We start from the raw sequence: 57,671 nt of genomic DNA, 5'->3' as shown, positions 1-57,671 counted from the left end.
CTTTCAAAGCCAAAGTGCGACAAATTCTAGTTTCTCCATTCGTGGTGTTGGCACCTCTTCGCAAAACTTCGGTTTGGAATCCTCGGTTGGCTTATACGTTGATGGAGTTTATCGCGCTCGTCAAAATTCCATGATCAACAACTTAGTTGATGTCGCTGCTGTAGAAGTATTGCGAGGCCCTCAAGGTACATTATTTGGTAAAAACACTCCTTCCGGTGCGATTTTGTTATCCACAGTAGCCCCTAACCACGGCGGCGGTGATGGATTTGTTGAAGCCACTGTGGGTAATTACGGACTAGTGAATTTGTCGGGTGCTGTGTCTCTATCCGCGATAGAAGACGTTTTAGCCTTTCGCGTGACAGGTTTTTCAAGTGATCGTGACGGTACCATAGATGATGTAAATTTTGGTGAAGATGTACTCAATGACAGAAACCGTTTTGGTGGTCGCTTACAAGCACTGTATACCCCAAGCGAAGATGTGTCTCTTCGCGTGATTGCTGACTATGCAGAAATAGACGAAATTTGCTGTGGCGCCCCAGTGCAGCTAAGCAACTTTCAAGCAAATGAAATTCCAGGAAAGTTTGGCACCGATGCAGCGATAGACCAATTAGGCGGAACACGCTTTGAAGGTGGAGAGGCCTTTTTTGATAGAGAAGTAGCCGTTTCATTTTTACCTGTAGCGACCATGAAAGACCGCGGGCTTTCTGCTGAACTCGATTGGGAATTAGACGAAAATTACACTTTTGTATCAATTTCGGCGATACGCGCGTTTGACTCCTACGACAATATTGACAGTGATTTCACGGACGCAGATTTATTTGGTACTTTGAACGACTCTGAGCAAAGCTCTTTTTCTCAGGAATTTCGCCTAGATTATACCAGCGAAGATTTGAACTTTATTTTAGGCGCTTATTATTTTACTCAAGACTTAGACCTAAACTATAGCCTTTACACTGACAACATATTCGAAGGCTTCGCGCTGAGCGTGTTGGGCCAAACAGTTGATGGGTTAACCGGTGCTCCTGGCACGTTTGACGCGTTATTAGGTGGTATTGATGGCCTTGCCTCCGCAGGGTTAATTGCCCCAAGAGCGGCTGCAGCTCCTGCTGGTACAGGCTTTGATCACATGGCCGAGCAGGAACATAAAAGCTATGCCATTTTTGGGCAATTTGATTACAAACTCACTGACGAATTCACCCTAACCGCAGGATTACGTTTCACCAAAGAGAAAAAAGACTTACTCACCGTTTTCACTGAAGTCGGGCCAGGCATCAATGGTTTGGCTGACAACACTCCTGTGGATTTAGTATCGGCGTTAACCGTTGCCGGCGGTATTGCCGCGGGGGCAATTGATTTGACCACGGCAGAAGGCCAAGCCACATTGGGCACATTCCAAGGTTTCAGTGAAGCAGGTTGGGCATTTCCACTGTTAGGAGATACCACTCGCCCGCGCAGCAATATTGAAGAAAGTTTAAGTGACGACCAAATCAGTGGTACGTTGAAACTGAGCTACCAACCTAACGCCGACACGTTATTGTATGCCTCATACGGTAACGGCTATAAATCAGGCGGTACTAATACCGATCGGATCGCGGCCAGCTTTAACCCAATCTTTGACGCCGAAACGTCTCAGTCCTTTGAAGTGGGGATCAAGAAAGATTTCCGCGAGCAAAATTTGCGGGTAAATGCCGCTGCCCATTACACCACGGTTGATGACTTTCAAGCGAACACCTTTACAGGAAATGGTTTCAACTTACAAAACGCCGGTGACTATGAAATATCAGGCATGGAGTTAGAAGCAACGTGGATCCCCATGGACACCGTGGAAGTGAACTTCGGTTATGCGTTAGTAAATGCTGAATATAAAACCTTCGAAGCTGGCAACTGCTGGACGGCTTATTCATGGCATACAGGTATTGACGACCCAGGTCGTGTTAATCCAACTGATGGATTTTGTGACCGCTCGGGAGACCGCCCTGGAGGCGAGCCTGAAAACTACGCGGTGTTAAGTGTCAAGAAAGACTTTGAATTGAGTGATAGCATTTATGCCTATATTCAAGGTGAATACAGTTACACCGGTGATGTGATACTAGATGGCAGTAACGATCCGTACGCGGTCCAAGATTCCTACAATATATTGAACTTACGTTTGTTCATGAACTTCACTGAATACGATATGGACGTGATTTTGTGGGGCCGTAATATATTGGATGAAGAGTACATTAACCGCACCAACTTCAACACACCATTGCAAGAGGGTAAGTTAAACGCCTATATGGCTGAGCCTGCCACTTATGGGATTACGGTGAAAAAACGTTTTTAATTTAGAAACTTAAATAAAACCGGCACCTGAGAAATAGTTGTATTTCATCAAGTAGCCGGTTTTTTATTGCCTGAAATTTGTTGGTTGAATTGATATCATTTTGGTTCAACGCGCATACCTAGGAACACTTTTGAATTTATTAATGTTAAGCAGCTCACGTGCAGGTGATGAAGAATATTTAACCCATGCCAGTCAAATGATTGCTCGGCATTTAGCTCGGTGTGAGCGTATCGTGTTTATTCCCTACGCTGGCGTCACCATTGATTGGCCGAACTACACCCAAAAAGTACAAGCCGCTTTGCCAAAGCTCAATATTGTTGGCATCGAGTCTTTTGATGACCCCGTGACTGCCATAGCTCAGGCCGATGCTGTTATGGTGGGAGGCGGCAACACATTTCATTTATTAAACCAGCTTTATGTAAAAGGCCTCATAAACCCTATTCGTGAACGAGCGAAAAACGGTATGCCCTATGTTGGCTGGAGCGCGGGCTCAAATATTTGTGGGAATTCAATTCGCACGACCAATGACATGCCAATAGTCTACCCCCCTTCGTTTGAGGCACTTAATTTAGTACCTTTTCAACTTAACCCTCATTACAGCGATTATCAACCGCCTGACCACAACGGTGAAACACGCGCCCAGCGAATAGCCGAGTTTTGTGTTTTAAACCCATCGATGCCGGTGTTGGGTATTAAAGAAGGCACGGCATTAGTTCGACAAGGTGACACGTTGACGCTACAAGGACCTCACAATGGGGTTGTGTTTAAAGGTGAGCACCAAAGCGTGATCCAGCCTTTGCAAGATTGTTCTTCGTATTTAGTCGTGGGCGCTGAATAGATAAGCATAGATAAATCAAATAGTGACAATTCACAACTGGCGCTTGTTTTCGTTTAATAACATCCCCACCTGTCACTGATTAGCCGGCCTTTAGGACAAGTAATATGACAGGTACCACTGCGTTTTCAATTTTAGATTTAGCCCCCATTGTGCAAGGGCAAAACATTTCTCAGACACTCGAAAACAGTCGTCAGATGGCGATGCAAGCAGAGCAATTGGGTTACAACCGAGTTTGGTTAGCAGAGCATCATGGTATGCGCGGTGTCGGCAGTTCAGCTACTTCGGTGGTGCTTGGTCACATTGGCGCTGCCACCCGCAAGATTCGGATAGGATCCGGTGGCGTCATGTTACCTAACCATTCCCCGCTTATCATTGCCGAACAATTTGGTACCTTGGCTGCACTTTTCCCTGACAGGGTTGACTTAGGCTTGGGACGTGCCCCTGGCACGGACATGGCAACAGCAAGAGCGTTAAGACGTAATATGCAAGCTAGTGTGGAAGACTACCCTAATGATATTCGCGCCCTGCAAGCTTATTTAGGAACACCAAGTGCTGAGCAAGCGATCCTCGCTATTCCAGGTTGTGACAGTCACGTGCCACTGTGGTTACTTGGTTCGAGTTTATACAGTGCCCAATTAGCAGCACAATTTGGTTTGCCTTATTCATTTGCGTCCCATTTCGCACCAGATGCTTTATTTGATGCATTGAATATATATCGCGGCCAGTTCAAACCGTCAGTGCAATTAGATCAGCCTTACACGATGGCAGGTGTGATGGCTGTTATTGCTGACACAGATGAGGAAGCACAATACTTATATACCTCATTACAACAACAATTCGCTAATTTGCGCCGAGGGGCCAACAAGCCATTCGCAAGTCCAGTTGATGACATCACTGCCGTGTGCAGCCCGGCGGAACTGTCAATGATTGCTCACACATTACAGTATGCCATTGTTGGCTCTGCCGAGACTGCACATTCCCAATTAGCACGATTCATTGAGAACACTAGGGTAGATGAGGTGATTTTTTCCTTTCCCATACATGATCAAAACGCTCGTTTGCACAGTATGAAATTGTTAGCAGAGAGTCAAAATATGGCGAAAGCCTAGTAAATTAGGCTAACTTTGCCCTGTTTTCAGGATTAATAGATGACTTTGTGTGAAATTGCTCTAAAAATAGGTTCAACCAATATGATTTAGACAACCCACCACAAATCGGCTTTATTAACGCGAAAGGTAGATAATGAATTTTCGAGGCGCGCTAACAATAAACACAAGGTGGATGACGCTTGTTTTCTTCCTTTTGTCTGTTAATGCGTTGGCTGGACCGAAAACGAACATTATCGAGGTAGCCGTGGGCTGGTCAAAACCACCCTATGTTAACTCGGCGGATAACAGTGGGTTTGAGCTTGATCTCGCTCGCCACGTTTTTACTAAGATGGGTTATATCTTTAAACCAATTTATGTCCCCTATGGACGTAGCCTCAGCATGTTAAAAAACCAGAACGTTCAGGCTGTGCTTACAGTCAGTGAAAAAGCGGATGTAACCGGTGTCTCTTTAAGTGATGTCTACATCGAATACCAAAATGTGGCGGTGACACTACAGGCCAGAGATATTAAGTTAAAACAGCCGAAAGATTTACATCAGTATGTCATGTCAGCTTATCAAACCGCTTCTAAGAATCTCGGCGAAGAGTTTACACTTGCCGCCCACAAAGCTCCTCTTTACGTTGAACTGCCGGACCAGCAGAAGCAAGTCGCGATGCTGTTAAATGGCAATGTGTCGGTGGTGATCATGGACGTAAACATTTTTACTCACCTGCAGGCCCTGCTAGAGCCCAGTCATCAACTGACCCCGGTGACTGTGCATAACCTTTTTGCGCCAAATCGTTACAGAGTGGGTTTCTCAAACCAGCAGCTTAGAGATAGATTCAACCAAGCGTTACTCGAAGTACAAGAATCTGAGGCATTTGAAGAACTTGTGCAAAAGTACAGCATGTACCGAGATGATGCCAAATTGAACTAAGCTACGCCTATTCTTTCACCACTGATTAACCTGCGCCTCAACGTCCAGTAGGGTAATTTCCCCTTAGCATTCCAGCGCGTAAAACGGCTATACAAAATGCAAATTTTACTTAACTTAATTCGTTAGGCAGATTCACGCTATTAACGTATACAGGCGTAATGACGCCAAAACATAAACGTTTGCGATGAATTTTTTCGTTAACAATAAGCGGCAAAAAAATTGCTTCATGTGTACTATCGTGTCCATTCTATATCATCAACTATACGGCGCTAGATTCATCTAGTTTAGTGAACTTCAGGAGATTTCATGTACCCTCTACGTACTTTTTTTGGCCCCTCTTTATCTAACTTTAAACACTTTATACCTGCCATTGGGAGCACAGTGCTGATCGTTTCACTCATTGGCTTAAGCGGTTGCAGCGAAAGCTCTAAAATAGACCCTGCTGTGACCTTTGGCGAAGAGCCCACTTTGGTTGAACCTAACAGCACACTTATCCCTAATGTGAGCATTGCCAGTGCTGTAGGCTGGCCTGAGGGCGAGAAACCTACGACCCCTTTGGATTCAATCCAAGTGAATCGCTTCGCAATGGATTTAGATCATCCAAGATGGCTTTACACTTTGCCAAACGGTGATGTTTTGGTGGCTGAGAGTAACAAGCCGCAGAAAGACCAAGACGATAGCGGAATTAAGGACTGGATTGCCGGCAAAATTATGGCAGAGGCTGGTGCGGGCACTCCAAGTGCAGATCGTATCACTTTATTAAGAGACGCTGATAAGGACGGTGTGGCGGAAACGAAAACCCGATTCTTGCAAAACCTTCACTCTCCCTTTGGCATGACACTCATCGGCAATACCTTGTATGTTGCCAATACGGATGCCGTGGTGAGTTTTCCTTATCAGCAAGGCCAAACTGAGATCACAGCCGCAGGTACAGAGTTAATAAAACTGCCTGGGGGGGAACTCAATCATCATTGGACCAAAAACCTTATCGCCAATAAGGACGGCACTAAACTTTATGCCTCGATTGGCTCCAACAGTAATATTGCAGAAAATGGATTTGAAGCCGAAATTGGCCGGGCCGCAATTTGGGAGATCGACATTGCAACAGGTGAGCATCGTGTTTTCGCTTCTGGATTACGCAACCCCGTAGGCATGACTTGGGTCGAGGATACGTTATGGACAGCAGTTAATGAGCGAGATGAGTTGGGCAACGATTTAGTACCTGATTATATGACGTCAGTTCAAGAAAACGGGTTTTACGGTTGGCCCTATAGTTACTACGGGCAAACTATTGATACCCGAGTAGAGCAGCGAGAGCCTGAGTTAGTAGCGCGCGCCATTAAACCCGATTATGCATTAGGCGCTCACACCGCATCGCTAGGGTTAATGTACTCTCGAGGTGGGCATGCACTAAACGATGTAAGCGAAGGCATGTTCATCGGCCAGCATGGCTCTTGGAACCGTGAACCTAAAGCTGGTTATAAAGTCATTTTTGTACCTTTTAAAAATCAACAACCTGCGGGGAAACCTATTGATATTCTGACAGGATTTTTAAACCAAGAAGATGAAGCCCGTGGCCGCCCCGTCGGGGTTGAGTTTGATAAGAGCGGCAATTTATTAGTGGCAGATGATGTAGGCAATATAATATGGCGGGTATCACCTAGTGATAGCAATGTTACTCATAATCTAAGTTCTAGCGAGTAAGATAGGACCCTGCACTTACTCAGACACGAGTAAGTGCCCTTCGCGTTTTTTGATATGCGCAAGCGTGCTACAACCTAGCCAATACTCGGCAATTTCGGTGTATTTTTTAGGTCCTCTGAATTTCAATGTGTGGTCTTTGACTGCAGCGGAAAAATCCTCCCAGCCCATCCAAATTTTGGTAAGTTCGCGCGCAGCCACTTCAATGTTTACATCTACATTAAACCCTCTGTCCACGTAACATAAATCCACTTGCCCATTTTCGAATATCAACCAATACTCGCTTTTATTCTCAGGCATGTCAGTCAGCAAAAAATGGGCAATAAAAAGGTTAGGCAAATCCTCATGTATTCTCACATTACGTCGAATGTCCCACATCAAGAAACTTCCATCAATATTATCCAATGATGGCTCGGTTTCTAACCACTCCTGCCCCCAGCTAGCCATTGAGAAAACCACTGACTCAAGGGCTTTACCTGATTCAGTCAACACATAATCAACTTGTCCTGTTGCCTGCTTTTCTTGGCGCGTTATCAAGCCAATATTGACCAGCTCTTTCAAGCGGTTCGATAGCAATGTGCGCGACATTCGCGGCACTCCTCGGCTTATGTCATTAAAGTTTGTTGAACCAAACAGTAACTCTCTAAAGATCAATAATGTCCATTTATTGCATAGAAAAGCTGCAGACATTGCTAGTGGGCAATACTGCCCATAGGGGGTTGTATTCACAGTGGTATTCCTCAGTGAAAGGTCAATTTAGCATACGCCCTAAACGTGTATTTAGCACCCTAGCCAGTAAACAACTTGTACCCCCTAGTGCAAAATGTTCACTAGACTGCATTTTTGCTAACGCCTACCCTTGGTTAGAAATCAACCAAAGGAGTGACGATATGAACATTCGTATTATGGGCCTTGATGGCCAAAAAAAGGATATAAATACACAACAGTTTGAACAGTACACTTCCTCTATTCGCGGTGAGGTGTTACTACCTCACACTGCCAGTTACGCAGAGGCTCGTGCACTATGGAACGGCATGATAGACATCTGCCCCGCCCTCATCGTCCGCTGCAGTGGAACCGCAGATGTGGTAACAACAATACAATTCGCTCGAAAGAATGAACTGTTAATCTCATTGAAAGGCGGTGGCCACAATATTGCGGGCAGCGCGTTATGTGATGGCGGCCTAACGATAGACATGAGCTGTATGAAAGGCATCTCCGTTGATCCTACGGCGCGCATAGCAAGAGTGCAAAGCGGCGTTTGCTTGGGAGATATTGATCACGAGACTCAACGCTTCGGTCTGGCAGTCCCGACTGGTATTAATTCAACAACGGGGATTGCAGGTCTGGCGTTGGGTGGCGGATATGGTTGGTTAAGCCGTGCTTTTGGGCATACCGTTGATAATATTATTAGCGTTGATCTAGTTGATGCTCAGGGCGATTTTCTGCATGTATCAGAGCAGGAAAACAGCGAACTATTTTGGGCTATACGTGGCGGCAGCGGTAATTTTGGGGTAGTTACACAATTTGAATTGAAATTGCATCCTGTTGGACCGATGGTATTTGGCGGCCCGGTTGTATTTCCTCTTACCGAAGCGAAATCAATTCTACGCACATATCGCGACATCGCCAAATCAATGCCGGATGAAGCAAGTTGCTGGCCTGTCATGCGCAAAGCACCGCCCTTTCCCTTTCTAGCCCCCGAACATCACGGTGAGCCCGTCATTATTCTGCCGATGATATACGTGGGAGATATAGCAAAAGGTGAAGAGGCACTCGCCCCACTTCGCAATGTTGCAAAGCCTTTAGCAGATGCGGTTGGCCCAGTCCCTTATACTGCATGGCAAGCAGCATTCGATCCACTGCTTGCACCAGGTGCGCGAAATTATTGGAAATCTAGCGACTTTACCGAAATGACTGACGAGCTTATCGATACGTTAGTCAACGCAGCCGAACAGTTACCATCAGATGAATGTGAAATTTTTATGGCTCAGCTAGGCGGCGCTGCATCTCGAGTGGCGCCTGATGCTATGGCCTTTCCCCATCGCTCAACAGCGTACACGGTAAATATTCATGGGCGTTGGCAAACCGCTGGTGGGGACGACGCAGGTAAAGCCTGGGTTAGAGAACTGTTTAATCAACTTGAGACGTTCTCAACGGGCAGCGTATACGTTAATTTTGTGCCCGAATATGACGAAGAGCGCTCAATTGGTCCTTATGGTGCTAACAGGCCAAAATTAGAAGAAATTAAAAGTCGTGTTGATAAACTAAACTTGTTTCGCAGTAATATTAACATTCAGCCCAGAGCCTAAATAGACCGCTAACGCTTTCAAAAGCGCTGCATGCACGTATCTGTCTAAGTATGTGCGGCGCCTCGCGATGTTCTTCCTTTCAAAACAACACTATATACCTCGCGTTATGGGCTATATTCATATTGCTAAACACAGGGACAAAGAGTCTACCTATATGCTTATTTAGATTTTCGGACTCGGTATTTTTGACCGAAGTCTCCTTACCAGCGAATAGTACGAAGCAAATGATAGGAGCAATAAGATAGCCCTGCCCTACAAGGGGGCTATTGAAAGAGATATCTCTGAAAAGTTCTCGGCATTCATTGTAACAACCACTGCTGATGGCTGCACAAAGTGCTGGGTTAGCATAAAGTGAAGTCATTAGCAGAAGAAACGGTCTGATGGTTTTGTTCATCACTCGATTGATAATTCCTTTTTACACATTATTATTGGCGTAAGTCTGCTGCTGTTGAGTATCCTATTCTAGCGAGTTTTAGTCATAAAAAAACCCGCTACAAAAGCGGGTTTTTAATAATACTAAGCAAGCTTACCAACCGGTAATTTCGCGAAGACCTTGACCAATGTCAGCAAGTGAGCGAACAGTCTTAACGCCTGCATCTTCAAGTGCTTTAAATTTGTCGTCAGCAGTACCTTTACCACCAGAGATAATCGCACCAGCATGACCCATGCGCTTACCAGCAGGAGCAGTTACACCAGCAATGTAAGAAACAACAGGTTTAGTGATGTTAGCTTTGATGAATGCAGCTGCTTCTTCTTCAGCCGTTCCGCCGATTTCACCAATCATTACGATTGCTTCAGTCTTAGGATCGTCTTGGAACATCTGTAGGATGTCAATGAAGTTAGAGCCTGGGATAGGGTCGCCACCGATACCAACACACGTAGACTGGCCGAAACCTTCATCTGTTGTTTGCTTAACAGCTTCATACGTCAACGTACCAGAGCGAGAAACGATACCGACTTTACCTGGCTTGTGAATGTGACCAGGCATGATGCCAATCTTACATTCGCCTGGGGTGATAACACCTGGGCAGTTAGGACCGATCATACGCACGCCTTTACGATTTACGTATTCTTTAACGTAAAGCATATCTAGCGTAGGGATACCTTCAGTGATACAAACGATCAATTCGATACCTGCATCTGCAGCTTCGACGATAGAGTCTTTACAGAAAGGCGCTGGTACATAGATAACAGTCGCAGTAGCGCCTGTTTCTTGAACCGCTTCACGTACCGTATTGAAAACAGGCAAACCAAGATGAGTTGTGCCGCCTTTACCAGGCGTAACACCACCGACCATTTGCGTACCGTATTCGATAGCTTGTTCTGAGTGGAAAGTACCTTGTCCACCAGTGAAACCTTGACAGATTACCTTGGTGTTTTTGTCGATTAGTACGCTCATGCAGCACCTCCGGCAGCTTTAACAACTTGTTTCGCAGCATCCGTTAAGCTAGAAGCGGCGATGATATCTAAACCTGAGTTAGCCAATACATCACGGCCAAGCTCTGCGTTTGTACCTTCTAAACGTACAACAACAGGAATGGTTACACCCACTTCTTTAACTGCACCGATAATACCTTCAGCGATCATGTCACAACGCACGATACCACCGAAAATGTTAACCAAAACGGCTGCAACATTTGAATCAGAAAGGATGATTTTGAATGCTTCAGCAACACGCTCTTTGGTTGCACCGCCGCCAACATCTAGGAAGTTAGCTGGTGAGCCACCGTGCAAGTTAACGATGTCCATAGTGCCCATTGCTAGGCCTGCACCATTAACCATACAACCGATGTTGCCATCAAGTGCTACGTAGTTAAGTTCCCACTTAGCCGCTTGTGCTTCACGTGCATCTTCCTGTGAAGGATCGTGCATTTCTTGAAGCTTAGGCTGACGATATGCAGCGTTGCTGTCCATCGCTACTTTCGCGTCAAGACAATGAAGGTTACCGTCGTCTTTAATAACAAGCGGGTTTACTTCGATTAGTGCAATGTCTTTTTCTTCGAACAATTTAGCCAAACCCATGAAGATTTGAGTAAACTGTTTGATTTGAACGCCTTTAAGACCAAGTTTAAACGCGATTTCGCGAGCTTGGTAAGGTTGAGCGCCTACTAGAGGATCGATCTCAGCCTTAAGAATTTTTTCAGGTGTTTCTTCAGCAACGGTCTCAATTTCAACACCACCTTCGGTAGATGCCATGAAAACTACGCGACGAGAAGCACGGTCAACAACTGCACCTAGGTACAATTCTTGAGCAATATCTGTACAGCTTTCAACCAAGATTTTGCTTACTGGTTGCCCAGCTTCATCTGTCTGATAAGTCACCAAATTTTGACCAAGCCATTTTTGAGCAAATGCCTTGATTTCATCTTTGTTTTTAACAAGCTTAACGCCACCTGCTTTACCGCGACCACCAGCGTGAACCTGACATTTCACAACCCATTCAGTACCGCCAATACGATCTGCAGCTTCAACTGCCGCCTGCGGAGTTTCCGCAGCATATCCTTCAGATACAGGTAAACCGTATTCAGCGAATAATTGTTTACCCTGATATTCATGCAAATTCATGGTTTTCTATCCGTTTTGTTTAAGAAAAAAGCCGCGCTTGGCAGCTTGATTTTGTTAGCCGATATTATAGAAACAACAACGGCAAGAAACGAGTAAATCAATGATTTACTCGCTTAGATCCTATTAAACATCCAGTAGCAGACGCGTTGGATCTTCTAACATTTCCTTGATCGTAACTAAGAAACCAACAGACTCTTTACCGTCGATGATTCTATGATCATAAGAAAGTGCTAAATACATCATAGGCAAAATTTCTACTTTGCCATTCACCGCCATAGGACGATCTTGGATTTTATGCATTCCCAAGATAGCGCTCTGTGGTGGGTTAATAATAGGGGTTGAAAGCAATGATCCAAACACACCACCGTTAGTGATAGTGAAGTTACCACCTTGCATATCAGCCATTGACAATTTACCGTCACGCCCTTTAAGTGCAAGTGCTTTGATGCCACCTTCGATACCAGCCATACCCAGTGTATCGCAATCGCGCAATACAGGTGTAACCAAACCGCGAGGAGTAGACACTGCAATCGATACATCGAAGTAGTTATGGTAACAAATATCATCACCGTCAAGAGACGCATTCACTTCTGGGAAGCGTTTGAGCGCTTCTGTTACTGCTTTAACGTAGAAAGACATGAAACCTAAACGAATACCGTGACGTTTCTCGAACGACTCTTGATATTGCTTACGTAATTCCATGATAGGCTTCATATTAACTTCGTTGAACGTTGTCAACATAGCCGTAGAGTTTTTCGCTTCAAGCAAACGACTCGCGATTGTCTTACGAAGACGTGTCATAGGTACACGTTTTTCAGAACGCTCACCGCCTAGTGAAGGCGTCGCCGGTGCGTCAGCTTTTGCTGGTGCTGCAGTTTTGGCAGGAGCAGACAATGATTTCTCAACGTCTTCTTTGGTCACACGACCGCCTTTACCCGTACCTTTGATGCTCGCAGCATCAATGCCTTTTTCGGCCAATAAACGGCGTACTGAAGGGCTTAGGGCGTCATTGTCTGAACCGCCTGTATCACTACTAGCGGCAGGAGCTTCAGCTTTAGCGGGCGCAGCGCCTGCAGCAAAATTAGCAATCACTTGCTCACCCATTACCGTTTCGCCTTCTTGAGCGAGAATGTCACTCAAGGTGCCATCGGCTGGAGCAACCACTTCTAAAACCACTTTATCGGTTTCAATATCAACCAAGTTTTGGTCACGAGAGACCGATTCGCCTGGTTGAACATGCCATGTTGCTACGGTTGCATCTGCCACTGATTCGGGCAGAACAGGTACTTTAATCTCCACTGACTCACCTTTATTACTGGATGTTTTCTCTGCTGCTGGTGCACTTTGCTCTTTTGCTTGAGATGCGCCAGCCCCTTCTTCAAATTTTGCGATGATCTGCTCGCCTAGTACTGTTGCACCTTCTTCATCTAGGATGTCGCTTAATACGCCATCTGCAGGAGCAACCACTTCAAGTACCACTTTATCGGTTTCGATATCGACCAAGTTTTGATCGCGAGTAACCTGTTCACCTACCTTCACATGCCAAGTGGCAATTGATGCATCGGCCACAGATTCTGGCAATACCGGTACTTTAATATCTATTGACATACTGGATCCTTATTTAATAGTTAATGCATCATCAACCAACTCTTTTTGCTGCTGGTTGTGAACAGAAATATACCCTACCGCTGGCGACGCAGATGCGTTACGACCGGCATAGCTTAATTTTGCGCCGTTAGGAATAGCTGACCAAAAATGGTGTTGACTACAATACCAAGCACCTTGGTTTTGTGGCTCTTCTTGACACCAAACCCAATCAGTAACGTGTTTGAACTTATTAACGATAGGCTCAATTTCAGCGTGCGGGAACGGATAGAGTTGCTCAATACGAATAATAGCAACATCATTCTGCTCACTCTTACGGCGCTGATCAAGTAAGTCATAATATACTTTGCCTGAACACATCACGACGCGCTTCACCTTCGAGGCATCCATTTCGTCAATTTCATCAATCACGTTTTGGAATACGCCAGTCGACAATTCCTCAAGAGAAGAAACGGCCAATGGATGACGTAACAATGATTTAGGTGACATAACAATTAGTGGCTTACGCATTGGGCGAATAGCCTGACGACGCAACATGTTGAAAACCTGAGCTGGCGTTGATGGTACGCACACCTGCCAGTTATGGTCAGCACACATTTGTAAGAAACGCTCTAAACGTGCCGAGCTATGCTCTGGGCCTTGACCTTCGTAACCATGAGGAAGCAGCATAGTAAGACCGCATAGTCGGCCCCATTTGGCTTCACCTGAACTTAGGAATTGGTCAATAACCACCTGAGCACCGTTGGCGAAATCACCAAATTGAGCTTCCCAAATGGTCAGTGTACCTGGTTCTGCTGTGGCATATCCGAATTCAAAGGCCAGCACGGCCGCTTCTGATAAAACAGAATCGTATATTTCCATGGTCCCCTGTTCAGGGTGTAAATGCGCAAGTGGCATATACGCTTCGCCATCACCTTGACCATGTAATACAGCATGACGGTGGAAGAAGGTACCACGACCAGAATCTTGACCTGTCATACGGATGTTTGAGCCACGGTCAACGATAGAGGCGTAAGCTAGATTTTCGGCCATTCCCCAGTCAAGTAATTTTTCACCAGCAACCATAGCGCGACGGTCTTGATATAGCTTGGCTACGCGAGATTGTAACTTGTGATCTTCTGGATAAGTACATAACTTATCGCCGAGATCTTTAAGCTTCTCTACACTGATTTGCCCCTCATAAGGTGCAGTCCAGTCGTGGCCAAGATACGGAGTCCAATCCACTGAATGCTCAGTCATTGGGCGCCACTCTTCTACCACACAAGCACCGTGATCAAGTGCCGCGCGATAATCAGATACTAGCTTGTCTATTTCATGAGATTCAATAGAGCCTTCGGCTAGCAATTGCTCTGCATAAAGCTGACGAGGAACAGCATGCTTTTTAATCTTCTTGTACATCAACGGCTGAGTCGCACTCGGCTCATCGGCTTCGTTGTGTCCGTGACGGCGGTAACAGACTAAATCAATTACCACGTCGCGTTTAAATTTATTACGATAATCAAGGGCTAGTTTAGTCACAAACATAACGGCTTCAGGATCATCTGAATTTACGTGGAAGATAGGCGCCTGTACCATTTTAGCAATATCAGTACAGTATTGAGTTGAACGCGTATCTTCCGTATTGGATGTGGTGAAACCAACTTGGTTGTTGATAACGATGCGAACCGTACCGCCCACTTTGAAACCACGTGTTTGAGACATGTTAAAGGTCTCTTGCACTACACCCTGACCAGCAATAGCGGAATCACCATGAATAGTAATCGGTAATACCACAGAGCCATCTTCACAGTTTCTGCGATCTAAACGCGCGCGCACCGAGCCGATAACCACTGGATTAACAATTTCTAGGTGAGACGGGTTGAAAGCAAGTGCTAAATGCACGTTGCCGCCTGGGGTAGCGTAATCTGACGAGTAGCCAGCATGGTATTTAACATCGCCAGCACCTAAAGTGTTGTCGTGCTTACCAGAGAATTCATCAAATAAAACCGACGGGTTTTTGCCTAGTACGTTAACAAGAACGTTAATACGTCCTCGGTGAGCCATACCGACAACCACTTCTTTCGTGCCACATTCGCCAGCATGACTAATCAAGCCTTTGAGCATAGGCACCAATGCGTCACCGCCTTCAAGAGAGAAACGTTTAGCCCCTGGGAATTTAGCCCCTAGGTATTTCTCCATGCCATCAGCAGAAATTAGACCTTTAAGAATGGCGACCTTCTCATCTCGAGAAATTTCGGGTTTAGCTTGTACAGATTCAATTCTATCTTGTAACCAGCGCTTTTGTTCTGTATCGGTAATGTGCATGTACTCAGTACCAATAGAACCACAATAAGTACGGTTAAGTGATTTGAATAAATCACCTAATTTCATACTGTCTTGGCCTATGGCGTAAGAGCCGACATTATATACAGTGTCGAAATCTTTTTCTGATAACGAGTGATGCGACAATTCCAGATCGCGAACCCTGGGTTGTTTCCAAAGCTCTAATGGATCAAGATTTGCGTGCTGGTGACCGCGAAAACGGTATGCATTAATAAGCTGTAAAACTTTGACTTGTTTCTCGTCGCTGGCATGAGATGTACCAGTAGAAACAGTCCCTGCTCGAGCAACAGGACCCAGTGCAGCTAGTGCTCGAAATTGGTCACGAATTTCACTGTGCTTAGTCTCAAGTTCAGCTCCTTCGACCTTAGGTAATTTGTCGAAAATAGCACGCCATTCGTCAGATACGCTTTTCGCGTCTTCAAGATATGCTTCGTATAGTTCTTCTACATAAGCAGCGTTGCCACCAGCCATGTGAGAAGAATCCCACCATGCTTTCATCACGCTTTGTTGCATTGTTGTCCCTTGAATTTTATTAAGACTCACAATTAAATGTGCAGATGCACACGACCTTTTAAAGGTTTGCTGATGCTCACCTTAACTTACAGTTTGTAAACTAAAAAAATAGCCACCCGATTTGGGATGGCTATTTAGACATTATCATTCTGCAGAGATAACTTACAGAATTAAAAACTAAACAGCCCGCTGTAACAGCATGGACTTGATGTGTCCGATTGCTTTGGTCGGGTTTAACCCTTTCGGACAAACGCTAACGCAGTTCATAATCCCATGACAACGGAACACACTAAATGCGTCATCTAGATCGCCCAAGCGTTGTTCGGTTGCAGTATCACGGCTATCAGCCAAGAAGCGGTAAGCGTGCAATAAGCCCGCAGGACCGATGAACTTGTCAGGGTTCCACCAAAATGAAGGACAAGAGGTTGAACAGCAAGCACATAAGATACACTCGTACAAACCATCTAACTTCTCGCGCTCTTCAGGTGATTGTAAAAACTCACGTGCTGGCGGTTGGTTGTTGTCGTTAATCAAGAACGGCTTGATTTTTTCGTACTGGGTATAGAACTGAGTCATATCAACGACTAAGTCACGTACCACAGGTAAACCAGGTAAAGGGCGAACAACGATTTTCTTGCTACCAAGGGCAGACAAAGGTGTGATGCACGCCAAACCGTTTTTACCGTTCATGTTCACACCGTCAGAGCCACAAACACCTTCACGGCATGAGCGACGGAATGACAACGTTGGATCTTGTTCTTTCAACGCGATAAGTGCATCAAGCACCATCATGTCTTGACCTTCTTCAACCTCAAGTTTGTAGTCTTGCATACGAGGAGCATTGTCTACATCTGGGTTATAGCGATAAACAGAAAATGATAATTGCATATGCTTAACTCCTCTTAGTAAGTTCTAGCTTTCGGTGGGAAAGCTTCACGTAGTTTAGGTGTCATGTTTACGTCACGTTTTAACATTTTGTCACCTTCAGGCAAGTAAACAGAGTGACACAACCAGTTGTCGTCATCACGGTCAGGGAAATCGAAACGACTGTGCGCGCCACGGCTTTCTGTACGGAAATTAGCGGCTACAGCTGTGCTGTATGCGGTTTCCATCAAGTTGTCTAATTCAAGACACTCGATACGCGCTGTGTTGAAATCGCTGCTCTTGTCATCAAGACGAGCTGATTTCAAACGCTCACGAATTTCGCCGAGCTCTTTAAGACCTTCAGCCATTGCATCGCCTTCACGGAACACCGAGAAGTTAAGCTGCATGCATTTCTGTAAGTCTTTCTTAATCTGTACAGGGTCTTCACCTTTACCAGATTCTGAGTTTTCCCAGCGATTAAAGCGCACGAGTGCAGCGTCGATGTCATCTGAAGACGCTTCGCGGCTTTCAATTTCGTCGATAGCTTTACCAAGGTGTAGTCCAGTCGCACGACCAAATACCACCAAATCAAGTAACGAGTTACCGCCAAGACGGTTTGCACCGTGTACAGATACACATGCAATTTCACCACAAGCGAATAAACCTTGAATTGGCTTTTCGTTGCCTTGTGCATCAATGCTTAACGCTTGACCGTTCACGTTGGTTGGAATCCCTCCCATCATGTAATGACAGGTAGGGATCACTGGAATAGGTTCTTTTACAGGGTCAACGTGGGCAAACGTACGTGACAATTCAAGAATACCAGGCAAACGAGACTCAAGTACGTCTTTACCTAGATGATCCAGTTTTAACTTGAGGTGCGTACCCCAAGGGCCTTCACAGCCACGGCCTTCGCGTATTTCAGTCATCATCGAGCGGGCAACAACGTCACGACCGGCCAAATCTTTTGCATTTGGCGCATAACGCTCCATGAAGCGCTCGCCATCTTTGTTAAGTAGGTAACCGCCTTCACCGCGACACCCTTCAGTTACCAGTGTTCCTGCACCAGCGATCCCCGTAGGATGGAACTGCCACATTTCCATGTCTTGCATAGGTACACCAGCGCGGATAGCCATACCAACACCGTCACCCGTGTTAATGTGGGCGTTGGTAGTAGAAGCGAATATACGCCCTGCTCCACCGGTTGCTAACACAACCGCTTTTGATTTAAAGAAAACCACTTCACCGCTTTCGATATCAATTGCGGTACATCCAACAACGTCACCATCTTGGTTTTTAACTAAATCAAGGGCATACCATTCACTGAACACTTTGGTTTTGTTTTTTACGTTTTGTTGATACAACAAATGCAAAAGCGCATGGCCAGTTCGGTCAGCTGCGGCTGCAGTGCGTGCACCCTGTTCGCCACCAAAGTTCTGAGATTGACCGCCGAAAGGACGTTGGTAAATTTTACCGTTTTCGAAACGAGAAAAAGGCAAACCCATGTTTTCCATTTCGATAATGGCTTCAGGGCCTGTTTTACACATGTATTCAATGGCATCTTGATCGCCAATATAGTCTGACCCTTTTACGGTGTCGTACATGTGCCATTCCCAGTTATCTTCGTGGGAGTTACCCAGTGCTACCGTAATACCACCTTGGGCAGATACTGTGTGTGAACGTGTTGGAAATACTTTAGATAGTAATGCGCAAGATTTTCCTGATTCAGAAATCTGCAATGCTGCGCGCATGCCTGCACCACCGGCACCAATTACTACCGCATCGAACTCGTGAACTGGAATACTCATTTATAGACCCCACAAAACAAATAAACCTACAGCAACATAGACAAACGCCACTAGGTTAATAAAAAATTGCACAACAGCGCGAAGGGCTGTTGATTTGACGTAATCGGTTAGCACTTGCCAAAAACCAATTCTAATGTGCAGCATCACAGACACTAACGCTGCAAAAGTGAATACTTTCATGCCTAAAGAAGAAAACAACTCGTGCCAGATTTCATAGGTCACTGTTGGGGTGCTAAGGAAAAACCACAGCATGTATAAAGTAAACGCAGTCATGATGATGGCAGTGGCACGCACAGTAACGTAATCCTGAACGCCGTCACGCTTAAAGTTAGCTTGGTTAGTTAGCATAATAAAACTCCTACAACGACAGTCAGAACAATCCATAAACCGATAACGATTTTCGCACTGATATTCCCTGACTCAAGTTCTTCCCAGTAACCCATGTCCATCACTAAATGGCGCAGACCGCCAAGAATGTGGTAGGTGAGCGCTGAAATGGTACCGATAGCGATTATTTTACCGATAACTCCCGACATCTGTTCTTGCACAAATGCAAAACCGTCTGGAGAAGATACAGATTCCGCCCAAGCCCAGATCACAAACAACAACGCAAAAAACATTGCGACGCCGGTAATGCGATGAAGGATAGAAGTTATAGCTGCAGGGGGAAAACTGATTGTGTTTAATTGTAAATTAACTGGTCTCTGCTTTTTCACGTTTTGATGCCTGTTTTACCCGTAGGTTGTCTAGTCATTGTTTGGTAATGTGTTGCACCTTACCAATCGCTTAAAGATACATGTGTCCTACCGCCTAGATTGTTGCCATATTGTAAACAAGTTGTTGCTTTTATTATTCATGTTAACAAGAGCTAGACGACAGGCACGAGTATATCCAGCGACGCCAATAAATACAATTGTTGTTCGTTATTAACGGTTTATAATCAAGCATAAATTATATGCATAATTAGAATGAATATTCAGGGTAGAATGAGGGTGAATAATTATTAAGCGAAAATGGTTTTAAATTGACTTATGGCGTCAACCTGAGTACAAATAGCGCCAATTTTTCCCGATAATCATCATAAAATGCGGTTTATCGCAAACAGAACATTTCTGAGGAGAGCAATACATGGCAGACAATAAAGCCACTTTGAAAGCAGGTGATGTAGAGGTCGAACTTCCGATTCTATCTGGTACTGCAGGGCATGATGTAATCGATGTACGTACGTTGGGAGCCAGCGGTTATTTCACTTTCGATCCGGGCTTTATGGCGACAGGTTCATGTGAGTCGTCAATCACATACATAGACGGCGCAAAAGGTATTTTGCTCCATCGCGGCTACTCAATTGAAGATTTAGCACGCGACGCTGACTACATTGAAGTATGTTACATGTTGTTACATGACAAGACGCCAACGACTGAAGAGTATCGCGAATTTAAAGACACCATCACGCGTCATACCTTGGTTCACGATCAGGTTAATAACTTCTTCCGTGGATTCCGCCGTGATGCTCACCCTATGGCGATGTTGTGCGGTACAGTTGGCGCAATGGCTTCGTTCTATCACGATGATTTAGACATTTCAGACGCAGATCAACGACTACGCAGTGCGTATCGTTTAGTCGCTAAAATGCCGACTTTGGTCGCCATGTGTTACAAGTACAATATTGGTCAACCATTTGTCTATCCACGTAACGATTTGTCATACGCTGAAAACTTCTTAAATATGATGTTCTCTGTGCCGGCTGAAGATTACAAAATCAGCCCTGTGGTAGCTCGCGCAGTAGACAGAATCTTTACATTGCACGCAGACCATGAGCAAAACGCGTCTACGTCTACCGTACGTTTAGCGGGTTCATCAGGCGCTAACCCTTATGCATGTATTGCCGCTGGTGTTGCATCATTATGGGGACCTGCTCACGGTGGTGCCAACGAAGCTTGCTTGAACATGTTGCAAGAAATTGGTTCAGTGGATCGCATTCCTGAATTTATCGACCGCGCAAAAGATAAGAACGATCCTTTCCGCTTAATGGGCTTTGGTCACCGTGTTTACAAAAACTTTGACCCTCGTGCAACCGTTATGCGTGAAAGCTGTCACGAAGTATTGGCTGAATTAAACATTGACGATCCATTGTTGAATGTTGCCATGGAGCTAGAGCGTATTGCCCTTAGCGACCCATACTTCGCTGAGAAGAAATTGTTCCCGAACGTAGATTTTTACTCTGGCATTATTCTTAAAGCAATTGGTATTCCAACGAATATGTTTACCTGTATTTTTGCTTTAGCAAGAACGGTAGGTTGGGTATCTCACTGGCATGAAATGTTGAGCCAGCCAGGTCAGAAAATCGGCCGTCCTCGTCAACTATACACTGGCGAAGCACAACGTAAATACAACAAAATCGACAAATAATGTTGATAATTGAATAAAAAATAGCGCCAATTGGCGCTATTTTTTTATGTGGCTTTAGGCAATAACGTCGTCACTGCCTATTATTTTTAATGCTATTTCAATATGTCTAATAACTCTTTTGTTTTAGCTTGCATAAGTGGTATGTCACCTCGTGACTCCACATTGAGTCTTACAACGGGTTCCGTATTAGACTTACGCAAATTAAAGCGCCATTTATCAAACTCTAAACCAATGCCATCGGTGTAATCCACTACAGTTGCTTTACTTTCGTAAGCCTGCAAAATTTCCGCGATAGATGCATCTGGGTTTTCTAACGTAGAATTAATTTCACCTGATGATGGGAACGCAGCAATCCGTTGGGCGACCATTTCTGATAAAGGTTTATTTTGTAAACACAGTAGTTCAGCGACCAATAACCAAGGGATCATACCTGAGTCACAGTAAGCGAAATCACGGAAATAGTGATGAGCACTCATCTCTCCGCCATATACTGCATCGTCTGCACGCATACGCTCTTTGATGAATGCGTGGCCTGTTTTACTCTTAATCGGCACACCACCTGCATTTTTCACGATGTCTTCGGTATTCCAATACACCCTGGGATCATAAATAATTTTGGCCCCCGGGTCTTTTTCTAAAAAGGCTTGCGCTAACAAACCAACGATGTAATACCCTTCGACGAACTCACCTTTTTCATCGAATAAAAAACAACGGTCAAAGTCACCATCCCATGCTATTCCCATATTTGCCTTATTCTGGATAACTGCATTTGCAGTATCCGCGCGGCTCTCTGGTAACAAAGGATTAGGTATACCGTTTGGAAAATGTCCATCAGGTTGGTGATGAATTTTTATAAATTCGATGGGCACACCTTTTTGTAGAAAGGCAGATTCTATTGCATCCAAAGCTTTACCTGCTGCCCCATTGCCCGCATTTACCACCAATTTAAGGGGTGAGAAATTATTAACGTTTACATAGCTTTGCATATGTTCAACATAAGCATCCATGATAGAGATGACGTTATATTGACCACTTGCTTGTAACTTTTCAGGCGCAACACTACATTTTCCCTGAATGAATTCATCGTCAGTAACAAACGCTGTTGAATATTGCTTAAGACCAGTCTCTACTTCGCTTTCACTGAAACTTTCAGCTAAGGCTTGTACTGCGAACAACCCCGTATCTCCGCTAACTGGGCGTGAGCCCTCTTTTACAAGCTTCATTCCGTTGTAATCTATGGGGTTGTGACTCGCCGTCACTTCTACGCCGCCATCAACACCAAGATGTTTGGTGGCAAAATAAATTTCCTCGGTGCCCGTCATGCCTAAATCGCTGACCGAGGCTCCACCATCAATCAAGCCGGCAGACAATGCGAGTTTCAATGGCTCGGAAGTAAGACGCACGTCCCCCCCCACTACTACCGTTTTCGCACTAAAGTGCTGAGCAAACGCCCGCCCTATACGATAAGCAATGCGCTCGTCTAACTGTTCAATCAGCTTGCCGCGAATGTCGTAGGCTTTAAAACAGGTAATCTTCATTTCATCAAATCCTTGTCACTCATTATTCTTATTTAGACTCAACGCGACCGTAGCGATCAGAAAAACGCACAATGTCGTCTTCGCCCAAGTAGGTACCTGATTGCACTTCAATAAGCTCTAAAGGAATTTTTCCTGGGTTTTCTAATGCGTGAATAACGCCAACTGGGATATAAGTTGATTGGTTTTCGCATAACAGTAAGGTTTCTTCACCGTTGGTGACTTTGGCCGTTCCTGCCACTACGATCCAGTGCTCTGCTCTGTGATGATGCATTTGCACGGAAAGCTTTTCTCCCGGTTTAACCGTAATACGCTTCACTTGAAAACGTTCACCGTTATCGATTGAGTCGTAGCTACCCCAAGGACGGAATACTTCACGGTGAAATTCAAACTCTGGTCGTTTTTCCGCTTTAAGTTTGTTCACTACATTTTTGATATTTTGTACTTTATCTTTGTGGGCAACCAAAACCGCATCTTTGGTCTCAACCACAACGACATCATCTAAGCCAACCACCGAAATAAGGCGCTGCTCGGCGTTAATGTAACTGTTGTGAACGTCGTCTAATATCGCATCACCGATGATCACGTTTTGATTTTCATCTTTTTCTTTTGCTGTTTCCCATAAGGAAGACCAACTGCCCACATCGCTCCAACCTGCATCTAATGGCACAACAGCGGCTGAATCAGTCTTTTCCATTACAGCGTAATCGATAGAATCATCAGGGCATGTAGCAAATATATCTGCATCAACCCGCACGAATTCTAAATCAGGGGCTTCTGTCGCAATCGCACGTTTACAGATATCCAACATGTCGGGGGCGTACTTTTCGAGTTCTTCTAAATAACGGCTCGCTTTGAATAAAAACATACCGCTGTTCCAGAAATAGTTCCCTGAGTCTACATATTGCTGCGCCGTAGCCAAGTCAGGTTTCTCAACAAACTCAGCCACATCAAAGCCCACTTCAGCTTGCGCTACTTTTGCACCGCTACGAATATAGCCGTAACCTGTATGCGCGCTGTCTGGCACTATGCCGAATGTGACTAACTTACCCTGCTCTGCCAGTACTTCAGCTTGGGCAATGGCTTTATGAAACGCTTTGTTGTCATTGATTAAATGATCCGCAGCAAGTACCAACAAGTTTGGATCTTCACCGTTTAGTGAGGCATGTAATGCAGCGAGCGCAATCGCAGGAGCGGTGTTGCGACCCATAGGCTCTAATAAAATGCCACCGTGCTCTATGTTTTGCTGGCGTAACTGCTCTGCGACAAGAAAGCGATGGGAGTCGTTACAAATGACGATAGGTTGTTCTGCTTGAGTACCCTCTAACCGCGCAACAGTATCTTGCAACATCGTCAAATTCGACGTTAAGCGTAAAAACTGCTTAGGCAATGCCGCACGAGATTTTGGCCATAAACGGCTTCCGCTACCACCGGCTAAAACGACTGGTTTCATTTCACTTTCCTTTTTAATTATCTTTACTATTTTACGGCTAATATTTTGTGCTGGAATACTATTAAAAGCCCGCGATTAATTCAATGTACTGGGCGTTTATATGCTTAAAAAACCACGCTTTTTAACGTTTATTAAGCGTTGTACCCAGCAATTATCAAAATACCGGGCTAAGATCGAAGCTGACTACTTGCAAAAAGCGTACCTTACCCTGATATAATAACTATTAGATATTAAGGTACGATTACGTTTTTATACTCTCTGTCAATTAGCATGGGTCCAATAGCATGAGTCAATTTTCACAACGCTTCGGCGGCACGCAGCGTTTATATGGCATAAATGAAACAGACACTCTACGTGCATCCCATGTATGTATTGTTGGCATTGGTGGTGTCGGCTCTTGGGTAGCAGAAGCGTTAGCACGCAGCGCCATAGGCCATATCACGTTAATCGACCTGGATGACATTTGCGTTACCAACACCAATCGGCAAATTCACGCTTTGCAAAGTACTATTGGCGAGGCAAAAGTCGATGCCATGCGTGAGCGTATTTTACAAATTAATCCTGACTGTAAGGTCGATGTTATCGAGGATTTCGTTACCCCAGATAATGCCAAGGAACTCCTTAACAAACATATGGACTACGTGGTCGAGGCCACGGATAGCGTAAAAGCGAAAGCTGCAATGATTGCTCACTGCAAGCGCACTAAAATCCCTGTCATCACAATAGGTGGAGCCGGTGGTCAAATTGATCCTACGCAAATAGCGGTAGCTGACTTGGCTAAAACCATTCAAGACCCATTAGCCGCTAAGCTGCGCTACGTATTGCGAAAAGAATACGGTTTTACTACCAATTCAAAACGGCGTTTTGCCATCGATTGCGTTTTCTCTACCGAACAGCTGCGTTATCCTCAAGAGGATGGCTCCGTTTGCCAGACAAAAAACTTAACCGATGGCAGCGTCAAACTTGACTGCAATAATGGCTTTGGTGCATCAGTAGCGGTCACTGCTTCATTTGGCTTTGTTGCAGCGGCCCGAGTGATGAAAAAAATCCTAGATAAAGCGAGTCAGACCGTCTAGCGTTCCTTCTACCGCGCAAAAATTTTATATATTTGCTCTATATTTCTTATAGTCAAGGTACCCACTTATCAATAACCAAACTGAAATGGCGGATATTAAAAATATCGTATTTTCAGCAAGTTGCAGTACCTCCTCACTGAGAACAGATGTGGCAAAAATCAATAGCAAGTAATAAGGTAAATTCAGTAAGCCGGCAAACCAAACCACGTTGAACGATCTATTTTGCTCACCTTGTTTGAACATGTAGAAAGCTAACGAATTAATATGGATCATAGCAATCAATAAGTATTTGATGGAAAGCCCATCGGTTGCTTTGTCATCTTCATGTTGGACGCCCGACGTGGCTTCAGACTTACTGTGATCAGGTACTTGAATAGTGCCATGATATACGCCGTCTGTTTCTGGGCTCTTTTTTTCATTATTGGGTTTCGCGAGTCGATGTCCAAGACAGTAATTAATGCATGACCCAAGCGTTGCCGCGACGACCATACACAAAGTCAAATACACTATATCCTGCCACTGCGGCTTGGCTAACACCACGAGCAACACCGCGAAAAACTGGCCAGGAAAATAGAACCCCACATACACTATCGACTCAGCCAAAATAATAATCAGAATCAACGCATATAAGTATCCAGCAAAAGCAACTTTGAGCTCTTCAAGTATCGTTATGCCAGAGGGCATAATGTCTAGATGGATAAGTAACGAAAAAACACCGATCGAAAGTAAAGCAGAAAGCGGTAACAAAGAGTGATAACGCATAAGATTGCAGTTGAGTAAATAATGAGTAATTTACGCTAAATCAGAGATTTGAGATCAACTTAAGTTGTTTTTGAAAGCAACAGCCCCTAGCATAGCCCTATCCTTTCGATAAAATAGAAACCTAATGTATCGTGCAAAAACGACTCTAGAGCAATGGCGAATACTGCAAGCCGTTGTCGATCACGGTGGCTATGCTCACGCGGCGGCTCATTTAAATAAAAGCCAGTCGTCCTTGAATCATGCGGTTGCTAAGCTTCAAGACCAACTTGATGTAAAGCTGCTTGAGGTTAAAGGGCGAAAAGCATTCCTCACCGAAGCCGGTGAAGTCATGCTGCGTCGCTCTCGCCATCTAACGCAAAACGTGCAAGATTTAGAAGAATTAGCCGCGAACATCAACCAAGATTGGGAGCCCGAAATTACCATTGCTGTTGACTTAGCCTACCCAAAGAAGCTCCTTTATCCGGCATTGAAAACATTTTATCCTGAAAGCCGAGGCAGCCGGTTACGCATTATCGAAACAGTATTAACCGGTACAGAGGAAGCGATTACCGATGGCTGGGCTGACATAGTGATATCCCCACTAATGCCCAGAGGTTTTTTAGGTGAGCCGATTGCGGAATGTTCATTACATCCCGTTTGTCACCCCGAACATCAACTTGCAGCACTAGATGGCCCCGTCGAATTAAATGACTTACAGCAACACCTTCAACTCGTCATTAAAGATACATCCAACACCCCAAGCGAAAAACAAGGCTGGTTAAAATCAGAACAGCGTTGGACAGTCAGCACCTTTGAAACGGCAATTGATTTATTGTTGCAAAATATTGGCTTTTGCTGGCTACCAGATTTTATCATCGAAGATTCAATTGCTTCGAATTCGCTTCACCGTTTGCCCATAAAAGGCAGTAGCTTACGCCCGCTGATTTGTTACGTGGTTAAACCTAAACCAGACTCTTGTGGGCCTGGCACACATTTGCTTTATCAAACACTGATTCAACAAAGCACCTTTAATAGCTTTTACAATAGCTCGCTCAGTAACTCGTACACTAACTCGTATAAAGAATAATAACGTCAATATTGGAGACCAAGATGCAAATGACCCAAGAAGAACTCACCCAACTTATGATCGATAGCGCGCAAAATGCTATTGAAACGACCGAGCAAGAGTTCGGCATCATCTTAGATGAAACAGAACAAAGTCTTTCTTTAGTAGATGATGTTATTTTGAGTTGGCTTGGCAAGTATGAATCGCAAGCGTTAGAAGATAACGCCGTATTCACTATTTGTAATATATACGGGGCTTATGTCGGCGAGTTATTTCGCCATAAAGTCGGCGGCTTTTGGAAGTACGATGAATCCGATAAGCGCGCACCCTATGTCGTGCTGGAATACGCTGGAAACACCTACGCATTCGCAGGGATCTGTTATCAACGCCTAGTCAATGACAGTCAGGTCAGCGTGAAAAACTATTTCGAGCAAGCGGTCGCCAATAACGTTCAGTAATGTGTTAATAAACTGCTTCGGCGCCCTCCCCGCCGAAGCAGTTTAACCATTCAAATGAAAGGAAGAAAAGGAATTGAAGTGATAAAATCAAGATTCTCGTACGTTTACCCTTTCCCTAGGTAGGTGTTTATTGAAGCGCAACCGGCGAGAAAATAGTAATAGCTCGATTATCTTGGTTGCTCTTTAGGGCCCATTCCTTCTTCTGCCTTCATCCAGTCACGCGTCAACAAGGTTAAATGCAGATTTTTTTTGACCCAGTAGAGATAAATACAATCTAGCAATAGGGTTAACGCAATAAGCCACGAAAAGCCCCAGTTTTGTTTAGCGGCGATAAAAACGTGAAAGCCGATATCAACAAATAGACTTAAGAGAATAAAGGGCTTGATTAAACGAAAAGAGAAACGTGCTCGGGTGTCCCATAATTTTGTGCGAAAACTAATCAGCAAAACAACCAGAAATCCAGGCAAAGCAATCAACAAACTAGAATAGAAATAGCTATTGTGCGGATAAAACAGCGCTAATAAGGCCCCGCTATCTTGACGAAATGTCAATGAAGCGACAAACACCCACATAGGGCGACAAATATAAAATAAACACCATAAAATAGATTTTGATGGCTTAACACGCCCAGCGTCGTCGTAATATTTTAAGGGTAACAGTAATCGCATAAATCGAACCGTTTACAGGTTAAAGTGTTTTAGCAAAGTGATGGCTGGAGATAACAAATCCTGAGCGTAAGTAAAACTTGTGGGCTTGAAAGCGCTGGACACCGGAGTCAAGATGGATTTGCGCGCAGTTCATTGTTTTAGCGTGCTCTTCTAACCAGTTAAGCATCGCAAACCCAATACCTTTGGAACGTGTATCTTTATCTGTGACTAAATCGTCAATGTACAAATGCTTACCCCAAGCAAGATTTTGGCTTATGCGAAAACCAGCAAGACCAGCGACGCCATTGCTGCATTTGGCTTGTAATAATTGGAATCCTTCGCCCTTTTGCACCTTAACTTGCTCGATGAACTGCGCTTTACTGAGATGCGGTCGAAGCTGACTCATAAGCGAAAAACACTCGTTTAACTGCGTTTTCGTAGTCACAAGGCTAAGTGCCATGTCTACCATAGGCCTATTCCTTTAGGGCAACAAAGGAGTCACGCATATCTGACAGCACATCTTCAATATCAGACAGTCCCTCGACGGATAAATACACGCTCATTTGGCTCTCAATGGACACCTTCTCTCCTACCGTTGCAATAAACTGGGTGTCCGCAAGTCCGTTTTGTACCCGCTCGAAGAACTCCCGCGCCAAAGACTCATTAATACTGCGTAAACAAACAACAAACTGCTCGCTGCCAACCCGCCCGACAATGTCTTCTTCTCTTGTCACTTTATGTAAGCATTCTGAAACAGCAGTCAGCGCCCTTTCTTCAGCAATATGGCCGTACTTTTGTTTTACCGTTCGAGCATTACTAATATCGATAAGCGCGAGCGCATTGGTCCGTCCATCTTGTGCTGTCGGTAAACGGCGCATGAGTGCAATCACCGCTCTTTCATTCAACAAACCGGTCAACGCATCAGTACTCACTCGCTTTATGTAGCGTTTTACCACAAAGAAATACACACCCGCTAACAGCATAATAAACGCTAAACTCAACAACACAATCGAGCGGTATTTTTGCGCCTCTTGCTGTTCCAGTTCGCTTTCTAATGAGGTGATTTGTCCGTGAAGGTTCGCTACACCTAATACGCGTCCCGAGTGTTGTTGATCCAATATTTGCTGATTACTCACCTCGGCGTAGTGCCTAAAGGTTCTTTGCGCTTGTTTTAGATTACCGGTGTAAAAATACGCATGCGTCATGACCCAAAGGTAGTCTCTTTTTGCCAAGAATTTTTTATGCTCACTGCTGCTTAACGCTTCTTGTTCAGCTAAAAATCTCTGCACACATTGTGCGTCGTCATCGTGGATACATAGGGCAACCGCGTATAACTTCGCGTTACGATGAATGATTTTGCTACTCACTTTAGGTAGGTAGAAATTTAACTTTAGTAGGCTATTACGCAAATTCTCATACTCTTCTATTCGAAAGTAATAGCGACTCTCTGCGTAGTGTAACCAAGTATTCGTTAACGGCGTATTCACGCCCAAATTTGCCTTTCTAAATATTTCGATGTTTTCTTTCGCCGCGACAAAATCTCCACTGGCCATATTGGCACTGATTGCGCTAATCAGCGTCGCTAATTGGTTGCTAGTTTCATACACTTCAAGCCCCATGTGGTAAGACTTTAAATATTGTTCAGCGGCTAATTCGTTCTGCCCTATGCTGCCGTAAAGCAACCCAATATTATTATGGATATGAGCGATAGCGGCCACGTCGCCAATTTCTAAAAACTGTTCTAGCAACGCATACAATTTACCCAGCTTGACCGAGATGTCAGTGTTATGTTGGTTACATACAGTAATTAAACCTAATTGTGCGCTCAAATAAATATCAGAGAATCGGTCTCGAGCGAGCTCTTGTGCTTCAGCATAATAGTCACAGCGTTGGGGGTTTTCCTGTACATCAAGAATGAAACCGGCCTGATATACTGCCCCGGCATACAAAGCACTGCTTTGATTAACCGCTTCATCTTCAAGCAAGGCGTCCAAAATATCTTGTGCCTGACTGTATTGACCGACACAAATCAATGAATGGGACTTTATCAAACTCAGTCGATCTTTTTGCGCCTTGGCCAAATCATCGTTGGCTAAGTAACTATTCAAGGTTGGGGTAATGTTGCTTTTAGGACAATCATAAGTCGCTGCTTGCCCAGCAATAATGAATTTTTCTACTTCTTCACTATGATCCCCATAAGCGTAAGACGCACACAGCCAAAACAAGACGTTTATCGCCAACAACGCTTTCACAACATCACCATACTCTTATACTAAAGGAGGGGGTAAACCATAGTGTTTCAGAAAAATTTTATCCAGCATTAAATGCCCGCCACTGCACAGAAATCGTGCAATTGGGGGATAAACTTGCCTTAAGTCACGTTTAACCAAAAAAATCGTTGGAAAATCAATCAACTTGGTTGTAATGCATCGGCATATGCAAAGATAGCAGGCGCCCCACCAGTGTGCCAAAAAAGCACATTACTGTTTGAAGCAAAACGACCTTGACGGATCATGTCAATTAAACCGCCCATCGCCCGCCCAGTGTATACAGGGTCTAATAATATTCCTTCAAGTTGGGCGCACAAAGATATCGCTTCACGCTCTAAATTGCCCACCACGCCATATCCTTGTCCGATATAATCATCGATTAACTGCACGTCATCCACGGTACCATCGTAGTCAATCGAGAATGTTCGAGCGGTATCCTCGATCAGCGTTTGCAGCTGAGATTTAAAGGTATCTTTGCCTTGCTCATCTTTATCAATATTAATTCCAATAATATTACTGGCGGCATCACACAGCGCTTTTCCAAGCACTAATCCGCAATGGGTTGCTCCCGAGCTAGACGCGAAGACAATATCTGAAAATTCAATTACTTGACTACTAGCGTGACACTGCTGTTGTAGCTCTTTGAAGGCGTCGATAAACCCGGCTGAACCTATGGTATTAGAGCCCCCATACGGTACAACATAAGGTCTCTTACCTTGCTTTTGCAAAGTGCTGACAATATCAGGAATATCTTCACCTTTGCGCTTCTGACCAGCCCAATGAATACGTGCTCCAAATAGCTGGTCAAGAAGTAGGTTTCCGTTCGCGCTAATTGGGGCCTGCCCGCCCAAGACCAAATGGCATTCTACCCCCAAGGTAGCGGCTGCTGCGGCAGTCTGCCTGCAATGATTTGACTGAGCCGCACCTGCAGTAACGATACAATCACAGCCTTTGGCTAGCCCATCAGCTAATAAGTATTCGAGTTTACGGGTTTTGTTGCCCCCAAGCGCTAAACCGGTAAGGTCATCTCGCTTGATATAAATTTGTGGGCCACCGAGGTGAGCTGATAAACGGGCTAATTTATGAATGGGCGTAGGGAAAACGCCCAATTCTATTTTTTTAAGGGCGCTTAAGGGCATTTTGGCTCTCTACCATTGTGAATAAAATACACCAACACACGAAACTGTGTTTGTGCGTTAAAATTTAAGGGAAGGGTCGGCGAGAATACGCTTCAAGTCTTCAGGAGTATCAATGCCTGCGGGCGGCGTTTTACGCGCGATATCAACATGAATTTTCTCACCGTGCCACAACACACGCAATTGCTCTAATGACTCGATTTGCTCTAATCCTGACGGTGACATGTTCACATATTGTTTTATAAAACCCGCACGATAGGCATAAATTCCCACATGGCGCAGGTAATAATCACCGATTTCATCAATGATATCTTCATCCAAAAAGCGCGCCCGATCATAAGGTATTGTTGCCCGCGTGAAATACATGGCATAACCTTGCTTGTCTAACACGACTTTGACGGCATTAGGATTAAATGCTTCTTCTACATCGACTATTTTAACCGCCAAAGTGGCCATTTCGGCTTGTTGATGATGATGTAGGTTTTCTGCCACTTGTTGTATGTTCTCAGCAGGAATAAACGGCTCATCACCTTGAACGTTAACCACAATTTCCTGAGACAGCATGTCCTGCATTTCCACCACTTCAGCCAATCTCTCAGTACCGGACTCATGATGAGCCCCAGTCATGCAATATTTTCCCCCAAAATCACTCACCGCTTTTGCGATGCGGGCATCGTCAGTGGCTACAATCACATTTGACGCACCTGATTCAATAGCGCGATCATATACATGTTGCACCATAGGCTTACCATTGATTTCGACTAGGGGTTTGCCCGGAAATCGAGTGGAGGCGTAACGTGCAGGAATGATAACGTTGAAGTTCATATGGCAACCTTACTATTTAATTTTTTCTAGTTCTTCGCTTGATAGCACCAGTGCTTCTGTTTCAAGCAACACTGGGATATTTTGCTCGATTGGATAAGCTAAACGATCGAAACGACATACCAAGCGTTCATTACCATTGCTGTCTTTGTTTAAAATAAGCGTACCTTTGCACACAGGACAGGCTACGATTTCCAGTAGTTTTTTATCAAACGCCATCTTTTATCTCACTTTACGTTGCGTAATTTCATTAATAATTGTTGTTCAAACTCGCTATCAAGATTGGCATCCACCGGTAAATACCACCAATCATCGTGGGCGAATGCTCGGCATTTAACCGCGTCTTTCTCTGTCATTAGCACTCGCTCTTTAGGCAAATCACTTGCTTGAAACGCGTGGTGATCCACAAAGCTCAAACAGCTTTTAAGCTTTACCTTGTGCCGCTCTAATAATTTATAAAATCGTTCCGGGTGACCAATACCGGCCGCTGCAATAACCGGAGCATCCAACTCACTTAGCGCTAAGTGCAAAGTTGGGTTATTCAGGTTGACCAACTCACTCGGCGCTAATGACATTAGCCATTCACCACTTTGCGTGTCTTGGCCATTGACCACAACAAAGTCTACTTGCCCTAAGCGAGCGGTAGATTCTCTCAGCGGCCCAGATGGCAGCAAAAAATGGTTTCCCGTACGCCGTTTGGCGTCCATCACCACAATTTCAATATCTCGTTGCAGCGCATAATGCTGCAAGCCGTCATCACAAATTATGACGTCACAATCGTGCTCTTCAACTAAACACTGGGCACCGCGTCCGCGATGGGGATCAACCACCATGGGGCAATGAATGCGCTGGCGCATCAATACGGGTTCGTCGCCAACTTCGTTTGGTTGACTATTGCGTGTCACCGCGCAAGGATAATCACTGCTATTACCGCCGTACCCTCTACTAAGGACCCCAGGCCGATACCCATTTGCCTGCAGAAGCTGGGCTAAATGCACAACAAGAGGTGTTTTACCGTTGCCCCCCACGCTGATATTACCCACGATAATCACTGGCGCAGACACCTTGACTGAGCTTTTCAAGCCAGTCAAAAACGCCCATCTTCTGGCCTTAGATATCAGCCAGAAGAGCACAGTCAATGGCACTAATAACAGAATGCTCGGCCATTTGTACCAGGGTTGCTGATACCAAACACGCTCTATCCATCTCACGCGTCAGTTTGCCCGTCGCCGAATTGTAATTTATGTAGCTGAGCATACGCGCCGTCCTCGGATAATAACGAAGCATGATCCCCCTGCTCTAAAATACGCCCTCTCTCAATAACCAATATCTGATCGGCACTTTCAATGGTAGATAAGCGATGAGCCACAACAATGCTGGTACGATCTTGCTGCAGCGTTTCGAGCGCATCCTGGATCAATCGCTCTGACTCCGTATCAAGCGCCGATGTTGCCTCATCAAGAATCAGCACAGGTGCATCAAGCAGCACAGCTCGGGCAATGGCCAAACGTTGACGTTGTCCGCCAGACAGCATCAAGCCATTTTCACCGATGAGTGTTTCCATGCCGTTGGGTAACTGCTCTATAAACTCTAAAGCGTGGGCAGTTTTTGCCGCAGCCAACACTTGCTCGGGGGTAACGCGCCCTTCTGAGCCGTAAGCAATGTTATTAGCAATCGTATCGTTAAAAAGTGTGACGTGCTGAGACACTAGCGCAAACTGGCGACGTAAATCCTTCAGTTTGAAATCTTGCAATGGCACATCGTCGAGTAAGATAGTCCCTTGCTGCGCATCATAAAAGCGAGTTAATAGGCTCGATATGGTTGATTTACCACTGCCTGAACGCCCTACCAGAGCAAAGGTTTTCCCTGGCTCTACCGTGAATGACATATCCGATAACGCGGCCTCTTCCTTATTAGGGTAATGGAAGGTCACGTCTCTGAACTCTAATTTGCCCTTGGCTTTGTCTAGCACTTTGCTGCCGGTATCTTTTTCTATGGCATTGTCTAGCACTGAGAAGATACTCACACATGCAGCCATGCCCTTTTGAAACTCACTGTTTACCGTGGTGAGCTGTTTCAACGGTTTAAGTAGCATGGTCATAGCCACCACGACGGTTACAAATGTTCCAGGAGTTAAATCAGTGATGAAATTTGGTTTACTAGAGATGTATAACACGACGGCCAGTGCAACAGAGGCAATCACTTGAATCGATGACACACTGAGAATTTGCGCAATTACCAGCTTCATATTCTGCTGACGATTATTGTTGTTCTTTTTAGCGAAACGCGAGGCTTCTAAATCTTGCCCGCCAAACATCAATACCACTTTGTGGCCTTTAATAATTTGCTCTGCAGAGGATGTTAAGTTACCCATGGCTTGCTGAATATTTTTACTCACCAGACGAAATCGCTTGCTCACAACAGATACAATCATGGCCACAAGCGGGCCAATCAAAATAAAGACTAACGACAACTGCCAAGAATGATAGAACATCCAAAATAATAAGCCAAAGACCAACGCTCCTTCTCTGACCAAGGTTAAGAACGCTTTACCTGCTGCGCCCGCGACTTGCTCGGTATCGTAAATAACTTTTGAGATAAGCTGCCCAGAGGGATGATGATCGTGAAACTCAACGGGCAAATGCATGTACTGATGAAACAATTGCTCGCGCATCTTCATCACCACCTGGCTTGATATCCAAGACAAGGTATAGGTACCCATAAAATTAAATATGCCACGGGCGATAAAAACGGGGATAACAAAATAAGCAGCTATGCGCAGATAATCGTAATCCCACTTGCCCCCATTGCCATCAATAATAGGTTGCAGCAAGGAAATAACATAAGCATCGATCAGGGAGTACCCGACCATGCCAATAATCGCTACACCAAAGGCAAGCTTGAAGTCTTTTAGGTAAACGGCGAAGCGTTTGAACACATTTTGCGTGGGTAAAGTATGAGTCATGAAGGCGTTAGAATTCGACTTAGTTAAGGTTACACAGGGATATTGTAACTGTTGAGGTGAAAATCCCCAACTATCAATTATTTAATGCTCAGTTTTCAATCAATTGTCTGATTTGCATACCAGTATGGGTAGTTATTTTGGCGAAATGTACTCACCTGAGCGCCACTGTCGTTAATGCTTATTTGAACCTGCCCATGCTTTGATGTGCGATACAGCTGTGCATCTGTTTGTTGATACCGCTCTACCACGGCCGTTTTTGGAAACCCCCACCGATTCATGAACCCTTGACTGAACACAACAAAGTCGGGCTCTACCGTATCAATAAATGCCATAGAGGAAGAGGTATTACTGCCATGATGAGGGGCAATTAGCACATCCGATCGTAAAGCTGTGCCGTAACGGGCTATTAACTTTGCCTCTACAGAGGCGTCTATATCCCCAGTTAACAACAGACTAAAATCACCGTCGCTAATTCGCAGTACGCAAGAACTATTGTTATCGCTATACAAATTCGGGTCGTCTGGCCACAAGGCCTTGACGCTTAGCCCTTGCCACGTGAGCTGCCAATTTTGCCTACACAGGTCTTGTGTGGTGAACAGGGCCTCTATCGCCATTTTCTGACGTAGCGCCGGCAAACTGCCGCTGTGGTCATTATCAAAATGACTCACAACGAGCGCACTCACTTCACCCAAGCCTTTGCTTCTCAGAAAAGGCAACAACACGCTATCGGCCATATTAAACCCACTGGGGTACGCCGCTCCTACATCGTAAACCAAAGCTTTGTTAGCTTTGAGCACCACAACCGATAAGCCCTGCCCCACGTCCAGCACATTGATTTGCCAGTCGCGTTTAGCATGAGGGAGTCCAAACGTTAGTAATGGTATACAAAGCACCAGCGCTAGCAGGCGCGGTATTAGCCCCCTTGGCAACAAAAAAGTTATCGCTGCAATAGTAAAGCAAACCCACACAATCCCAGGTATGGCTTGAATGCTAAAAGCGGCTCCGGACCAACTCTCCATTAGACTGAGTTTATCCAGTAAAAACTGTAACCCTACATCCACCAGGGTAAATACATGTTTCCAGTACGGTATGGATAGCAACATCATTATTACTCCTAGCAAACACATGGGCACAATGATCAGTGTTACAACAGGAACCGCCACTAAATTGATGACAGGCGCCACGACTGATACAAATGAGAACTGCCACGCCACCAAAGGCAGCATTAAGAGGCTTAGGGCCAGCTGTAAACGGCACATACTAGCAAACCAGGTTTTAATCGAAAATCCTCGATGGCGCACCGGCCAGCGCCAAAATACGAAGCCGATAATTGAGACCGCTCCAAAACTAAGCCAGAAGCTTTGACCAAAAAGACTCAAAGGAAAAAGTACAATAAATGCGCTCACTCCTACCAACAAAATTCGTTTAAACCCCCAATGGGTGCAACTAAAAACAAGCAAGGCCGTTAGCGCCAACATAAGCCATGCCCGTAGCGCTGGTAAACCGAAGCCTGCTAAATAAGCATACCCTAACGTGGTAATAAGCGTGATGAAGACGCTGATGAAATAGAAGTTGGCGTTTTGCCCCTTGATTAACACCCGGTAACAAAAAAGTAAGACACTGGCGATAAGCAAATAACAAATACTGCCTACAAGCGCCAAATGTAGGCCAGATATTGCTATCAAATGGGCGATACCAGTCCGTTGTACCAAAGACCAATCATCAGGTGTCAGTAGCCCTCTATGCCCCAAAGAAAGCGCTGCAATCCAGGGCGTTGTATCCAGCTTTAAAGCCATAATATCGTCGAGCAGACGCTGGCGAACAGAACTATCAGATTCAACTAGACTATTGTTTTCATTAGTTTTTACGTAACCCGTCGCCACAACACTTTGACTAAACAGCCACTGCTGATAATGAAAACCACCTTGATTCGCCAGCCCATGAGGAGGCTTTAACTTAACCCACAATTGAGCCAACTGCCCTTGCTTTAAACGCCATGTTGGCTGCGTCCAACTGAGGCGGATTAACACATCCTTGGCTAACGTCTTGTCATCAATACTGGATATCTTGAGGTTAAATCGTGCGCTATTTTCGTCATCGATTAAACTTTTCACCTGCCCTTTAACCCACACACCTTGGGTAAAATCGCTTGATGGTAGTTGCCAAGTTTGCTGCCAATGCCCTACACTTGCCATCCAAAAAATGCCGAGTAGAAAGCTGCAACTTAAAGATTTAATACTCAAAAGGGTTGAATTACCCGTAGGTAAACGCCAAAGCAGTATGGCAAGCGTTAGAATTATTGGTAGAATGGCGAGCGCAGGCAGAGACAACCAGAAAAGCGCAGATATGCTTGCTGCAATAAAACTGAAAAGTCTTCCGTCCATAGTGCTAAGCACATCCTGTAGATCACTTCTCAACACATTATAGGGAATCATGCTGAAAAAGTTCATTAAACGCTTTTTACCGGACCATCATAAAATTAAAAAGCAAAAAGCATTGAAGATATTCGGCTCCTTGTTGCACGACCCAAATCTTTGGCATCTTAATCGTCGTTCAGCATCTGGCGCGTTTGGTCTAGGTCTTTTTTTCGCATTCTGGCCGGTGCCATTTCAGATGTGGCTATCCGCCGGGGCGGCCATTCCCCTTAGGGTCAACCTGCCACTTTCGGTCGCCACAGTATGGATCACCAACCCTTTCACTATGCCGCCAATTTTTTATGGGGCGTACTTAGTCGGCGCAACGATCCTAGGCACTGACACGCAAGCGTTTCACTTCCAATTAAGTTGGGATTGGGTAGTACAAAGCCTAGAGACCATAGGGCCGGCATTCCTACTTGGCTGTGGCGTGTGCTCAATCGTTTTTGGTTTAGCGGGCTTCCTTGGTTTAAATTACATCTGGCGCTGGTCTGTGGTGAAAGCATGGCAGGTTCGCCAAGCAAAATACGCTGCCAAGCAAGCTAAATTGAAGCAACCTTAGTAAAGCAAAAAACCAGCCTTAGTAGGCTGGCTTTAATTCAAGAGACTGGCACAGGCAGCTCTATATGTAACGCCTGTGCTCAGCTAAATAACCCAGAAGTAAGAACAGGCTCACAATACACAATCCGCGATACATACTGGGTATCATCATCAAGATTAATTTTACGTGTGGCGTGATAAAAATCACCAACGCCCCGTAGCCAAACGCACAAATAAGCACGAATACAGAAGTGCGAATAATGAAGTGATATGGCGACAATATATGTTTAACTTTTTTATTCAGTATATCCCCATAGATTACCAATACTGTCGCCACGATCGTCATCGAAATTTCAGTATAATATGGACTTGCCCAACGGGTTAAGGTCGCTAACGCATCGAAAATAAATGATGTATCCATGCCTTAACCTTCAAGGTCGGCGAACATGGCTAACATGTCATCTTCGTTCATGACCTTTACCCCCAAATCCTGAGCTTTAGTTAACTTAGAGCCGGCCTTTTCACCGGCCACTAAGCAATCGGTTTTAGCCGATACACTGCCCGATACTTTTGCTCCCAAGCTTTGCAACTTCGCTTTAGCCGAGTTTCGGTCCATCACATTTAACGTCCCGGTGAGCACGTATACCTGCCCTGCAAGCGGCAACTCATCTAATGCTACCTTTTCGATTTTTGGCCAATGTACGCCGGCCTCTAACAGTGCACTAATCACTTCGAGGTTGTGCTCTTCCTTGAAAAAGTTAAACACGTGCTGAGCCACAATAACACCGACATCCGATACTGCTTGTAGCGCGTCCAGATCTGCTTGCTCAATAGCCTCCAACGTTAAAAAGTGTTGTGCTAAATTCTGCGCTGTCGCCTCGCCCACTTCACGAATGCCTAAAGAATATAAGAATTTGGCTAATGTGGTTTTTTTGCTTTTTTCTAAGGCGTTAACTAAATTTACCGCCGATTTTTCGCCCATTCGCTCCATACTTGATAAAGGAGCGATATCCAGAGCAAAAAAATCAGCCGGGCTTTTAACCATTTCAGCGTCGACTAATTGCTCAATTAATTTATCCCCGAGGCCATCCACGTCAAGCGCTTTGCGTGATGCAAAATGCTTCATGGCTTCTTTACGCTGAGCCTTGCAGTACAAGCCTCCCGTGCAGCGAGCCACGGCTTCGCCTTCTAGTTTTTCAATCGCTGAATCACAGACCGGGCAACTTTCAGGGAATACAATGTCTTTAGCGTCATCTGGGCGCTTATCTGCCACTATCGCCACTATCTGCGGGATAACATCTCCTGCTCGGCGAATAATGACGCTGTCACCAATCTTGATACCCAAACGATTGATTTCATCTTGATTATGCAGCGTAGCGTTAGAAACCGTCACGCCTCCAACAAACGTCGGTTCGAGCCTGGCTACTGGCGTGATTGCACCGGTTCTGCCGACTTGAAACTCAACGTCGAGCAAGATGCTCATCTCTTCTTGCGCAGGAAACTTATGGGCTATCGCCCAGCGCGGCGCACGAGCTACAAAACCCAGCTCTTGCTGCATGGCAATATTATCAACTTTGAATACTACGCCGTCTATGTCATAGCTTAGCTGGCTTCGCAGCTCTCCAATCTTATGAAAGTAGGTTAAGCACTGTGTTGCACCCTGCGCCACCTCAAGCTCTTTGCTCAAAGGTAGGCCCCATTCGCTTAACTGGGCTAAGCGCGATGAATGCGTTTCGCCCAGAGGTTGTTGTTCGTTTTCGACCAAGCCCAGCGAGTAACTGTAAAAGAGCAAAGGTCGTGCTGCGGTGATCTTCGGGTCAAGCTGACGCAAACTCCCGGCAGCGGCATTTCTCGGGTTAACAAACGGTTTTTTACCCTTTTTAATCTGTGCTTCATTTAAAGTAACGAAGCCTGCTCGGGTCATGATGACTTCACCTCGCACTTCTAATCGGCTCGGAAAGTTCTCTCCTCGCAAGCGCAAAGGCACGTTAGCAATAGTACGTACGTTAGTCGTGATGTTTTCACCTACTCGACCATCGCCCCGTGTGGCAGCGCGAACTAACTGCCCGTTTTCGTACAAAATACTCACTGCTAGGCCATCAAGTTTAGGCTCGCAGCTAAAACTAATTTCACTGCTTATCTTTAAACGGTCTTTGATGCGCTTTTCAAATGCCTGCATGTCATCTTCATCGAACGCATTATCAAGAGACAACATGGGCACTTCGTGCTCAACCTGTTCGAACGCGCTAAGAGCTGCTCCGCCCACTTTTTGCGAGGGAGAATCCGGGCTGCGTAGATCAGGGTGGTTATTTTCAATGTCCAGCAATTCACGCATTAAGCGATCATACTCGGCATCAGGCACGGATGGGTTGTCCTGTACGTAGTATTGGTAATTGTATTCGTTGATGGTGTTAATAATTTGTGTCAGCCTTTGAGCAGGCGACAAAGCATTAGACATATAATGTTCCAAGATATTCAAAGAAAACAGGGAGCAGGCGCTCCCCAAAATTAACGGTGTATCATTCTCTTACGTTCAAATTCACGGATGCGTTCGACGTATTGTTGTAACCCTTGTTTGGTTAACATACTGCGGCGGCCATCCAGTATTTGGCCATTAAATTCATCGGCAATTTTACGCGTGGCATTGTGCATCATATTAAAAACTTGATGAGGGTCACCCTCAATGGGCAAGATCATAAACAACGTGATCCCCTGCGTGGTAAAGTTCTCTAAATTGTCGATGTCAAACACCCCGGGCTTGAACATATTAGCCAAGCTAAACAATACGGGGCCTTTACCGTTGGCATTAACATGGCGATGAAAAATATCCTGATCACCAAATTTAAAGCCTAATGTTAGTAACATAGGCAACAACGTAGCACCTTGAATGGGCGCGTCTTCTGCTGTTTTTACATTTAATACCAACACTTCTTGCGGCTGCTCTTGCGCTTTCTTCTCAGTGTCACTTTTCTGCGGCTCGTCAACATGATGGTCGTTGCTTTGTTGCTGCTCGTCAAAATCAATGTTCAATTGATCCTCAGCGAACTTGGGCTCTTTGCGCTTACGACTCGCACCTTCATTTTTTCGCGTATGCATGACTTTTTGTGTTACTTGTGAATCAAGCTGCGGCTCCTGGTTTTGTCTGCTCACGGCGGACGAATCGGCAGAAGTTTGCGCTTGAGCAGCATCATTGGCCTTCAGCAGAAAAGTAGGTGGTTCAGGGATATCGCTCGCTTGCTTAGTACTGGCACTGGTGTAGTGATTATTTTGTGGGGTATATTCAGGCTTTGGTTGCGTTACTACCGAAGCATACACTTTGCCAGGCGTAACCGGTGTCTTTGGCTCTGACGTTGGTGCTTCGGTTTTAGGGGCTAAGTCTGGGTTTTCAACACCGTTTTCATTACTTTTTGCCCCCTTTTCGTCTGCTTTCGCTTGCTGAGCTTCACTGTCAAACGCCAAATCATCATCGGCATAACTCGCCAACGTATCGTCAGCAATTTCGCCTAAGTCATCTTTAGCGTGATGAGTGTTGCTTTGTACATCAGGGGCTTTAGCGTTACGACTGACCACACGCACTGGGCCCACACCGAGATCGTCAAAGTCGCTTTGAAAATCACCCGCTCCTTGGGCGTCACCCTCGGCACCGGTGATGTCATCATCCAGTGAAAACTGAGGTTCAGATCCCCCGTCATCCTTGATACTGCGGTGATGTCCGGCTGCAAATTTCGCCTTCGATTTTGCCTTGCCCGAGGACTTGCGAGATACCCATAAGCCATGAATCAATACCCCAGCAATTGCCACGGTACCTACTATAAATAACGTCCAGCGTAATACATCTTCCATCGAATTAACTCATACCCTTTTTTATTATGCTTGCGCGATAGCTAAAGCTTGTTCCACATCAACAGCGACCATACGTGATACACCCGGCTCAGCCATGGTGACCCCCGTTAAGTGACTAGCCATTTCCATCGCAATTTTGTTATGGGTGATATAAATAAATTGCACACTGGTAGACATTTCGCTTACCAGCTTACAAAAACGCCCCACATTGGCATCATCCAACGGTGCATCGACTTCATCCAACAAACAAAAAGGTGCTGGATTCAGTTGAAAAATTGCGAAAACCAATGATAAAGCGGTCAGCGCTTTTTCTCCACCAGAAAGCAGATGAATTGTGCTATTTTTCTTGCCCGGTGGTCGCGCCATAATACTCACCCCTGTTTCCAGTAAATCGTCATCGGTCAAGGCTAAGTAGGCAGAGCCGCCCCCAAAAACCTTAGGAAACAAAGTTTGTAAGCCATTATTGACTTGATCAAAAGTCGTTTTAAAGCGACTTCTGGTTTCTTTGTCAATTTTACGTATTGCTTGCTCCAACGTGTCTAGAGCGGATTCAAGATCTTGATTTTGTTCATCTAAATGTTGTTTGCGCTGAGCTTGAATATCGTATTCCTCAACGGCAGCTAAGTTAACAGCCCCAAGCCTAGCGACTGCAGCAACGGTGCGCTCTAAATATTCTTGCCAGCGCTTTTCGTCGCTATTTTCGCCTATTGCCTCAAGTAAAGGCTGTAACTGCACTTTAGCTTGGCTGAGCTGTTCGATAACGCTTTTGGCACGAACGCGGTAACCTTCACACGCTAATTGGCTAGTTTGTACATCTTGCTGCATCTGTTGAATCTGCGCATTAATGCTTTGCTGACCTTTTTCAATCACCGCGAGTTGGTGCTCAATTTCACCCAAGGCTGTATTTAGCGTTTGCTGCTTATCATCCAGTTGCTTATGCTCTGTTAACATCGCCTGTAGAGCCCCAGCTTGCTCATCGAGTGGAGTAGACAATAGCGATAACTCGTTGTTCAACTGTTCTTTTTTATACAACATATTTTGCAGTTGAGCACGCTCGCGCGCTTGAATGGTCTGTACGTTTTGTACTTCCGCTTGTTGACCTTTTAAGGTTAAGGCGTGTTGATGTTGTTGATTTTTTAGATTATCAACTTGATGGCGCTGCTCTCGAAGTTGATTGTTAAACGCTTCACGCTGCCGCTCTATATCGTTTTGCTGCTCTTCTAGCCCTAACAGTGTTTCAGCCAACTCTTCGGTCTGCGCAGTAGTTTCACTCAGTTCGGCTTGCTCTTTAAGCAAGATGTCTTGTTGGCGCTTAAGTTCCGCTTGGAGCTTTGTCACGCGCTGAGCGTTCGTTTGCTGTTGCTGAACCAACCATTGGTGGTGATTTTTATGCTCGCTTAGTGCTTCACTGCAACGAGATAAATTGCCCTGTGCTTGCTCTTTAAGTGTACTTAAATGCTCAACGTTTTCTTGCGCTTGCTCGTTAGTGCCCTGTGCTTCTTCGCACTGTTGTTGTATAGCCGGCAGCGCAGATTCAAGAGCGGCGATCGCGTTAGCGCGCTGTATACTGCCGCCGGCATCTTCACTGCAACCATCGAGCGCCCAATCCTTACCAAGCCATAAGCCATCTGCGCTGACAATACTTTGCCCGCTGGTTAATGCGTTACGCGCAGCCAAAGCCTCTTGCCGGGTACGAGCGATACGAATATCCGCCATCCACTGGGGAATGACACTGTCACCGAGCACGGTAGCCAAAGTCCCTTCTTTACACGCTAAATCGCCGCTTTGATCGTTGTTATTATTGACGACTAAGGCAATGCCTTGGCACTGCGCTTCTTCAAACACGCCAATATCGTCAACGTTATTCACAATAAGTGCATTTTTCCACTGATCTGTAACTGCTTCGACAGCCTTTTCCCATCCTGAGTTTACGGTTAACGCAGCCTGCCATGGTTGGCTATCAATGCCCTTTTCCAGTAAATATTGTTGATAATCCTCATGACCTCTTGCTAAATCTTGTACGCCTTGCAAAGCTTTTATTTGCGCCTCTATGGTTTGCAATTCACCTTGTAATTTTGTTTGTGCGTCGCTGAATTTTCGCCAATCTAACTGAGCTTGATGCAAAGCCTCGTTTCGAAGCTGGTATTGTAACTGCGCCTCATCATATTGCTCTTGGATGAGTTGTTGCGCCGTTTTGGCCTCATCTATTTGCGTTGCAAACTCGTCCGTTTTTAGACTATTGATCTCACTGGTAATTTCACTTATGCGCTCTTCACTGCGCATTTGCATGGCTAAAATTGATTGGATTTGGCTATGATAACGTTGCGCTTGTTGCTTATATTTTTGAAAGGTTTGTTCTTGCTCTCGCCATTGATTTTGCTCGGCTGAGGTGCGCTCTTCTGTATTTTGCAATTGCCAAATAGCATCTTCTAGTGCTTGTTGTGCTAATTCATGTTCTGGCCCATGTTGTTCAATCACGTCGGTTAACTCAGTCAACCGAGTGACACTAGCCTGCAGCTCAACCTCACTGTCTTTTACTGCCTCCTTTAGAGTGCTCAATTCTTGCTTAATTTGGCCAATGCGTTGTTTACTATGCAGTTGGTTTTGTTCTAGGCGAGTGATGTCGGTGCCAAGGCGAAAATACGCTTGTTGTGTATCTTGCAGTTGCTGTTTGAGTTCTTGCTGGCGTGTACGATAAACTGTTATTTCTTTTTCATCTCCTCGTTGGCGGGCAATAAAGGCTTCTAGGTCTGCCTCTTGCTGATGCGTTTGTTGCTCTAGGCTAACTATTTTGGCGTTAAAGTTAGACCAACGCATGGCCGCCAATTCATTTCGATATTGTCGCTCCTGCTGTTTTAGTTCTTTATATTTCTTTGCAGCTGATGCTTGTTTTTCCAATTTTTGTAATTGCGCACCTAACTCACCGCGGACGTCTTCTAAGCGCTCTAAGTTTTCTTTGGTGTGGCGAATGCGGTTTTCAGTTTCTCTGCGACGCTCTTTGTACTTGGAAATACCTGCCGCTTCTTCAATAAAGACTCGCAGCTCCTGGGGTTTTGATTCGATCAGCCTTGAAATAGTGCCCTGTTCAATGATCGCGTAACTACGCGGGCCAAGCCCTGTGCCGAGGAACAAATCGGTGACATCTCTGCGACGACACTTACTGTTGTTTAAAAAATAACTCGACTGGCCATCTTTGGTGACTAAGCGCTTAACGGAGATCTCATTGTAACTGGCAAATTCCCCTTGAATACGCCCAGAGGTGTTATCAAATACGAGCTCAACGGTACATTGAGATACCGGTTTTCTTGCCGTGGAGCCATTGAAAATAACGTCGATCATGGCATCGCCACGTAAGTTTTTCGCAGAGCTTTCACCTAATACCCAGCGCACAGCATCTATCACATTGGATTTTCCGCAGCCGTTCGGCCCGACTATGGCGGTCATATCATCAACAAAGGGGATGCTGGTAGGATCTACAAAAGACTTAAACCCCGCGAGCTTTATTTTCTTTAAACGCATGAATAAAAAGAGGATTCCGGTTTTATCGTTATTATGGGAAACAGTGGAAATGTAGCAAAACTCACCCCATGTAACAATTGACGTTTTGTCGCGACCATGTTCGCCAGTATAATACCCTAAGATAGCAACAATATTTGCTAATTAATTCAAGGTATTAGACATTTTTTGGCGAACCAACGATAAACGCACAATTAAGCTATAGACAAACCGATAAACAGTATACAAAAGAGGCAACACATTGAATTACTTCTTACAGGGCTTTTCCCTTATTCAAACTAAAGGCTTAAAACGTTTCGTTTTTATTCCGCTGGCAGTAAACTTGATCTTATTTTCAGTGGCTCTGTACGCTCTTTTTGGGCAAATAGACGGCGCTATTATTTGGCTTGTTGATTTAATACCCGATTGGCTAGGCTGGCTCAAATCGGCTTTGAGTTATATTATCTGGCCTCTTTCTGTTATCACTATCTTGCTGGTTTTCGCCCTTATCTTTGGCACGCTCGCCAACTGGATTGCAGCCCCCTTCAACGGTTTACTAGCCGAAAAGGTTGAGAAACACCTGACAGGACAAGACTTAGGCGACACAGGCGTATTAGATGTTGTGAAAGACATTCCCCGCACATTAGGCCGTGAATTTTCAAAACTCGCTTATTATATACCCCGCGCATTGGGTTTCTTGTTGTTGTTTTTTATCCTGCCGGTCTTCGGCCAAGTGCTGTGGTTTTTGTTCACCGCTTGGATGATGGCAATCCAATATTGTGATTACCCATTTGATAATCACAAAGTATCGTTTAAAGATATGCGACGTACCCTAAATCAAAGCCGTGGAAACTGTTTTAGCTTTGGAATTGGGGTCAGCGTTTTTTCGATGATCCCCATCGTCAACTTTTTAGTTATGCCCGTAGCCATATGCGGTGCAACCGCCATGTGGGTAGACAATCTGAAACCCAAATTACTCAACGACAATCAGCACTAATTCGTCAGTGCTGACAAATTAGTGCTGGCGAGTTAGCCGTTGTAACTGGGATGCGCTCACTGGGCGAGTAAGTGCGGTTTTTACTCGCTTAGCCCCTTGCTCATGTTTACTGTTAGGCGCAGTTAACGCTTCGACTAACGCCACAATGCGTGTGTTTGCTGGGGTGGGTACTCCCACTCTTGCCCCCTCATCTACTACAGCTCCGTTTAAATACTGGATTTCTGTTGGCTTATTTTGAGACATGTCCCACCACATAGATGTACGCACGTTAGGGTCGACGGCAAGCATTTTATTCGCCACTAACTTAAACAAAAAGTTGGGCAACTTAAGGACATGGGGTACAAGGTTAGCGGGTAGCGCAGTGACTTTTGGTAACTCAAGTCCTAGTTCTTTTGAGACAGCCAACAACTCTTGCATCATAGCAGCAATGACAATCCGATAGCCTCGTTGCTCTAACATGCTTTTCACTGGGATGTCTGCCAAGGCATTGATGCTATTGCCCAAATTCAATTGTAACTTGGCCCATAGCAATGACTGCATGTCATTGGTGATACTGACCGGCAGAAGTTCGCTGTCCAACGTAGCGTGCAAATCCTCACTAATAACAGGTCTATTCGCTTGCTCTATTGTTAAGTGGCCCTCTGAGCCGCGATGCAAGTGGCCTTTTTCGAGCTCAACGACGTTAAACGGCACCATCACTCTAAGTACAGTGTTGTGTGGATAAGCATTTTTGACTGGTTTGTCTGAGCCTAGGCCATTTTGGCAGCACAAAATGACCGTGTTTTTATTGACTAGCGGCGCAATTTCGAGCAAAGCGCGTTCAACGCCATGGCATTTAACGGTCAACCATAAAAAATCACAGGATATTTGCTCAGGCTTGAGCTTTGCGAGAATTTCACTATCGAGAAAATTGAGATTTTCTACTTGCGCATAATGCTCTTGATAATCCGTTAGCACAACGCCCTCAGCTAAATTGCGCTTCACAGCTGCACGGCAAACAAGCGCTACATTTAGCCCTAAATGATGCATACTTGCGCCTAGGTAACTGCCTATTAATCCGGCTCCAAAAACTACGTGAGACGACATACGGCTCCTTTTAACAGATTGATAATATTCATTTAATTTGCAGCAAATTAACACATACACTTATAGAACAAACAAAAATTTCATACAATGCTCCTTTATGCCAAGTTCGAGCCGGACACTTTGACCTATTTGTACAACATTTTTAAACGCCTATTCGTATATGCAGCGCTATTAACACTCGTTGTTTATTTTGTTGAGGCACAACCTGCCTTATTACTGGACTGGTTTTCTCCCCTGCCTTGGATTGGATATTTATCTCTTTCAATTTCAGCGGTGATCGCGCTTCAATTTGGTCGTAGCAGATTGTTTTGGGTCTGCGTTTTACTGGCTATATTACTGTTTTTTACCCATGGAGAAATAGCCCTTTCATCGGCGTTTAACCGCTATCTACCGCTAATATTCTTGGTCATACTCGGTTATTTGAGTTGCGCTAAAGACAGTGGGTTTTCTGCTTACAACTTGGTTATCACCTTGGCGAAGATTTTTGTCGTCGCCATCGTCAGCTATTTGGTGCTGGAGTACATTCCTGCGGTTACCCAAAATAGCCTAAGTCCAATTTATACGTTCGCCAATCACATTGACCCACGTTTAAACGCCTTGTATTCGCCATTTGAGTGGTTAGTCGTGCTATTTACCCTCGCATTATGCTTTGTGCGTTTTATTTTGATCTCAGATAATAACCATGGCGCTTTACTTCTCGCGGTGGTGCTTATCGCAATGATGCCCGCTTATGCAACGTTTGAATTACACAATGTATTGGCGTTGGTCTTAGCCACCAGCTTTTTGTACGCTATGCTAAAAGACAGCTTTAATATGGCTTTCAAGGATGAGCTTACGTCTATCCCTTCACGACGAGCCTTAATGCAATACGTCAATACGCTGGGGCGAAAATATGTGGTGGTGATGGCGGATATCGACCACTTCAAAAAATTTAACGATACCTACGGCCATGACGTCGGCGACGAAGTCCTTAGATTAGTCGCCAGTCGCTTAAACAAAGTGGGCGGTGGCGGAAAAGCGTTTCGCTTTGGCGGCGAAGAATTCATTTTGATTTTCCCTCGTAAATCACCACAACAAGCGTTGCCTTTTGTAGAACAAATACGCCAAATGATCGCAGATTACCCTATAGCCTTACGGGATAAGCCTCGGCCAAAGAAACGTCCTAAAGCCGCCGCAGGGAAAGGCTCTACGTCAAAAAATAGTCAAGGAAAAACGGTTAAAATCACTGCTAGTTTTGGTGTTGCAAAGCGAAGCAGTCAGTTCAGCCAATTTAGCGATATCATGAAACAAGCAGATATTGCCCTCTATGCCGCCAAAAAAGCAGGACGTAATTGCGTTCAATTGGCAAAACAACCTGAGTAGCCTTATGTCAATTCAACATATTTTAGTTATAGGCTATGTTTGGCCAGAGCCTAACTCTTCAGCTGCAGGCCAACATATGATGAGCCTGCTGACACTTTTCATGCAGCAAGGTTGGTCTGTTAGTTTTGCGAGTCCGGCGGTTCAAGGTGAGCATAAAATTAATCTCACTGAGTTTGGTATAAGCGAACACAGCATTGCCCTTAACTGCAGCAGTTTTGATGACTTTATTTTGAATCAAGCACCAGATGTCGTGGTGTTCGACCGTTTTATGTTGGAAGAACAGTTCGGTTGGCGTGTTGCTAAGCACTGCCCAAATGCACTTCGCGTACTTGATACGGAAGATATGCACAGTTTACGTGATGCTCGTCACCGTGCATTCAAGCAAGGCAGAGACATCACTGAAAGCGATCTTAAAAGCGATTTGGCGTTACGTGAAATCGCATCCATATACCGCTGCGATCTCAGTTTAATCATATCGAGTTTCGAATATACCCTGCTGCAAAATACCTTTGGTGTGCCAGCAAACCTGCTATATCACTGCCCGTTTATGCTTGATATTGAAGACATAACGCAACGATATCCCAACCTGTCTTTTTCGCAGCGCCAGCACTTTGTCAGTATTGGTAATTTTCGCCACGAGCCAAATTGGAACGCCGTACTGTGGCTAAAATCCGAAATTTGGCCCTTGATACGACAAGCGTTACCCACTGCTGAGCTGCATATTTACGGGGCTTATCCGCCCCCTAAAGCAACCCAACTACATAACCCTAAACAAGGGTTTTATATTAAAGGTTGGGCACAAGATGCTAAAGCGGTGATGGCTAATGCCAAGGTGTGCTTAGCCCCCTTAAGGTTTGGCGCCGGCATCAAGGGCAAATTGGCAGAAGCGATGCTGTGTAATACGCCTAGCGTAACCACATCCATCGGGGCTGAAGGTATGTGTGATGAAGCACTATGGCCAGGTGCCATTGCTAATATCGCGGAAGAGTTCGCACAAAAAGCGGTGGCTTTGTATCAAGACGAAGGGCTTTGGCTAAGGTGCCAACAGCACATTGAACAGGCACTACTTCGGTTCGATAAACGAACCATTGGGCCGGCTTTGATTTCGCGTATTATTGAAACCAAGTGCACGTTATCAGCACATAGGTTGAAGAACTTCACTGGTAGCATGTTGCAACACCATCATCATAAAAGTACCCAATATATGGCCCAATGGATTGAAGCCAAAAATCGTTCAATTGATAATTCAGAGGGCGATAAATAATGCAATCTCACATGACACTATCGATTATTTTTCATACAAAAAATAACACTAAAATGGTATATATTTCATTCACTAAACTAAGTAATATTATTCGTTTTTGAACATATCGGAATTTTGTGTTGAGCACTTCCCAGCGTAGTAACTTACTCAGTATCGGGTTCAAAGTGCCCATCATGTTGCTTGTTATGGCAATTGCGGTAGCGATTAGCGGTTACTTAACGTTATCCGACTCGGTAGAAGAACAAAGCCGACTGCAGCAGCAATCCATGTCTCCAGCTTTTGATTTAGTCACGCAGGAGTTGGTTAAGCCGCTGCACACTGCACAAATACTTGCCAATACCCAAACCTTGCGCCGATTGATGAATGCTCAAATCATCGATGACAAGGCGATACTCGATTTAGTCAAGCGTATGTCCATGGACTACAATATGGACTTTTTTGTTGCCAGTGAAAACAGTCGCAAACAATATAACGCCAATGGCAGCACATTAGACTTAAAAGAAGGCGAAGTTGAATGGTATTTTCGCGTTAAGGAACAAACTCACAATGTGGCAGCAGCGTTAGGTAACAGACAAGATATTCACATTTATTTTGACGTGAAAGTATTCAATGATCAGGGTGCATTTCTCGGGTTTATTGGGGTGGGTAAACGCTTAAAAACGTTCTTGGACGCATTTGATAGCTACAAAGATGCTTTCGGTTACGATTTCGTGTTTGTGGATAATAAGCAAGATGTTGTACTGGCATCAGATCCTGACCTATTGGCTGATGGAAAACGTATTCTGTCAGTTGAGCAGCTATCTTGGTTTCAAGCATTGACCGCAGAACAAAAATTATTGCCCAGCTTGAATAATATCATCGTTAAGACCCCTGATTATATTAACCTCATCGCACAGATAGACCTTAAAGCCTTGCACTGGAAGCTCTACCTTCTTACTCCGCTATCATCACGTAAAACCGCCAGCACCGATGCATACACCAGCCATACCTCGTTTGTTTTGTTGATTATTTTTGTGGTTTTTGTGACAGCTCACGTCATTATTCGTTTTTTTGAGCGCGAGTCGGCTAAAAAACATCAGCTTGATCCTCTTACTCAATTACATAATCGTGAATATGTGCAATGGCGTTTTGACAAAATAGTCAGAGCCAATCAAGAAGCCAGTTTAATTATGGTCGATGTGGACAATTTTAAACGTATTAATGATTCCCGCGGGCATAATGTAGGCGATAAAGTGTTAGTAGAATTTGCGGTGTTACTGCAAAGTGAATTACGTGAGCACGATGCGATAGCCCGCTGGGGCGGCGAAGAGTTTGTTATTTTATTACCCGCAACGAAACTTGAGACAGCCAAAGCGATTGCCCAGCGCACCTGCACGCTAATTGCGGCTCAACCGATTGCACTTCAGGATGAAGCTGATTTAGCGATTTCAGCCAGCTTTGGCGTTACCTATGCCGTGAAAGCACGTTCACTAGAGAGAATGGTAAAAGTCGCAGATGACGCATTATATGAGGCTAAGCACGCTGGTAAAAATTGCGTACGTGTTCATAAAATGAATTAGTCAGAATAGGTCTAGCTAAGCATTAATGATATTAAAAAACGATTACTACCCCGTGTTATAATCAATTTTTAATTAAGTCAGCTCGGAGTTATTGTGCTCGCTCGTGTTCGCAACAAGGTATTGTTTAGCTCTAAACGCCTTTCAGCCTATTTAGTCACCTACCCTAATCAACATAAGGTCATGGCTCATATTGACCCAATCGCCAAGGGTAAATACTACAAATTCAATATCGTGTTAAGACAGCCCAAAGTGGGTGGTGTGTTTCATTGTCAAAAGTGCATTATCAATTTATTCGGCCGGGTTTATCTTTTCAGACCGGATAAATACGAGCACAGCGTTACTCGTATTGAACAAGGTGAGCGTAAACTTCTCAGCTTCGCTGTGACGATTTAATCATGGTTGTAACAACACGCTGACCGTGTAGCCACTTAAGTATCAGAGTCTATTGACCCACCAGCCCAGTAATAACGCACATGAGAAGCTTAATAAGGTGCCCAGCATCATGTACTCAGTTAGCTTCATGTCTTTTTCTTTTGTTAAGTCGCCAAATCGAAAAATCGTTTTGGCTGCTAGCAAAAAGCCTACACCCGCAAATTGGCCAATCAACACAAACGAGATAATTAAGCACCTTTCTATATAGCCGATCCAGCGCCCTGCAGATGCAAGACCTGTTTGTTTATCCGCTAATTGTGCGGTGTAATTATCCAGAGCGATTGTTATGGCTATCGATACCGGCCGACACGCAATCACATAGGCACACGTTATGGCTACATATTTCACTTTTAGGAGCAAATATAGCTGTGTTTTTATCTCGGCCAAGCCAATACCACTAAGCGCTAGTGCAGCCAAAGCGATGATCACGATATGAAAGAATTGGTCTAATAAGAAGTAGCTTAGTTTGTTTGGTTGATAAGACTTCCATACATCGATAAGCAGATGTGAAAAGCCTATCACGACAATAGCTATCCAGCCTTGTGCAGTTAAGAAGCCGGCCAACCATATGGTAATAGTGAGCAGAACAACATGAGACAGCACATGTTTACCTAGCCCCCATGAGGCAAAATGATGATTATTTCGACAGGTTACCCAGCTATCTTTCTGAATATAAAAATCACCCAGTATGTGAGCTGCAATCATCAATAAAAACAATATCATTAGTCACTTTCCTTGCTTAATTTTTCCTCAAAAAAAACAACATAGGTTTTAATCAAATCCGCGCTAATACGCGCTAAATGCTTAGTCACGTTCTGTTGACTGGTTGACAGTGCATTGGCTAACTGGGTGTGAGTGGGAAAATCCATACTTAAATAATGAAAAAGCACCCTCGCTTGTTTTTGTGTGTGCGAATACAACACGTTATCTAAAAACTGCGTTGCTAGCACAAGTGCATCAAAAAATGCGCCCCCCTCATGATGTAAGCTAATGTGCCCACTAGGTGTACTGTCCAGTCCTCTACCTGATAAGGTAAATGCGCTACCTTGTGAAACACTGGGTTTGTTACCGTCAATAAGCTGCTCCCCCAAGCCTACAGACAACGTAATTCCCAAAGGTCGTTGAGTTGCATCAGTACTAAAGAGTAGGCTTTTAAGCTCAATTGCTGCGCGCATAGCATGTTGTGGCTGCTTGAAAATAAGCTGCAAACTATCACCACGATAAATTTCGCCTTTTGCAGCAAATCGTGTTTGGCATTTAGCGAGATAATCATCCATGATATTGACCGCACACTGGTAATCTTTCGCAGGCATGGCCGTCGAGTCTACTAGGTCTCCGGTTAAAACAGCGATCATACGTGTACCTCAGGTCGTAGCCTTTATCGATTAGGCAATTAGTTTACGATAAATCTGACGGTTCATGCAATTAAAACAACCAAATTAGATTGTTAAGTTAAATAACAACCAAAAACGATTGTTTTCCTTCATTACAACCAAAACTGACTGTTGTCGCTACAAACACGATCAACTATTCATTTTAGGTAAACGTAAGAGGTAAGCTACATGGGCGCCATCAGTAGCATATAGAGGAAGAATCAATCATGAAGCAGCCAATTATTGGTTATGTAAAAGATGACGAAGACCATTGGGTAGCGAAACTCGGCTGTGGTCACCATCAACATGTACGGCACGATCCTCCGTGGACAAACAGGCCTTGGGTGATAACAAAACAAGGCCGTGAGCAACATCTGAACATGGTCCTTGAATGCAAAAAATGTGACCAACAGGCTCCCCGAGATTTTACCCTGACAGATCCTATGGATTAAGGTTAGGTGAGTGCCGACAGCTATCAACACTCACATAACACTTGGGCTGAAGTGAAAAGATAAGACTATTTTGCTGAGTAACCGTCTTTAAAGTCAGACCAATGCGTGACGATGTGATCAACCACACTACCACCGACTATGACAATATTTTCCACGGTTTCGGCAAATCCTCCGGCGGTTTCACCCGGTGCAGGGTCAAGGTGCGCTAACGTAGATTCATTAGGATTTCCTTGGTCAAAATTCACCGCACCTCGTAAACTGAGCATTCTGTCAGTACCCACTGTCCGCGCGAGTACTTGGGCAATCGCCACTCCTTCCATTTCCGCGATCATGTAGTCATCTGCGCCATATAGCTCACTCATGTATTGTGCTTCAGCTGACAGACCTGGGCCATGAAAGAAAGTATCGCCGGCGATATGCGTGCCCACAGTCACTGCTGGTTTACGTCGCGCTTGCGGTTCTGGGTAACGCATACGATACGCCTGAGCCGAAGGTGAGTCTTTTAGCTGAGCATTTTTTGATAAAGAAACCGCGAAATTGACTAACGCAGGGTTAAGCTGATAGCGACGAATATCTTCATAGCCTTTCCTGGGCATAAATACAGGCGCTCCCGCCTCGCCTTCTTCTGGCATCCAGCGGTGACCCAAATCGTAATCGATTAACCAACTGCCCCAATTAACATCCGCGATGGTGCCCTGCGAGGGAGGAATTCCGCCCACGCCACTGATCATGAAATAACTATGAGAGAAATCAAACTGGCTATTTAAAACTATCGCGAGCATTGAGGATGAAGACGCCACTTTGCCCATGCCTAACACCGACCCACACACGCCATTTTTATTACAAAATACCGGCGTCAACGCCCCCGGGATCGTGATTGGTTGGGCCTCGGCAAAATAACGCTCATACCAATGTTGAAATTCTCCCGCTTTATCCCCTTGATTTTCACCGATTTCAAACATGCCGGCTATAAACACTTTTACAGCAATCGGCTTTTTCTCTGCCCCAATCACTGACACACTTACTAATAGGCACAAGGCACAGACTAAATACTTCAACGAATTACTCCCGAATGAACGAATAACAAATAAATAGGCCATTAATGAAAAATCACTAATGCATAAATAACAAAGGCAAAATAAAATACTGGCTGCGACATAGCAATAACCGCACCTGACATGTAAAAAAATAAGCGCTTATAAATCAACATATTGAACAGAAGTGTACAGTTTAAACCACCGACAGTTGCACCAATAAAGAGCAAGCATGCAGTCACAGTAGTGCAAAATTCGTTGTTATCACACCCATCCTTGGTTACCGTACTTATCATCTAAAGTAACAGGCTAACTGATGCTACAAACAAACGATACTGGCCTTGTTGTTATCGATATACAAGGCAACTTAGCCCATCAGGTGTTTCAAAGCGAAACACTGCTTCATAATACACTTACGCTCATCAACGCTGCCCAAATATTAGCTATCCCCATTATATGCCTAGAGCAAGCCCCACTTAAATTAGGTCCGACAGTTCCACTGTTAGCCGAAGAGCTTACGCATCATCCCCTTATCACTAAGCACACCTTTAATGCATGTGATACACAGACGTTTGTAGACACACTACACGATAGCCAAAAGGACAACTGGCTTGTCTGTGGCATAGAAGCACATGTATGTGTTTATCAGACGGTGCTTGGCATGCTGGACTTAGGCTATCACGTAGAAGTGGTCAGCGACGCTGTCTCATCAAGAGTCCAAGAAAATAAAGCGTTAGGGATAAAGAAATTAAGCGCACGCGGAGCAAGCATCACGAGCGTAGAAATGGCTTTATTTGAGCTAATAAAAGACTGCCGTTCACCTGTCTTTAAGACTATTCTACCCTTGATAAAATAATTCACGCTCATCCTTCGCATTCGTTTTCCATGCTAATAGCCACATCAGCTCATTTTTATACATCCCAACTAACGTGAGTGAACCTGATGTTGAATTTGTTCAATCACGGCTTGCAAGCCATTGCCTCTTGATTGACTCACATGTTTACCTAGACCCAGCGCGTGTAAATAATCATGCAGACTAAATTGCTTTATTTGACGCACCGTTAGACGCGCTAATGGCTCAAAAATGATGGCCAATAACCCGCGTACGATTTTACTTGGCGAATGAGCAGCTAAAATAAGGTGATCATCGCGTACAACGCATTTCAGCCACACTTGGCTTTCACAGCCCATCACTTCGTATTGCCCAGTGTGATCCTCAGGAAGCAATTTATGCAATTGTTTACCGGCGAGCATGATTTGCCGGTAGGTTTCATCCCAGCCCTTGGCCTGTCGTATGCTCAGCGCCAGTGGCATAGTGTCAAAATCAAACGCCTTGTCATTCCATGCTTCATTTTGCGGTGCAGTGTTTTTCACCACTGCTACTGACGTTAAATCTTGGCTGGCGTTTATAGATTCAGGGCGCAGCGAGCTTACAATACCTTGTAGCACGTCAATGAAATGATGTATTTCTGGCAAGGTGTTGTAGCCACTCAAGGAAACCCGCACCGTGCCATCAATTGAGAGCGCCTGCATCAATGGCATAGCACAATGATGACCTACCCTAACCGCGATATTATGCTCGTTAAGCAATAGCCCAAGATCCTGGTTGTTGATCCCATCGACAGTGAATGATTGCACGCAAACGCTGTTTTCAAGATCCCCCCATAAACGTATACCTGAAATGCTTCGCAAGCCGTTAACTAACGCGGTATACAGGGCTTGCTCTTGTTCATGGATTACCGATTGATGCGTCTTTAAAAAAGACACGGCCGCCCCTAAACCCAACACGCCAGCAATATTAGGTGTGCCGGCCTCAAATTTGAACGGTAATCCTTGAAAGGTTGTACCTGAAAAACTCACCTTTTCAATCATTTCACCACCGGTTTGGTACGGCGGTAAACCATCGAGTAATACTTGGCGGCCATACAAAACGCCAATTCCCGTTGGGCCAAACATCTTATGCCCACTGAAAACATAAAAATCACAATCAAGCGCCTGCACGTCTACGGGTAAATGAGCAATAGCCTGGGCACCATCAATTAGCGTTAATGCCCCATGCTTTTTGGCGTGAGCGATAACGTGCGAAATTGGGTTTATATTTCCCAGCGCATTAGAGACATGACTAACCGCTACCAAAGCAGTTTTATTGGTGATTAAACTTTTAATGTTTGCTAACTGCAGCACACCATCTTTATTCACTGGGATCACTTTTATGTGCAGTCCCAGTTCATTAGCGATTTGCTGCCAAGGTACAATGTTCGCGTGGTGCTCCAGCGCTGACAACACAATCTCATCACCAGATTCCACGTGCCCCTTGGCCAATACGTTAGCCAATAAGTTAATGCTTTCTGTTGTGCCCTTGGTCC

Annotated in this window: 48 protein-coding genes (2 of these 48 running past the window's edge); 18 read left to right on the top strand and 30 right to left on the bottom strand. The window is 44.9% G+C overall.

Annotated elements, in window-relative coordinates; translation table 11 throughout:
* From AC0L6N_RS07055 to AC0L6N_RS07035, 5 genes are all read left to right on the top strand, one after another.
* Positions 1-2,323, top strand: the 3' portion of a protein-coding gene (locus AC0L6N_RS07055) for a TonB-dependent receptor (protein WP_473480094.1). The gene continues 266 nt to the left of window position 1, outside the view; only the last 2,323 of its 2,589 coding nucleotides appear in the window; its start codon lies off the left edge, out of view; it ends in the stop codon at positions 2,321-2,323.
* Between the two features lie 130 nt (positions 2,324-2,453).
* Entirely contained in the window at positions 2,454-3,161 is a 708-nt protein-coding gene (gene pepE, locus AC0L6N_RS07050; RefSeq protein ID WP_473480092.1) for a dipeptidase PepE, read from the top strand.
* 104 nt (positions 3,162-3,265) lie between these two features.
* Entirely contained in the window at positions 3,266-4,270 is a 1,005-nt protein-coding gene (locus AC0L6N_RS07045) for an LLM class flavin-dependent oxidoreductase (protein ID WP_473480090.1), read from the top strand.
* A gap of 133 nt (positions 4,271-4,403) precedes the next feature.
* Positions 4,404-5,186 carry a substrate-binding periplasmic protein gene (locus tag AC0L6N_RS07040; RefSeq protein WP_473480088.1) on the top strand — a complete coding sequence of 261 codons (783 nt, stop codon included), beginning with the start codon at positions 4,404-4,406 and terminating at the stop codon, positions 5,184-5,186.
* A 306-nt stretch (positions 5,187-5,492) separates the two neighbouring features.
* Entirely contained in the window at positions 5,493-6,890 is a 1,398-nt protein-coding gene (locus tag AC0L6N_RS07035) for a PQQ-dependent sugar dehydrogenase (protein WP_473480086.1), read from the top strand.
* Between the two features lie 15 nt (positions 6,891-6,905).
* Here the strand turns inward: AC0L6N_RS07035 and AC0L6N_RS07030 are convergent, their stop codons facing one another.
* Complete coding sequence (locus AC0L6N_RS07030) at positions 6,906-7,616, bottom strand: winged helix-turn-helix transcriptional regulator (RefSeq protein ID WP_011574625.1); 711 nt, start codon at positions 7,614-7,616, stop codon at positions 6,906-6,908.
* A gap of 161 nt (positions 7,617-7,777) precedes the next feature.
* On the opposite strand from AC0L6N_RS07030, the gene AC0L6N_RS07025 reads away from it, so the two are divergent.
* Entirely contained in the window at positions 7,778-9,199 is a 1,422-nt protein-coding gene (locus AC0L6N_RS07025; RefSeq protein WP_473480084.1) for an FAD-binding oxidoreductase, read from the top strand.
* A gap of 526 nt (positions 9,200-9,725) precedes the next feature.
* Here AC0L6N_RS07025 and sucD read toward each other — a convergent pair.
* From sucD to sdhC, 8 genes are all read right to left on the bottom strand, one after another.
* Entirely contained in the window at positions 9,726-10,598 is an 873-nt protein-coding gene (gene sucD, locus AC0L6N_RS07020) for a succinate--CoA ligase subunit alpha (protein ID WP_011574622.1), read from the bottom strand.
* Positions 10,595-11,764 (bottom strand): ADP-forming succinate--CoA ligase subunit beta, encoded by a 1,170-nt coding sequence (gene sucC, locus AC0L6N_RS07015; protein WP_011574621.1) that lies wholly within the window; start codon positions 11,762-11,764, stop codon positions 10,595-10,597. Before sucC ends, sucD begins: the two co-directional genes overlap by 4 nt.
* A gap of 123 nt (positions 11,765-11,887) precedes the next feature.
* Positions 11,888-13,372, bottom strand: a complete 1,485-nt coding sequence (gene odhB / locus AC0L6N_RS07010) for a 2-oxoglutarate dehydrogenase complex dihydrolipoyllysine-residue succinyltransferase (RefSeq protein ID WP_473480082.1) — start codon at positions 13,370-13,372, stop codon at positions 11,888-11,890.
* A 9-nt stretch (positions 13,373-13,381) separates the two neighbouring features.
* Positions 13,382-16,204 carry a 2-oxoglutarate dehydrogenase E1 component gene (gene sucA, locus AC0L6N_RS07005; protein ID WP_473480081.1) on the bottom strand — a complete coding sequence of 941 codons (2,823 nt, stop codon included), beginning with the start codon at positions 16,202-16,204 and terminating at the stop codon, positions 13,382-13,384.
* A gap of 177 nt (positions 16,205-16,381) precedes the next feature.
* Complete coding sequence (locus tag AC0L6N_RS07000) at positions 16,382-17,092, bottom strand: succinate dehydrogenase iron-sulfur subunit (RefSeq protein ID WP_006993808.1); 711 nt, start codon at positions 17,090-17,092, stop codon at positions 16,382-16,384.
* Between the two features lie 14 nt (positions 17,093-17,106).
* Positions 17,107-18,876: a succinate dehydrogenase flavoprotein subunit gene (gene sdhA, locus AC0L6N_RS06995; protein WP_011574618.1), complete on the bottom strand. Its 1,770-nt coding sequence runs from the start codon at positions 18,874-18,876 to the stop codon at positions 17,107-17,109.
* Positions 18,877-19,224, bottom strand: coding sequence for a succinate dehydrogenase, hydrophobic membrane anchor protein (gene sdhD, locus AC0L6N_RS06990; protein WP_011574617.1), 348 nt, complete (start codon positions 19,222-19,224; stop codon positions 18,877-18,879).
* Positions 19,218-19,592, bottom strand: coding sequence for a succinate dehydrogenase, cytochrome b556 subunit (sdhC, locus tag AC0L6N_RS06985; protein ID WP_033187562.1), 375 nt, complete (start codon positions 19,590-19,592; stop codon positions 19,218-19,220). Before sdhC ends, sdhD begins: the two co-directional genes overlap by 7 nt.
* A gap of 412 nt (positions 19,593-20,004) precedes the next feature.
* Between sdhC and gltA the strand changes: the two genes are divergently transcribed.
* A complete protein-coding gene (gene gltA, locus AC0L6N_RS06980; protein WP_473480080.1) occupies positions 20,005-21,285 on the top strand; it encodes a citrate synthase in 1,281 nt (426 codons plus the stop codon).
* A gap of 92 nt (positions 21,286-21,377) precedes the next feature.
* Here gltA and AC0L6N_RS06975 read toward each other — a convergent pair whose 3' ends face one another.
* Both AC0L6N_RS06975 and AC0L6N_RS06970 read right to left on the bottom strand, forming a co-directional pair.
* On the bottom strand, positions 21,378-22,823 hold the full coding sequence (locus AC0L6N_RS06975) for a phosphohexomutase domain-containing protein (RefSeq protein ID WP_473480079.1): 1,446 nt from the start codon (positions 22,821-22,823) through the stop codon (positions 21,378-21,380).
* 28 nt (positions 22,824-22,851) lie between these two features.
* A complete protein-coding gene (locus AC0L6N_RS06970) occupies positions 22,852-24,273 on the bottom strand; it encodes a mannose-1-phosphate guanylyltransferase/mannose-6-phosphate isomerase (protein ID WP_473480078.1) in 1,422 nt (473 codons plus the stop codon).
* 284 nt (positions 24,274-24,557) lie between these two features.
* Between AC0L6N_RS06970 and tcdA the strand changes: the two genes are divergently transcribed.
* Positions 24,558-25,349: a tRNA cyclic N6-threonylcarbamoyladenosine(37) synthase TcdA gene (gene tcdA, locus AC0L6N_RS06965; protein WP_473480076.1), complete on the top strand. Its 792-nt coding sequence runs from the start codon at positions 24,558-24,560 to the stop codon at positions 25,347-25,349.
* A 24-nt stretch (positions 25,350-25,373) separates the two neighbouring features.
* Here tcdA and AC0L6N_RS06960 read toward each other — a convergent pair whose 3' ends face one another.
* Complete coding sequence (locus tag AC0L6N_RS06960; RefSeq protein ID WP_473480075.1) at positions 25,374-26,111, bottom strand: hypothetical protein; 738 nt, start codon at positions 26,109-26,111, stop codon at positions 25,374-25,376.
* Between the two features lie 124 nt (positions 26,112-26,235).
* Between AC0L6N_RS06960 and AC0L6N_RS06955 the strand changes: the two genes are divergently transcribed.
* Both AC0L6N_RS06955 and AC0L6N_RS06950 read left to right on the top strand, forming a co-directional pair.
* Entirely contained in the window at positions 26,236-27,177 is a 942-nt protein-coding gene (locus AC0L6N_RS06955; RefSeq protein ID WP_473480074.1) for a LysR family transcriptional regulator, read from the top strand.
* A gap of 23 nt (positions 27,178-27,200) precedes the next feature.
* Complete coding sequence (locus AC0L6N_RS06950; protein ID WP_011574609.1) at positions 27,201-27,614, top strand: hypothetical protein; 414 nt, start codon at positions 27,201-27,203, stop codon at positions 27,612-27,614.
* Between the two features lie 167 nt (positions 27,615-27,781).
* On the opposite strand, the gene AC0L6N_RS06945 is transcribed toward AC0L6N_RS06950, so the two are convergent.
* The 9 genes from AC0L6N_RS06945 to AC0L6N_RS06905 form a co-directional block, all read right to left on the bottom strand.
* Positions 27,782-28,282 carry a DUF2919 family protein gene (locus AC0L6N_RS06945; protein ID WP_473480072.1) on the bottom strand — a complete coding sequence of 167 codons (501 nt, stop codon included), beginning with the start codon at positions 28,280-28,282 and terminating at the stop codon, positions 27,782-27,784.
* A gap of 19 nt (positions 28,283-28,301) precedes the next feature.
* A complete protein-coding gene (locus AC0L6N_RS06940) occupies positions 28,302-28,667 on the bottom strand; it encodes a GNAT family N-acetyltransferase (protein ID WP_473480071.1) in 366 nt (121 codons plus the stop codon).
* Positions 28,668-28,734: 67 nt separating this feature from the next.
* A complete protein-coding gene (locus tag AC0L6N_RS06935; protein WP_473480069.1) occupies positions 28,735-30,513 on the bottom strand; it encodes a GGDEF domain-containing protein in 1,779 nt (592 codons plus the stop codon).
* Between the two features lie 158 nt (positions 30,514-30,671).
* On the bottom strand, positions 30,672-31,670 hold the full coding sequence (locus tag AC0L6N_RS06930; RefSeq protein ID WP_473480067.1) for a D-cysteine desulfhydrase family protein: 999 nt from the start codon (positions 31,668-31,670) through the stop codon (positions 30,672-30,674).
* A gap of 57 nt (positions 31,671-31,727) precedes the next feature.
* Positions 31,728-32,492, bottom strand: coding sequence for a 3-deoxy-manno-octulosonate cytidylyltransferase (gene kdsB / locus AC0L6N_RS06925; protein WP_011574604.1), 765 nt, complete (start codon positions 32,490-32,492; stop codon positions 31,728-31,730).
* Between the two features lie 12 nt (positions 32,493-32,504).
* Complete coding sequence (locus AC0L6N_RS06920) at positions 32,505-32,708, bottom strand: Trm112 family protein (protein ID WP_006992455.1); 204 nt, start codon at positions 32,706-32,708, stop codon at positions 32,505-32,507.
* Between the two features lie 8 nt (positions 32,709-32,716).
* Positions 32,717-33,700 carry a tetraacyldisaccharide 4'-kinase gene (lpxK, locus tag AC0L6N_RS06915; RefSeq protein ID WP_473480065.1) on the bottom strand — a complete coding sequence of 328 codons (984 nt, stop codon included), beginning with the start codon at positions 33,698-33,700 and terminating at the stop codon, positions 32,717-32,719.
* Positions 33,697-35,454: a lipid A export permease/ATP-binding protein MsbA gene (gene msbA / locus AC0L6N_RS06910; protein WP_011574602.1), complete on the bottom strand. Its 1,758-nt coding sequence runs from the start codon at positions 35,452-35,454 to the stop codon at positions 33,697-33,699. Before msbA ends, lpxK begins: the two co-directional genes overlap by 4 nt.
* A 95-nt stretch (positions 35,455-35,549) precedes the next feature.
* Positions 35,550-37,838 carry a DNA internalization-related competence protein ComEC/Rec2 gene (locus AC0L6N_RS06905; RefSeq protein WP_473480062.1) on the bottom strand — a complete coding sequence of 763 codons (2,289 nt, stop codon included), beginning with the start codon at positions 37,836-37,838 and terminating at the stop codon, positions 35,550-35,552.
* A 49-nt stretch (positions 37,839-37,887) separates the two neighbouring features.
* Here AC0L6N_RS06905 and AC0L6N_RS06900 point away from each other — a divergent pair, with 49 nt between their 5' ends.
* Positions 37,888-38,430, top strand: coding sequence for a DUF2062 domain-containing protein (locus tag AC0L6N_RS06900; RefSeq protein ID WP_011574600.1), 543 nt, complete (start codon positions 37,888-37,890; stop codon positions 38,428-38,430).
* 60 nt (positions 38,431-38,490) lie between these two features.
* On the opposite strand, the gene AC0L6N_RS06895 is transcribed toward AC0L6N_RS06900, so the two are convergent.
* Genes AC0L6N_RS06895 through smc form a run of 4 tightly spaced genes read right to left on the bottom strand, consistent with a single transcriptional unit; the run spans position 38,491 to position 45,770 of the window.
* The gene (locus tag AC0L6N_RS06895; RefSeq protein ID WP_473480061.1) at positions 38,491-38,829 is read right to left on the bottom strand and encodes a DUF3392 domain-containing protein; all 339 of its coding nucleotides are present in this window, start codon (positions 38,827-38,829) and stop codon (positions 38,491-38,493) included.
* Positions 38,830-38,832: 3 nt separating this feature from the next.
* The gene (gene ligA / locus AC0L6N_RS06890) at positions 38,833-40,866 is read right to left on the bottom strand and encodes an NAD-dependent DNA ligase LigA (RefSeq protein WP_473480059.1); all 2,034 of its coding nucleotides are present in this window, start codon (positions 40,864-40,866) and stop codon (positions 38,833-38,835) included.
* Between the two features lie 50 nt (positions 40,867-40,916).
* Positions 40,917-42,251 carry a cell division protein ZipA gene (gene zipA, locus AC0L6N_RS06885; protein WP_473480057.1) on the bottom strand — a complete coding sequence of 445 codons (1,335 nt, stop codon included), beginning with the start codon at positions 42,249-42,251 and terminating at the stop codon, positions 40,917-40,919.
* Positions 42,252-42,275: 24 nt separating this feature from the next.
* Positions 42,276-45,770 carry a chromosome segregation protein SMC gene (smc, locus tag AC0L6N_RS06880; protein ID WP_473480055.1) on the bottom strand — a complete coding sequence of 1,165 codons (3,495 nt, stop codon included), beginning with the start codon at positions 45,768-45,770 and terminating at the stop codon, positions 42,276-42,278.
* 238 nt (positions 45,771-46,008) lie between these two features.
* On the opposite strand from smc, the gene cysZ reads away from it, so the two are divergent.
* Positions 46,009-46,743, top strand: a complete 735-nt coding sequence (gene cysZ / locus AC0L6N_RS06875; protein ID WP_473480054.1) for a sulfate transporter CysZ — start codon at positions 46,009-46,011, stop codon at positions 46,741-46,743.
* A gap of 18 nt (positions 46,744-46,761) precedes the next feature.
* On the opposite strand, the gene AC0L6N_RS06870 is transcribed toward cysZ, so the two are convergent.
* Entirely contained in the window at positions 46,762-47,829 is a 1,068-nt protein-coding gene (locus AC0L6N_RS06870; protein WP_473480052.1) for a 2-dehydropantoate 2-reductase, read from the bottom strand.
* Positions 47,830-47,916: 87 nt separating this feature from the next.
* Between AC0L6N_RS06870 and AC0L6N_RS06865 the strand changes: the two genes are divergently transcribed.
* From AC0L6N_RS06865 to AC0L6N_RS06850, 4 genes are all read left to right on the top strand, one after another.
* Positions 47,917-49,191 carry a GGDEF domain-containing protein gene (locus AC0L6N_RS06865; RefSeq protein WP_473480050.1) on the top strand — a complete coding sequence of 425 codons (1,275 nt, stop codon included), beginning with the start codon at positions 47,917-47,919 and terminating at the stop codon, positions 49,189-49,191.
* A 4-nt stretch (positions 49,192-49,195) separates the two neighbouring features.
* Complete coding sequence (locus AC0L6N_RS06860; RefSeq protein ID WP_473480049.1) at positions 49,196-50,455, top strand: glycosyltransferase; 1,260 nt, start codon at positions 49,196-49,198, stop codon at positions 50,453-50,455.
* Between the two features lie 173 nt (positions 50,456-50,628).
* Positions 50,629-52,014 (top strand): GGDEF domain-containing protein, encoded by a 1,386-nt coding sequence (locus AC0L6N_RS06855; protein WP_473481277.1) that lies wholly within the window; start codon positions 50,629-50,631, stop codon positions 52,012-52,014.
* Positions 52,015-52,107: 93 nt separating this feature from the next.
* The gene (locus AC0L6N_RS06850; protein ID WP_011574590.1) at positions 52,108-52,407 is read left to right on the top strand and encodes a hypothetical protein; all 300 of its coding nucleotides are present in this window, start codon (positions 52,108-52,110) and stop codon (positions 52,405-52,407) included.
* Positions 52,408-52,449: 42 nt separating this feature from the next.
* Here AC0L6N_RS06850 and AC0L6N_RS06845 read toward each other — a convergent pair whose 3' ends face one another.
* Both AC0L6N_RS06845 and AC0L6N_RS06840 read right to left on the bottom strand, forming a co-directional pair.
* Positions 52,450-53,169 carry a DUF3307 domain-containing protein gene (locus AC0L6N_RS06845; RefSeq protein ID WP_473480048.1) on the bottom strand — a complete coding sequence of 240 codons (720 nt, stop codon included), beginning with the start codon at positions 53,167-53,169 and terminating at the stop codon, positions 52,450-52,452.
* Positions 53,169-53,801 (bottom strand): MarR family transcriptional regulator, encoded by a 633-nt coding sequence (locus AC0L6N_RS06840; protein ID WP_473480046.1) that lies wholly within the window; start codon positions 53,799-53,801, stop codon positions 53,169-53,171. Before AC0L6N_RS06840 ends, AC0L6N_RS06845 begins: the two co-directional genes overlap by 1 nt.
* A 245-nt stretch (positions 53,802-54,046) precedes the next feature.
* On the opposite strand from AC0L6N_RS06840, the gene AC0L6N_RS06835 reads away from it, so the two are divergent.
* The gene (locus AC0L6N_RS06835) at positions 54,047-54,271 is read left to right on the top strand and encodes a DUF3565 domain-containing protein (protein ID WP_473480045.1); all 225 of its coding nucleotides are present in this window, start codon (positions 54,047-54,049) and stop codon (positions 54,269-54,271) included.
* 65 nt (positions 54,272-54,336) lie between these two features.
* Here the strand turns inward: AC0L6N_RS06835 and AC0L6N_RS06830 are convergent, their stop codons facing one another.
* Positions 54,337-55,371: a purine-nucleoside phosphorylase gene (locus tag AC0L6N_RS06830; protein ID WP_473480044.1), complete on the bottom strand. Its 1,035-nt coding sequence runs from the start codon at positions 55,369-55,371 to the stop codon at positions 54,337-54,339.
* A 250-nt stretch (positions 55,372-55,621) separates the two neighbouring features.
* Between AC0L6N_RS06830 and AC0L6N_RS06825 the strand changes: the two genes are divergently transcribed.
* Positions 55,622-56,161, top strand: a complete 540-nt coding sequence (locus AC0L6N_RS06825; RefSeq protein WP_473480043.1) for an isochorismatase family protein — start codon at positions 55,622-55,624, stop codon at positions 56,159-56,161.
* A 68-nt stretch (positions 56,162-56,229) separates the two neighbouring features.
* Here the strand turns inward: AC0L6N_RS06825 and AC0L6N_RS06820 are convergent, their stop codons facing one another.
* A protein-coding gene (locus tag AC0L6N_RS06820) for a SufS family cysteine desulfurase (protein ID WP_473480041.1) crosses the window boundary here: on the bottom strand, positions 56,230-57,671 show its 3' portion. It continues 262 nt past the right edge of the window; only the last 1,442 of its 1,704 coding nucleotides appear in the window; its start codon lies off the right edge, out of view; its stop codon occupies positions 56,230-56,232.

The sequence above is a fragment of the Paraglaciecola sp. G1-13 genome (genome assembly GCF_055809255.1).
The sequence above is the reverse complement of the archived record's forward strand: the minus strand, read 5'-3'. Positions and strand labels throughout refer to the sequence as shown.

Excerpts from the sequence above, each read along its gene's own strand:
- AC0L6N_RS07045 (WP_473480090.1), top strand. The coding sequence starts at position 3,266 with ATGACAGGTACCACTGCGTTTTCAATTTTAGATTTAGCCCCCATTGTG.
- AC0L6N_RS07040 (WP_473480088.1), top strand. The coding sequence starts at position 4,404 with ATGAATTTTCGAGGCGCGCTAACAATAAACACAAGGTGGATGACGCTT.
- AC0L6N_RS07035 (WP_473480086.1), top strand. The coding sequence starts at position 5,493 with ATGTACCCTCTACGTACTTTTTTTGGCCCCTCTTTATCTAACTTTAAA.
- AC0L6N_RS07025 (WP_473480084.1), top strand. The coding sequence starts at position 7,778 with ATGAACATTCGTATTATGGGCCTTGATGGCCAAAAAAAGGATATAAAT.
- sucD (WP_011574622.1), bottom strand. The coding sequence starts at position 10,598 with ATGAGCGTACTAATCGACAAAAACACCAAGGTAATCTGTCAAGGTTTC.
- sucC (WP_011574621.1), bottom strand. The coding sequence starts at position 11,764 with ATGAATTTGCATGAATATCAGGGTAAACAATTATTCGCTGAATACGGT.
- odhB (WP_473480082.1), bottom strand. The coding sequence starts at position 13,372 with ATGTCAATAGATATTAAAGTACCGGTATTGCCAGAATCTGTGGCCGAT.
- sucA (WP_473480081.1), bottom strand. The coding sequence starts at position 16,204 with ATGCAACAAAGCGTGATGAAAGCATGGTGGGATTCTTCTCACATGGCT.
- AC0L6N_RS07000 (WP_006993808.1), bottom strand. The coding sequence starts at position 17,092 with ATGCAATTATCATTTTCTGTTTATCGCTATAACCCAGATGTAGACAAT.
- sdhA (WP_011574618.1), bottom strand. The coding sequence starts at position 18,876 with ATGAGTATTCCAGTTCACGAGTTCGATGCGGTAGTAATTGGTGCCGGT.
- sdhD (WP_011574617.1), bottom strand. The coding sequence starts at position 19,224 with ATGCTAACTAACCAAGCTAACTTTAAGCGTGACGGCGTTCAGGATTAC.
- gltA (WP_473480080.1), top strand. The coding sequence starts at position 20,005 with ATGGCAGACAATAAAGCCACTTTGAAAGCAGGTGATGTAGAGGTCGAA.
- AC0L6N_RS06975 (WP_473480079.1), bottom strand. The coding sequence starts at position 22,823 with ATGAAGATTACCTGTTTTAAAGCCTACGACATTCGCGGCAAGCTGATT.
- AC0L6N_RS06970 (WP_473480078.1), bottom strand. The coding sequence starts at position 24,273 with ATGAAACCAGTCGTTTTAGCCGGTGGTAGCGGAAGCCGTTTATGGCCA.
- tcdA (WP_473480076.1), top strand. The coding sequence starts at position 24,558 with ATGAGTCAATTTTCACAACGCTTCGGCGGCACGCAGCGTTTATATGGC.
- AC0L6N_RS06960 (WP_473480075.1), bottom strand. The coding sequence starts at position 26,111 with ATGCGTTATCACTCTTTGTTACCGCTTTCTGCTTTACTTTCGATCGGT.
- AC0L6N_RS06955 (WP_473480074.1), top strand. The coding sequence starts at position 26,236 with ATGTATCGTGCAAAAACGACTCTAGAGCAATGGCGAATACTGCAAGCC.
- AC0L6N_RS06950 (WP_011574609.1), top strand. The coding sequence starts at position 27,201 with ATGCAAATGACCCAAGAAGAACTCACCCAACTTATGATCGATAGCGCG.
- AC0L6N_RS06945 (WP_473480072.1), bottom strand. The coding sequence starts at position 28,282 with ATGCGATTACTGTTACCCTTAAAATATTACGACGACGCTGGGCGTGTT.
- AC0L6N_RS06940 (WP_473480071.1), bottom strand. The coding sequence starts at position 28,667 with ATGAGTCAGCTTCGACCGCATCTCAGTAAAGCGCAGTTCATCGAGCAA.
- AC0L6N_RS06930 (WP_473480067.1), bottom strand. The coding sequence starts at position 31,670 with ATGCCCTTAAGCGCCCTTAAAAAAATAGAATTGGGCGTTTTCCCTACG.
- kdsB (WP_011574604.1), bottom strand. The coding sequence starts at position 32,492 with ATGAACTTCAACGTTATCATTCCTGCACGTTACGCCTCCACTCGATTT.
- AC0L6N_RS06920 (WP_006992455.1), bottom strand. The coding sequence starts at position 32,708 with ATGGCGTTTGATAAAAAACTACTGGAAATCGTAGCCTGTCCTGTGTGC.
- msbA (WP_011574602.1), bottom strand. The coding sequence starts at position 35,454 with ATGACTCATACTTTACCCACGCAAAATGTGTTCAAACGCTTCGCCGTT.
- AC0L6N_RS06905 (WP_473480062.1), bottom strand. The coding sequence starts at position 37,838 with ATGGACGGAAGACTTTTCAGTTTTATTGCAGCAAGCATATCTGCGCTT.
- AC0L6N_RS06900 (WP_011574600.1), top strand. The coding sequence starts at position 37,888 with ATGCTGAAAAAGTTCATTAAACGCTTTTTACCGGACCATCATAAAATT.
- AC0L6N_RS06895 (WP_473480061.1), bottom strand. The coding sequence starts at position 38,829 with ATGGATACATCATTTATTTTCGATGCGTTAGCGACCTTAACCCGTTGG.
- ligA (WP_473480059.1), bottom strand. The coding sequence starts at position 40,866 with ATGTCTAATGCTTTGTCGCCTGCTCAAAGGCTGACACAAATTATTAAC.
- zipA (WP_473480057.1), bottom strand. The coding sequence starts at position 42,251 with ATGGAAGATGTATTACGCTGGACGTTATTTATAGTAGGTACCGTGGCA.
- smc (WP_473480055.1), bottom strand. The coding sequence starts at position 45,770 with ATGCGTTTAAAGAAAATAAAGCTCGCGGGGTTTAAGTCTTTTGTAGAT.
- AC0L6N_RS06870 (WP_473480052.1), bottom strand. The coding sequence starts at position 47,829 with ATGTCGTCTCACGTAGTTTTTGGAGCCGGATTAATAGGCAGTTACCTA.
- AC0L6N_RS06865 (WP_473480050.1), top strand. The coding sequence starts at position 47,917 with ATGCTCCTTTATGCCAAGTTCGAGCCGGACACTTTGACCTATTTGTAC.
- AC0L6N_RS06860 (WP_473480049.1), top strand. The coding sequence starts at position 49,196 with ATGTCAATTCAACATATTTTAGTTATAGGCTATGTTTGGCCAGAGCCT.
- AC0L6N_RS06855 (WP_473481277.1), top strand. The coding sequence starts at position 50,629 with ATGTTGCTTGTTATGGCAATTGCGGTAGCGATTAGCGGTTACTTAACG.
- AC0L6N_RS06845 (WP_473480048.1), bottom strand. The coding sequence starts at position 53,169 with ATGATATTGTTTTTATTGATGATTGCAGCTCACATACTGGGTGATTTT.
- AC0L6N_RS06840 (WP_473480046.1), bottom strand. The coding sequence starts at position 53,801 with ATGATCGCTGTTTTAACCGGAGACCTAGTAGACTCGACGGCCATGCCT.
- AC0L6N_RS06835 (WP_473480045.1), top strand. The coding sequence starts at position 54,047 with ATGAAGCAGCCAATTATTGGTTATGTAAAAGATGACGAAGACCATTGG.
- AC0L6N_RS06830 (WP_473480044.1), bottom strand. The coding sequence starts at position 55,371 with ATGGCCTATTTATTTGTTATTCGTTCATTCGGGAGTAATTCGTTGAAG.
- AC0L6N_RS06825 (WP_473480043.1), top strand. The coding sequence starts at position 55,622 with ATGCTACAAACAAACGATACTGGCCTTGTTGTTATCGATATACAAGGC.